44 protein-coding genes (1 of these 44 cut by a window edge) are annotated in these 47,213 nt (G+C 70.6%); 26 read left to right on the forward strand and 18 right to left on the reverse strand.

Annotated features, from left to right (window positions below):
* A protein-coding gene (locus ACZ6YG_RS18945) for an acyl-CoA dehydrogenase family protein (protein WP_466018720.1) crosses the window boundary here: on the forward strand, window positions 1-1,857 show its 3' portion. 288 nt of this gene lie to the left of the window's left edge; the window shows 1,857 of its 2,145 coding nt (coding positions 289-2,145); its start codon lies beyond the left edge, outside the window; the stop codon is at window positions 1,855-1,857.
* A 10-nt stretch (window positions 1,858-1,867) separates the two neighbouring features.
* Window positions 1,868-2,617: an enoyl-CoA hydratase gene (locus ACZ6YG_RS18950; protein ID WP_271279623.1), complete on the forward strand. Its 750-nt coding sequence runs from the start codon at window positions 1,868-1,870 to the stop codon at window positions 2,615-2,617.
* Window positions 2,618-2,663: 46 nt separating this feature from the next.
* Here ACZ6YG_RS18950 and ACZ6YG_RS18955 read toward each other — a convergent pair whose 3' ends face one another.
* Genes ACZ6YG_RS18955 through ACZ6YG_RS18975 form a run of 5 tightly spaced genes read right to left on the reverse strand, consistent with a single transcriptional unit; the run spans window position 2,664 to window position 6,816 of the window.
* The gene (locus ACZ6YG_RS18955) at window positions 2,664-3,872 is read right to left on the reverse strand and encodes a CaiB/BaiF CoA transferase family protein (protein ID WP_466018721.1); all 1,209 of its coding nucleotides are present in this window, start codon (window positions 3,870-3,872) and stop codon (window positions 2,664-2,666) included.
* Window positions 3,865-4,575, reverse strand: coding sequence for a 2-oxo acid dehydrogenase subunit E2 (locus tag ACZ6YG_RS18960; RefSeq protein WP_466018722.1), 711 nt, complete (start codon window positions 4,573-4,575; stop codon window positions 3,865-3,867). The genes ACZ6YG_RS18955 and ACZ6YG_RS18960 overlap by 8 nt, the downstream gene beginning before the upstream one ends.
* Complete coding sequence (locus ACZ6YG_RS18965; protein WP_148029776.1) at window positions 4,572-4,814, reverse strand: biotin/lipoyl-containing protein; 243 nt, start codon at window positions 4,812-4,814, stop codon at window positions 4,572-4,574. The genes ACZ6YG_RS18960 and ACZ6YG_RS18965 overlap by 4 nt, the downstream gene beginning before the upstream one ends.
* Window positions 4,815-4,816: 2 nt before the next feature.
* Window positions 4,817-5,833 (reverse strand): alpha-ketoacid dehydrogenase subunit beta, encoded by a 1,017-nt coding sequence (locus tag ACZ6YG_RS18970; protein WP_466018723.1) that lies wholly within the window; start codon window positions 5,831-5,833, stop codon window positions 4,817-4,819.
* Window positions 5,830-6,816 carry a thiamine pyrophosphate-dependent dehydrogenase E1 component subunit alpha gene (locus ACZ6YG_RS18975; protein WP_271280440.1) on the reverse strand — a complete coding sequence of 329 codons (987 nt, stop codon included), beginning with the start codon at window positions 6,814-6,816 and terminating at the stop codon, window positions 5,830-5,832. Before ACZ6YG_RS18975 ends, ACZ6YG_RS18970 begins: the two co-directional genes overlap by 4 nt.
* A 332-nt stretch (window positions 6,817-7,148) precedes the next feature.
* Between ACZ6YG_RS18975 and ACZ6YG_RS18980 the strand changes: the two genes are divergently transcribed.
* From ACZ6YG_RS18980 to ACZ6YG_RS19005, 6 genes are read left to right on the forward strand one after another with little or no spacing between them, the layout of a single operon-like run.
* The gene (locus ACZ6YG_RS18980; RefSeq protein ID WP_271280439.1) at window positions 7,149-7,997 is read left to right on the forward strand and encodes an ABC transporter ATP-binding protein; all 849 of its coding nucleotides are present in this window, start codon (window positions 7,149-7,151) and stop codon (window positions 7,995-7,997) included.
* Window positions 7,994-8,707, forward strand: a complete 714-nt coding sequence (locus ACZ6YG_RS18985) for an ABC transporter ATP-binding protein (RefSeq protein WP_397198674.1) — start codon at window positions 7,994-7,996, stop codon at window positions 8,705-8,707. Before ACZ6YG_RS18980 ends, ACZ6YG_RS18985 begins: the two co-directional genes overlap by 4 nt.
* 13 nt (window positions 8,708-8,720) lie before the next feature.
* Window positions 8,721-9,764 carry a branched-chain amino acid ABC transporter permease gene (locus ACZ6YG_RS18990; RefSeq protein ID WP_345483029.1) on the forward strand — a complete coding sequence of 348 codons (1,044 nt, stop codon included), beginning with the start codon at window positions 8,721-8,723 and terminating at the stop codon, window positions 9,762-9,764.
* Entirely contained in the window at window positions 9,764-10,930 is a 1,167-nt protein-coding gene (locus ACZ6YG_RS18995) for a branched-chain amino acid ABC transporter permease (RefSeq protein WP_466018724.1), read from the forward strand. The genes ACZ6YG_RS18990 and ACZ6YG_RS18995 overlap by 1 nt, the downstream gene beginning before the upstream one ends.
* 31 nt (window positions 10,931-10,961) lie before the next feature.
* Window positions 10,962-12,392: an ABC transporter substrate-binding protein gene (locus tag ACZ6YG_RS19000; RefSeq protein WP_466018725.1), complete on the forward strand. Its 1,431-nt coding sequence runs from the start codon at window positions 10,962-10,964 to the stop codon at window positions 12,390-12,392.
* Window positions 12,393-12,448: 56 nt separating this feature from the next.
* Window positions 12,449-13,348 (forward strand): SDR family NAD(P)-dependent oxidoreductase, encoded by a 900-nt coding sequence (locus tag ACZ6YG_RS19005; RefSeq protein WP_466018726.1) that lies wholly within the window; start codon window positions 12,449-12,451, stop codon window positions 13,346-13,348.
* A 14-nt stretch (window positions 13,349-13,362) separates the two neighbouring features.
* On the opposite strand, the gene ACZ6YG_RS19010 is transcribed toward ACZ6YG_RS19005, so the two are convergent.
* On the reverse strand, window positions 13,363-14,250 hold the full coding sequence (locus ACZ6YG_RS19010; RefSeq protein WP_466018727.1) for an SDR family NAD(P)-dependent oxidoreductase: 888 nt from the start codon (window positions 14,248-14,250) through the stop codon (window positions 13,363-13,365).
* Window positions 14,251-14,322: 72 nt separating this feature from the next.
* On the opposite strand from ACZ6YG_RS19010, the gene ACZ6YG_RS19015 reads away from it, so the two are divergent.
* Both ACZ6YG_RS19015 and ACZ6YG_RS19020 read left to right on the forward strand, forming a co-directional pair.
* Window positions 14,323-15,303 (forward strand): aldo/keto reductase, encoded by a 981-nt coding sequence (locus ACZ6YG_RS19015; RefSeq protein ID WP_466018728.1) that lies wholly within the window; start codon window positions 14,323-14,325, stop codon window positions 15,301-15,303.
* A gap of 15 nt (window positions 15,304-15,318) precedes the next feature.
* A complete protein-coding gene (locus ACZ6YG_RS19020) occupies window positions 15,319-16,104 on the forward strand; it encodes an enoyl-CoA hydratase/isomerase family protein (RefSeq protein WP_148029787.1) in 786 nt (261 codons plus the stop codon).
* A 132-nt stretch (window positions 16,105-16,236) separates the two neighbouring features.
* Here the strand turns inward: ACZ6YG_RS19020 and ACZ6YG_RS19025 are convergent, their stop codons facing one another.
* Entirely contained in the window at window positions 16,237-17,115 is an 879-nt protein-coding gene (locus ACZ6YG_RS19025; protein ID WP_466018729.1) for an LLM class flavin-dependent oxidoreductase, read from the reverse strand.
* Between the two features lie 197 nt (window positions 17,116-17,312).
* Between ACZ6YG_RS19025 and ACZ6YG_RS19030 the strand changes: the two genes are divergently transcribed.
* From ACZ6YG_RS19030 to ACZ6YG_RS19060, 7 genes are all read left to right on the forward strand, one after another.
* Window positions 17,313-17,825, forward strand: coding sequence for a flavin reductase family protein (locus ACZ6YG_RS19030; protein WP_187280996.1), 513 nt, complete (start codon window positions 17,313-17,315; stop codon window positions 17,823-17,825).
* A 6-nt stretch (window positions 17,826-17,831) separates the two neighbouring features.
* Window positions 17,832-18,905, forward strand: coding sequence for an LLM class flavin-dependent oxidoreductase (locus ACZ6YG_RS19035; protein ID WP_148029790.1), 1,074 nt, complete (start codon window positions 17,832-17,834; stop codon window positions 18,903-18,905).
* Entirely contained in the window at window positions 18,902-19,780 is an 879-nt protein-coding gene (locus ACZ6YG_RS19040) for an SMP-30/gluconolactonase/LRE family protein (protein ID WP_219547917.1), read from the forward strand. Before ACZ6YG_RS19035 ends, ACZ6YG_RS19040 begins: the two co-directional genes overlap by 4 nt.
* Complete coding sequence (locus ACZ6YG_RS19045; protein ID WP_219547919.1) at window positions 19,777-20,862, forward strand: LLM class flavin-dependent oxidoreductase; 1,086 nt, start codon at window positions 19,777-19,779, stop codon at window positions 20,860-20,862. Before ACZ6YG_RS19040 ends, ACZ6YG_RS19045 begins: the two co-directional genes overlap by 4 nt.
* Window positions 20,863-20,892: 30 nt before the next feature.
* Entirely contained in the window at window positions 20,893-22,422 is a 1,530-nt protein-coding gene (locus tag ACZ6YG_RS19050) for a class I adenylate-forming enzyme family protein (RefSeq protein WP_261808839.1), read from the forward strand.
* Window positions 22,423-22,513: 91 nt separating this feature from the next.
* Window positions 22,514-23,176, forward strand: a complete 663-nt coding sequence (locus ACZ6YG_RS19055; protein WP_148029794.1) for a TetR/AcrR family transcriptional regulator — start codon at window positions 22,514-22,516, stop codon at window positions 23,174-23,176.
* A gap of 209 nt (window positions 23,177-23,385) precedes the next feature.
* Window positions 23,386-23,745, forward strand: a complete 360-nt coding sequence (locus tag ACZ6YG_RS19060; RefSeq protein ID WP_148029795.1) for a hypothetical protein — start codon at window positions 23,386-23,388, stop codon at window positions 23,743-23,745.
* A gap of 61 nt (window positions 23,746-23,806) precedes the next feature.
* On the opposite strand, the gene ACZ6YG_RS19065 is transcribed toward ACZ6YG_RS19060, so the two are convergent.
* From ACZ6YG_RS19065 to ACZ6YG_RS19075, 3 genes are all read right to left on the reverse strand, one after another.
* A complete protein-coding gene (locus ACZ6YG_RS19065) occupies window positions 23,807-24,448 on the reverse strand; it encodes a DedA family protein (RefSeq protein WP_466018730.1) in 642 nt (213 codons plus the stop codon).
* 178 nt (window positions 24,449-24,626) lie between these two features.
* Window positions 24,627-25,565, reverse strand: a complete 939-nt coding sequence (locus tag ACZ6YG_RS19070; protein WP_219547926.1) for a sigma-70 family RNA polymerase sigma factor — start codon at window positions 25,563-25,565, stop codon at window positions 24,627-24,629.
* A gap of 10 nt (window positions 25,566-25,575) precedes the next feature.
* Entirely contained in the window at window positions 25,576-26,766 is a 1,191-nt protein-coding gene (locus ACZ6YG_RS19075; protein WP_466018731.1) for an NAD(P)/FAD-dependent oxidoreductase, read from the reverse strand.
* 214 nt (window positions 26,767-26,980) lie between these two features.
* Between ACZ6YG_RS19075 and ACZ6YG_RS19080 the strand changes: the two genes are divergently transcribed.
* A complete protein-coding gene (locus tag ACZ6YG_RS19080; protein ID WP_466018732.1) occupies window positions 26,981-27,877 on the forward strand; it encodes a CAP domain-containing protein in 897 nt (298 codons plus the stop codon).
* Window positions 27,878-27,890: 13 nt separating this feature from the next.
* Here ACZ6YG_RS19080 and ACZ6YG_RS19085 read toward each other — a convergent pair whose 3' ends face one another.
* From ACZ6YG_RS19085 to ACZ6YG_RS19105, 5 genes are all read right to left on the reverse strand, one after another.
* Window positions 27,891-29,483, reverse strand: coding sequence for an FG-GAP-like repeat-containing protein (locus tag ACZ6YG_RS19085; RefSeq protein ID WP_466018733.1), 1,593 nt, complete (start codon window positions 29,481-29,483; stop codon window positions 27,891-27,893).
* Window positions 29,484-29,600: 117 nt separating this feature from the next.
* Window positions 29,601-31,235: an FG-GAP-like repeat-containing protein gene (locus tag ACZ6YG_RS19090; protein ID WP_466018734.1), complete on the reverse strand. Its 1,635-nt coding sequence runs from the start codon at window positions 31,233-31,235 to the stop codon at window positions 29,601-29,603.
* Window positions 31,236-31,280: 45 nt separating this feature from the next.
* Window positions 31,281-32,837 (reverse strand): M23 family metallopeptidase, encoded by a 1,557-nt coding sequence (locus ACZ6YG_RS19095; protein WP_466018735.1) that lies wholly within the window; start codon window positions 32,835-32,837, stop codon window positions 31,281-31,283.
* A gap of 157 nt (window positions 32,838-32,994) precedes the next feature.
* Window positions 32,995-33,648 carry a M15 family metallopeptidase gene (locus ACZ6YG_RS19100; RefSeq protein ID WP_466018736.1) on the reverse strand — a complete coding sequence of 218 codons (654 nt, stop codon included), beginning with the start codon at window positions 33,646-33,648 and terminating at the stop codon, window positions 32,995-32,997.
* 99 nt (window positions 33,649-33,747) lie between these two features.
* On the reverse strand, window positions 33,748-36,759 hold the full coding sequence (locus ACZ6YG_RS19105; RefSeq protein ID WP_466018737.1) for an AfsR/SARP family transcriptional regulator: 3,012 nt from the start codon (window positions 36,757-36,759) through the stop codon (window positions 33,748-33,750).
* A 357-nt stretch (window positions 36,760-37,116) separates the two neighbouring features.
* On the opposite strand from ACZ6YG_RS19105, the gene ACZ6YG_RS19110 reads away from it, so the two are divergent.
* Both ACZ6YG_RS19110 and ACZ6YG_RS19115 read left to right on the forward strand, forming a co-directional pair.
* Entirely contained in the window at window positions 37,117-37,284 is a 168-nt protein-coding gene (locus tag ACZ6YG_RS19110) for a hypothetical protein (protein ID WP_187280998.1), read from the forward strand.
* 111 nt (window positions 37,285-37,395) lie between these two features.
* Entirely contained in the window at window positions 37,396-39,282 is a 1,887-nt protein-coding gene (locus ACZ6YG_RS19115; protein ID WP_466018738.1) for an ABC transporter ATP-binding protein, read from the forward strand.
* Here the strand turns inward: ACZ6YG_RS19115 and ACZ6YG_RS19120 are convergent.
* Window positions 39,204-39,674, reverse strand: coding sequence for a S26 family signal peptidase (locus ACZ6YG_RS19120; protein ID WP_148029805.1), 471 nt, complete (start codon window positions 39,672-39,674; stop codon window positions 39,204-39,206). The two genes, ACZ6YG_RS19115 and ACZ6YG_RS19120, sit on opposite strands and share 79 nt — an antisense overlap.
* A 141-nt stretch (window positions 39,675-39,815) precedes the next feature.
* Here ACZ6YG_RS19120 and ACZ6YG_RS19125 point away from each other — a divergent pair, with 141 nt between their 5' ends.
* Window positions 39,816-39,989, forward strand: a complete 174-nt coding sequence (locus tag ACZ6YG_RS19125; RefSeq protein WP_187280999.1) for a hypothetical protein — start codon at window positions 39,816-39,818, stop codon at window positions 39,987-39,989.
* Between the two features lie 5 nt (window positions 39,990-39,994).
* On the forward strand, window positions 39,995-41,284 hold the full coding sequence (locus tag ACZ6YG_RS19130; protein WP_466018739.1) for a phenylacetate--CoA ligase family protein: 1,290 nt from the start codon (window positions 39,995-39,997) through the stop codon (window positions 41,282-41,284).
* A gap of 2 nt (window positions 41,285-41,286) precedes the next feature.
* Here the strand turns inward: ACZ6YG_RS19130 and ACZ6YG_RS19135 are convergent, their stop codons facing one another.
* The gene (locus tag ACZ6YG_RS19135) at window positions 41,287-42,186 is read right to left on the reverse strand and encodes a pyridoxal-phosphate dependent enzyme (RefSeq protein WP_466018740.1); all 900 of its coding nucleotides are present in this window, start codon (window positions 42,184-42,186) and stop codon (window positions 41,287-41,289) included.
* Window positions 42,176-43,138, reverse strand: a complete 963-nt coding sequence (locus ACZ6YG_RS19140) for a hypothetical protein (RefSeq protein ID WP_466018741.1) — start codon at window positions 43,136-43,138, stop codon at window positions 42,176-42,178. Before ACZ6YG_RS19140 ends, ACZ6YG_RS19135 begins: the two co-directional genes overlap by 11 nt.
* A gap of 270 nt (window positions 43,139-43,408) precedes the next feature.
* On the opposite strand from ACZ6YG_RS19140, the gene ACZ6YG_RS19145 reads away from it, so the two are divergent.
* Genes ACZ6YG_RS19145 through ACZ6YG_RS19160 form a run of 4 tightly spaced genes read left to right on the forward strand, consistent with a single transcriptional unit; the run spans window position 43,409 to window position 47,033 of the window.
* Entirely contained in the window at window positions 43,409-44,020 is a 612-nt protein-coding gene (locus ACZ6YG_RS19145; RefSeq protein WP_466018742.1) for an L-tyrosine/L-tryptophan isonitrile synthase family protein, read from the forward strand.
* Window positions 44,017-44,943: a hypothetical protein gene (locus tag ACZ6YG_RS19150; protein WP_466018743.1), complete on the forward strand. Its 927-nt coding sequence runs from the start codon at window positions 44,017-44,019 to the stop codon at window positions 44,941-44,943. The genes ACZ6YG_RS19145 and ACZ6YG_RS19150 overlap by 4 nt, the downstream gene beginning before the upstream one ends.
* A gap of 1 nt (window position 44,944) precedes the next feature.
* The gene (locus ACZ6YG_RS19155; protein ID WP_466018744.1) at window positions 44,945-46,123 is read left to right on the forward strand and encodes a hypothetical protein; all 1,179 of its coding nucleotides are present in this window, start codon (window positions 44,945-44,947) and stop codon (window positions 46,121-46,123) included.
* 31 nt (window positions 46,124-46,154) lie between these two features.
* Window positions 46,155-47,033, forward strand: a complete 879-nt coding sequence (locus tag ACZ6YG_RS19160; RefSeq protein WP_219547955.1) for a 3-hydroxyacyl-CoA dehydrogenase family protein — start codon at window positions 46,155-46,157, stop codon at window positions 47,031-47,033.
* Window positions 47,034-47,213 lie beyond the last annotated feature (180 nt).

Genomic DNA, 47,213 nt, shown 5'->3' on the forward strand with positions numbered 1-47,213 from the left:
ATCGTGCGGCACGGCAGCGACGCGGCCAAGGCGGAGTTCCTGCCCGCGATCGCCTCCGGCGAGGTCACCTTCTGTCTCGGCATGAGCGAACCGGACTCGGGCTCGGACCTGGCCTCGGTGCGCACCACGGCCACCCGGGCGGAGGGCGGCTGGCTCGTCACCGGCAGGAAGATCTGGACCAGCCACGCGCACCGGTCGACACACGCCTACGTGCTCGCCCGTACCGGCAAGGGGGAGAAGAAGCACGAAGGGCTCACCGAGTTCATCGTGGACATGGCCGCCCCCGACGTCGGCGTGCGGCCGATCCACGACCTGGCCGGCGAGCACCACTTCAACGAGGTCACCTTCGACTCCGTCCTCGTCCCCGACGACCACGTGCTCGGCGCGGTCGGCGGCGGATGGACGCAGGTCACCGAGCAGCTCGCGCTGGAACGCGGCGGCGTCGAGCGGGTGCTGAGCACCTATCCGCTGCTGGCCGCGGCGCTCGGGGCCGCCGGCGAGCTCGGCGACGGCGAGGCGGAACGGACCGGCGAGGTGCTGGCCAGGCTGGCGACGCTGCGCGCGATGGCGTTCGACGTGGCCGCCGAGATGGACGCGGGCCGGGCGCCGGTCCACGAGGCGGCCATGCTGAAGGACCTCGGCACCACGCTGGAGCGGGAGGTCAACGAGCTGGCCCGGACCCTGCTGGACACCCCGGTCGACCCCGGCGCCCCGGGCGCCGAAGGCCTGCTGGCCCAGGGCATCCTGGCCGCGCCGGGATTCACCATCCGCGGCGGCACGACCGAGGTCCTGCGTACGGTCATCTCCCGCGGCGCCGTCAGCGCCCGGGGGAGCCGGCCCGCGGACGACGCCGGGCTCGGCGAGGTGGCCGACCAGGTCCTCGCCGGCCACGGCGGCGAGCCCGGCGACGACCTGCCCGAGATCTGGCACACGGTGCGGGACCTCGGCTGGACGGGCGTCGGCGTCGCGGAGACGCTCGGCGGCGAGGGCGGCGACCCGCACGACGTGGTGACGATCGTCGAAGGTCTCGGCCGCCACCAGGTGTCCGTCCCGGTCGCCGAGACCATCCTGGCGCGGCGCGCCCTGGCCGAGGCGGGCCGGGACGTCGCCGGCGAGGTCGCCACCGTGGCCGTGCCCCAGCGCGGGGAGAACGTCCGGCTCACCGCCGACGGCCGGTTGCACGGGACGGTCTCGAAGGTGCCCTGGGGCAGGCACGCCGGACACGTGGTGGTGCTCGCCACCCTCGACTCCGGCCAGGAGGCGTTCGCCGAGGTGCGCACCGGCGCGGCGGGGCTTCACTGGACCCCGGGCGCCAACCTCGCGGGCGAGCCCCGCGACACCCTGCGCCTTGACGGGACACCGGCCACCCCGCTCGACGGGCCGGGGGACGTCCTCGCCGAGGCCGCGCTGCTCAGAGCCGCCGCCCTGACCGGAGCCCTGGCCGCCGCCCTCGACCAGACGGTCACGCACGTCACGGTCCGCGAACAGTTCGGAAGGCCGCTCGTCAAGTTCCAGGCCGTGGCGCAGCTCGTCGCTCGCATGGCCTCGGAGCTCGAATCCGCCCGCGTCGCCGTGCGCCGCGCCACCCAGGCGCTGGCCGAGGGCCACCCCGACGCCTGGACCAGGGTCGCCGCCGCACGCGTCATCACCGGACGCGCCGCGACGGAAGGCGCGCGCATCGCCCACCAGCTGCACGCGGCCATGGGCATCACCCGCGAGCACCCCCTGCACCTCGCCACCCGGCGGCTCTGGTCCTGGCGCGACGAGTTCGGCACCGCCCGCTGGTGGGCCGGGCGACTCGGCCGGACGTTCGCCGAACGCGGACCGGACCGGCTGTGGCAATGGATCACCGAGTAAGGAGCACCTGATGGACAAGGTCATCGTGGAGCCGGACGGCGGGCTGCGCGTCCTGACGCTCAACCACCCGGACAAACGGAACATCATTGACGACACGATGCGTGCCGAGCTGGTACGGGCCGTGACCGCGATCCGCTCCGACCCGGACGCCACCGCTCTGGTGGTCACCGGGGCGGGCTCGGCGTTCTGCGGCGGCGCCGACCTGCCCGCACTCTTCGGCGACACCACCCGCGACCTCGGCACCCTGCGCGAGGACCTGCAGAAGGTGTACGAGAGCTTCCTGGTCCTCCGCTCGCTGTCGATCCCCACCATCGCCGCCGTCCAGGGGCCCGCGATCGGGGCCGGGCTGAATCTCGCCATGGCCTGCGACCTGCGCATCGCCGGCCCCGGCGCCAAGTTCGGCGCGACCTTCTCCCAGATCGGCCTGCACCCCGGCGGCGGCTGCACCTGGTTCCTGGTCCAGGCGCTCGGCTCGCAGCGCGCGCTGAAGCTCCTCCTCGACGGCGGCACGCTCACGGGCGCCGAGGCGGTGGAGGCGGGTCTGGCCCTGTCCCTGGAGGACGATCCGGTGGCCGCAGCGACCGCGCTGGGCCGTACGTACGCGCGGATGGATCCACGGCTGGCGCGGCACATCAAGAGCGCGGTGCGGATCGCGGCGACGGAGGGATTCGAGGCCACGCTGGAGTTCGAGTCGTGGGCGCAGGCCTACTCGGCGACACAGCCCGGCATCCAGGAGTTCCTGGCCCGCTTCCGCAAGTGAGCCCGGACGGCGCGGCGCCGGCCCGGCAGGCGCCGCGCCGTCCTCGTCAGATGACCTGGTCCGCGCGCAGCCGTGTCATCGTGCCGGCGTCCAGGCCGAGGATCCCGCCGTAGACCTCGTCGTTGTGCTGTCCCAGCTCCGGGCCCAGGGTGTGGACGCGGCCCGGCGTCTCCGACAGCCGGGGGGCGACGTTCTGCATCGGGAAGGAGCCCAGCCGGTCGTGGATGAGCCGGACGACGGCGTTCCTGGCCTCGAAGTGCGGGTCGGCCAGCATGTCCGGTGCGGTGTAGATCAGACCGGCCGGCACCCCCGCTTCGTGGAGGCGTTCCAGCAACGCGTCGCGATCCTGTTCCCGCGTCCAGGCGGACACCAGTTCGTCCAGCTCCGCCTGGTTCTTCCCGCGCGCGGTGTGGGTGCCGAACCGTTCGTCGCCCTGCCACTCCGGGCAGCCCATCACCTCGGCCAGCCGGTTGAAGACCGTGTCGCGGTTGGCGGCGATCAACACGGCCGAGCCGTCCCGCGTGGGGTAGACGTTGCTGGGCGCGACGCCGGGGAGGATCGATCCCGTCCGCTCGCGCCGCGCCCCGGCCAGCTCCCATTCGGGCAGGATCGACTCCATGAGCGCCAGCACGGCCTCGTAGATGGCGGAGTCGACCACCTGGCCCCGCCCGGTGCGCTCCCTGGCCAGCAGCGCCATGACCGTGCCGAGCGCGGCGAAGGTGCCGGCCAGCGAGTCGCCGATCGAGATGCCGGCGCGGCTCGGCTGCCGGTCCGGCTCTCCGGTGAGGTACCGGAGGCCGCCCATCGCCTCGCCGATCGACCCGAAGCCCGCCCGCCCGGCGTAGGGGCCGTCCTGGCCGTAGCCGGTCACCCTCGTCACCACCAGGCCGGGGCTCAGCTCGGCCAGGGCGGCCGGCCCGAGTCCCCACCGTTCGAGCGTGCCGGGCCGGAAGTTCTCGATGAACACGTCCGCGCCGGCCAGCAACTGACGCAGGAGCTCCTGGCCCTCGGCCTGCCGGAGGTCGCAGGTGATCGACTTCTTGTTGCGGGCGATGATCGGCCAGGTCAGGGAGAGCCCCTGCGGCCGATGACTGCCCCACTGCCGCATCGGGTCGCCGCCGCGCGGATCCTCGACCTTGATCACTTCCGCGCCGAAGTCGCCGAGCAGCTGCCCGCAGAAGGGACCGGCGATGAGTGAACCGGTCTCGACGACCCGCAGCCCTGCCAACGGCCCGCCGCGCCGCTCGTCAGCCACCACCGGCCACCTTCCCTTCGGCGTTCTCCAGGCGTTCGCGCACCCGGGCCAGGAAGGCGGCGGCGTACGCCCCGTCGAAGACCCGGTGGTCGAACGACATCGTCAGCACGGCGACCAGGCCCACCTCGACCCGAGAGCCGTCGGCCACGACCGGCCGTCGCGCGATGGTGTCCATGGACAGGATCGCCGCCTGCGGCTGATTGATCACCGGGATGGTGAACAGCGTGCCGGAGCGGCCGAGGCTCGACAGGGTGAACGTGCCGCCCGCCATGTCGGCGACGCCGAGCGCGCGCGAGCGAGCCCTGCCGGTGACTTCGGTGATGCGCTCGTGCAGCCCCTCGACGTCGAGCTCGTGGGCTCCGCGGATCACCGGCACGACCAGGCCCTCGTGGCTCATGTCGACGGCGACGCCGAGGTTGACGTGCTCGAAGACCCGGATCGAGCCGTCTTCCCAGCTGGAGTTGACCAGGGGGAAGTCGGCCAGGGCGCGGGTGACGGCCCAGGCCGTGTAGGCGGGCACGGCGGGCCGGGCCGCCGACGCCCGCCGCGCGGCCTCCACCGCGTCGAAGCGGACCTCGACGGCCATCGCCGCGTGCGGGCTGGTGGCCAGCGAGCGCACCATGTGCTCGGCGGTGCGGCGGCGGATGCCGCTGGCGCGCCGTACCGTGCTGGGGCCGCGCGGGTCGGTCGTCACAGCGCTCACGGCGCGTCGCCGACGATGACGGCCAGGACGCTGCGCACGTCGACGACGTCCCCCGGCTCGACCTTGATCCGCAGGGTGCCGCCGGTCGGGGCGGGCAGGACCTCGCGTGCCTTCTCGGCCTCGATCTCGACCAGGTCCTGGCCCTCTTCGACCCGCGCGCCGTCCTCGAAGTACCACTCCAGGATCTCCGCTTCGGACATGCCCATGCTCAACTGCGGGAGGCGTACCTCGGTTTCCACGCTCACTTCTCCACTCCGAGCACGCGGCGCACGGCCGCGACGACCTTCTCCTTGGACGGGTAGATCTGCTTCTCCAGCACCGGGCTGAACGGCACGTGCATGTCGTCGCTGGTGACCCGCAGCACGGGTGCGCGCAGGCTGCCGAAGCCCTCCTCGACGAGGTGCGCGGCGATCTCGCTGGCGGCGCTGCAGGTGCGGTTGGCGGGGTCGACGATCACGCAGCGGCCGGTCTTGGCGACCGAGGCGAGGATGGCGGGCCAGTCCATCGGCACCAGCGTGCGCGGATCGACCACCTCGACGGAGACGCCCTCGCCGGCCAGGCCCTCGGCCGCGTCCAGGGCGTGCCTGACGCCCCCGCCGATGCCGATGACGGTGACGTCGGTGCCTTCGCGCGGCACCGACGCCACGCCGAACGGGATCAGGTGGTCGTCGTCCTCCGGGGCCGCGCCACGGCCGCGGCGGCCCCACAGGGTGGCGTCCTCGAAGCAGAGCACCGGGTTGTCGTCGCGGATCGCCGTCTTGAGCAGGCCCTTGAGGTCGGGGCCGTTGCTCGGCACCATGATCTTCAGCCCGGGGACGTTCATGAACATCGGGTACGGGCGGTCGGCGTGGTGCGCGGCGGTGCCGCCGTGGTAGTACAGCGCCTGGCGGAACACCACGGGCATCCTCGCCTGGCCGCCGAACATGTACCGGTTCTTGGCGACCTGACTGACGAACTGGTCCATGGCGCAGAACATGAAGCTGGCCACCGTCAGGTCGACGATGGGGCGCAGCCCGGCCATGGCGGCGCCGGCGGCCATGCCGACGCTGGCGGCCTCCGACAGCGGCAGGTCGCGGATGCGGCTGGGGCCGAAGTCCTCCAGGAAGCCCTGCGCGGCGCCGAAGACGTTGGCGCGCAGGTCCTGCCCCATCAGGATGACGCGCTCGTCACGGGTCATCTCCTCGTGCTGCGCCTGCTGGATGGCCTGGAGGAAGCCCAGTTGCGCGGCGCGCCTGGCGGCCGCGGGCGCGGTGCTCATGTGGACGCCCCTTCGACGTAGTAGAGATCCCGGTACGCCTCCTCGGGCTCGGGATACGGGCTGTCACGCGCGAACTCGACGGCCGCGGCGACCTCGGCCCGCACCTCGGAGTCGAGCGCCTCGACGGCGGCCTCGTCGGCCAGCCCTTCGTCGAGGAGACGCCGGCGGAACAGGTCGATCGGGTCGCGCTCCTGCCGCCACACGTCCACCTCGGACTGGTCCCGGTAGCTGTTCTTGACCCGCAGGCCGTAGGCGTGTTCATGGAAGCGGTAGGTCTTGGCCTCGACCAGGCTGGGGCCCTCGCCGCGACGGGCGCGGGCGACGGCCGCGGAGACCGCCTCGTAGGTCGCGACCGGGTCCTGCCCGTCGACGGTGACGCCGGGCATGCCGTAGCCGGTGGCGCGCACCGAGATGTCCTCGACGGAGGTGAGCTCCCCGGCGCGCACGCTGACGGCCCATCCGTTGTTCTCGCAGAAGAAGACGACCGGCAGCTTCCACACGGCCGCGAGGTTCATCGACTCGTGCAGGACGCCCTCGTTGGCGGCCCCGTCGCCGAAGAAGCACAGCGCGACCAGGCCGTTGCCCAGCACGTCGGCGGCGAGACCGGCGCCGACGGCGACGGGTATGGCGGACCCGACGATGCCGGACTCGCCGAGGCTGCCGACGGAGAAGTCGGCCAGGTGCATGCTGCCCCCCTTGCCCTTGCAGACGCCGCCGGCCTTGCCGAGCAGTTCCGCCATGAGCCGGTCGAGGCGGGCACCCTTCGCGATGGGGTGGCCGTGCGAGCGGTGGTTGCCGGTCATGTAGTCGTCCGCGGTCGTCGCCAGACAGGCGCCCGCGATGGCGGCCTCCTGACCGATGCTCAGGTGCACCATCGCCGGCAGCTCGCCGGCGTGGAAGAGCTCGATCGTGGCCTCTTCGAACAGACGGATACGCAGCATCCGTCGCAACATCTCCAGCGCGAGATCGCGCTCCAGGTTCATACAGTCCCCTTCCGCTGTTCGTGCCTCGGCGCCCCCCGCCCACCAGCTGAATCAGCGGGTGTATCACAATGGGTGATCTAGGAGGGACAGCCTGGCGGCGCAGCTTCAGGCCGTCAGCGTCTGTGTTGACGTAGTGAATCCCATCCCCCGGGTTTCCGTCAACGTCAGTGGTGACGTTGCTCGCGGGCTCGACAGATAAACGGCCGTGACCTCTTGTGCTAACCCGAACCCGAATGCAAAGCTGCGTCAACACCAACGACGACGTAGACGCAGTCACGTCCTAGCGGCCCGCGTGCGATCCCGCCCCTGGAACATCACAAGGAGGAACGGGGATGAGCGGCATCAAACGTTCTTTCACCCTCAAGACTCGTCCGCCAGACACCGACCCCGCCCCCGGCACCGCCGGCAGCCCGTCGGGCGAGACGCTGCTGACCGTCCGCGGTCTGACCGTGCGGTTCGGTGGGGTCACCGCTCTGGAGGACGTCTCTCTACAGGTGCGAAGCGGCGAGATCTGCGCGCTGATCGGCCCCAACGGCGCCGGCAAGACCACAGCGTTCAACAGCGTCAGCCGCCTCGTCCAGCCCGTGGCCGGCGCCATCGCGTTCGACGGCGCCGACCTGCTGCGCGCCCGGGCCGGCGACCTCGCCGCCCTGGGCATCGCCCGTACCTTCCAGAACCTCGCCCTGTGGCCGGGGCTCACCGTGATCGAGAACGTCATGGTGGGCGCGCACAGCCTCGGGCGGACCGGATTCCTCGGCGCGCCCTTCGGCTGGGGGGTGCGCTCGGAGCACCGCGAGCTGACCGAGCGGGCGTACGCCGCGCTGGCCGTGCTCGCCATCGAGGATGTCGCGTTCCAACCCTGCCAGGGCCTGCCCTTCGGCACCCTGCGGCGGGTGGAGCTGGCCCGCGCGCTGGTCACCCGGCCCCGGCTGCTGATGCTCGACGAACCCGCCGCCGGCCTGACCCAGGGCGACGTGCGAGACCTCGGCACGTTGCTGCGCGCCCTGCGCGACGAGCTCGGGCTCAGCCTGCTGCTGGTCGAGCACCACATGCAGCTCGTGATGGACATCGCCGACTACGTCGTGGTCCTGGACTCCGGGCGCAACCTGCTCTCGGGACGTCCCGACGAGATCCGCGACGACCCCCGCCTCGTCGAGGCGTACCTGGGGAGCCCGCGATGACCGAACCCCTGCTCCGCATGAGCGGCGTGCGCGCCTATTACGACGGCGTCGAGGCCCTGCACGGCATCGACATCACCGTCGACACGGGGGAGGTCGTCGTCATCCTCGGCGCGAACGGCGCGGGCAAGACCACCACGTTGCGCTCGATCTGCCAGCTCACCACCACCACAGGTGAGATCCGCTTCGACGGCGACCTCATCTCCGGGGCCTCCACCAGCTCGATCGTCCGCCGGGGCATCGCCATGGTGCCGCAGGGCCGCGGCACGCTGGGTGACCTCAGCGTCGAGGACAACCTGCTCGCCGGCGCCGTAACCCGGCGTGACAAGGGCGTGGCCGACGACATCGCGTCCTGGTACGAGACCTTCCCCCGGCTGGCGCAGCGGCGCCATCAGACCGCGGGCAGCCTCAGCGGCGGCGAGCAGCAGATGCTGGCCATCGCGCGGGCGCTGATGCTCCGTCCCCGGCTGCTGCTGATGGACGAACCGTCGCTGGGCCTGGCCCCGGTGATCGTGCGTGACCTGTTCGACGTGCTCGCCCGCATCAACCGCGAGCGCGGTGTGGCGATCGTCCTCGTCGAGCAGAACGCCGTGCTCGCGCTGGACATCGCCCAGCGCGGCTACGTACTGGAGGCCGGGAACCTCGTCCTGTCAGCGTCCGCTGACCAACTGCGGCAGGACGACGCCGTCCGGCTCGCCTACCTCGGAAACTGAACCAGGAGCTTGCATGGGCACCGTGTTGTCCCAGGCGGTATCCGGCGGTCAAGCCGACCTCGACGTCGTCGCCGCCCGCCGCCGGCGGGCGCGGCTGCGTGCCGTCCTCGTCGTCATCGTGCTGCTCGCCGCCTTCTCCGTCTGGGCCGTCATCGACGGCGGCGCGCAGCTGTACCTGCAACGGTTCTTCGACGGCATCACCAACGGACTGCTCTACGGCCTGGCCGCGCTGTCCCTGGTGATCGTCTTCAAGGCCACCGGAATCATCAACTTCGCCCAGGGGCCGATGGCCATGCTGGGCTGCTATCTGGCGCTGACCGTGCTGGAGATGTGGCCGATGCCGGTGCTGCCGGCGATCGTCATCGCGATGGTCGTCTCCGGCCTCGGCGGAGCCGTGCTCGAACGCGTGCTGATCCGCCCGTTCGACCCGGACAACCACATGGCGATCATCATCGTCACCCTGGCGCTGTTCCTCGGCTTCAACGCGCTGGCCGCGCTGGTCTGGGGCTTCCGGCCGCTGAGCTTCCCCAGCCCGTTCCCGCAGGGCACCGCGGACGCGATCGAGATCGCCGGGGCCCGCCTGTCCTACCAGGCGATCGGCACGGCGCTGCTGGTGGTGGGCGCGGTCGTGGTGCTGGAACTGGTGCTGAACCGCACCCGTCTCGGCCTCTCCTTCCGCTGCGTGGCCAACGACGTGGCGAACTCCCGGTTGCTCGGCATCGACATCGGCCGCACCGTGCAGTTCAGCTGGGCGCTGGCCGCCGCCGTCGGCACCCTGGGCGCCTGCCTGATCGCCCCGTCGACGTACGTCGACCCCGGGTTCATGAACAAGATCCTGGTGTACGCCTTCGCGGCGGCCACCCTGGGCGGCCTCGACAGCATCCGGGGAGCCCTGGCCGGCGGCCTGCTGACCGGCCTGAGCGTCTCGTTGGTGACCGGATACCTGCCCGGCGTGGGCAGCGAACTCGGCCTGGTGGTGGGCTTCGCGATGATCATCGCGGTGCTGCAGTTCAAGCCGGCCGGACTCTTCGGCAACCGAGCGATGGAGCGTGTGTGATGCCGCTGCGGATCGAACGGGGCAGCCGCCGGCACCGGCTGCTGCGACTGGCCCTGGCCGGCGGAGCGGCGGTGCTGCTGCTCGGCCTGCCGCACCTGCTCGGCACCGTGTCCCAGGTGGACACGCTCTCGCAGATAGCCGCCTACTCGGTGGCCATCCTCGGACTGATCATCCTGATGGGCTACTGCGGGCAGATCTCGCTGGCGCACAGCGCGTTCATCGGGCTGGGCGGCTACACCACGGTGATCCTGGTCGCCGACCACGACTGGCCCTACCTGGCGACCATCCCGGTCTCCATCGTGATCTGCCTGGCCGTCGGCGCGCTGATCGGCATCCCGGCACTGCGCATCCGGGGCCTGTACCTGGCCGCGGTGACGCTGGCGGTGGCGGCGCTGTTCCCGGCGCTGGTCATCCGGTTCGAGGAGCTCACCGGCGGCACCAGCGGCAAGTTCGCCCGCGAGGCCATGCAGGCGCCGGAGTGGTTCTTCGTCAACCCCTACACCCGCGTCGGCCCCTCGATCGTGCGCTTCTACGTCATCGCCGCCGTGGCCGTGCTGGTCTTCCTGGTGGCGCGCAGCATCCTGCGCAGCCGGATCGGCCGGTCGATGGTGGCGCTGCGCGAGGCCCCGCTGAGCGCGGCGGCCAGCGGCGTCCAGGTCGCCCGGGTCAAGATCTTCGCCTTCGCGATCAGCGGGGCCTTCGGAGGAGTGGCCGGATCGCTGCTGGCGATCCAGCTGCCACAGGCGTCCGACACCCGCTACACACTCGACCTGTCGATCTTCCTCCTGGTGGCGCTGGTCGCCGGGGGCAGCGGCACCATGCTGGGCGCGATCCCCGGCGCGATCATCTTCGTCACCCTCCGCACGTTCGTCTCCGACTGGGCCGCCGCGCTGCCGGCGTTCCAGGGCAGCGACGGCGGCCAGATCGTCGGCATCATCTCCTGCCTGCTGCTGCTGGCGATCGTCTTCCTGATGCCGACAGGAGTGGCCGGCGGCCTGGAGAAGGCCGGCCGGCGGCTCGTCCAGTTCACCGACCCCGTCCCCGCGGGCTGGCGCAGGTTCCAGCTTTCCGCATCCTCCCAACCGACGCCGTCTGCGGACGCAGGGGGATCCCAGACAGCGTCGTCCCCGCAACCGGAGAACTCCGGTGCACCGACGAAAGGCTGAGCTCGTGTTCTCAACGGTACGACCCGCGGCTGTGGCCGTGGTCCTCCTGGCCGCGGTGAGCCTGACCGCGTGCTCCCATGACAAGCAGGCGGCCACCGCGGAGATGTGCGTCTCCGGGGCCGAGCAGAACGTGACCGCCGCCGCAGACAACCCGAACATCCCCAAGGCCGAGGTCGACGCCTCGCTCGGCCAGGTCGGCGACGGGTGCGTCTTCCGCGGCTCCGGCGGCTTCCAGCTGGACGTGTCGAAGTGTCCCACCGACTACGACATCAACACCGGCATCACCGACAAGGAGATCCGGCTGTTCACCAGCATGCCGCACAGCGGCCCGCTCGCCGCGTACGGCTACATCGGCGACGGACTGAAGAACTACCTCTCGTACGTCAACGCCAACGGCGGCGTCGGCGGGCGCACCATCCAGCTCGACATCCTGGACGACCACTACCAGCCGGACCTGACCCGCAAGAACGTCGACAAGGCGATCCAGGAGAACAAGTACGCGGCCAGCGTGGCGATCCTCGGCTCGTCCAACAACGGCGCCATCCGCGACGTCATGAACGACGAGTGCATGCCGCACCTGCTGGTGGCCTCCTCCGAGGACCGCTGGGGAGACGTCGAGAACTACCCGTGGACCACGGGCATGGGCCTGAACTACGGCAACGAGGCCGGGCTCTGGAAGCGCTGGATCTCCGACAAGTATCCCGACGGCGCGACCGTCGCCGTGGTCGCCATGAACAACGACTTCGGCAAGGCGTACGAGGCCGCCTTCACCGACGCCGCCGAAGGCAGCAACATCAAGATCGTCGCCAAGGAGCTGATCGACCCGTCGGCGCCGAACATGACCGACCAGCTGACCTCGGCGGCGGCCAGCAAGGCCCAGGTCGCCATCTTCGCCGTCGCCGGCACGTTCTGCGTGCAGGCCATCGGCGGCGTCGAGCGCAGCTCGTGGGACCCGGACGTGATCACGGGCAACTCGTGCGCGCAGATCGAGACGTCGCTGGCGCCGCTGCAGAAGGAGGGCCTGACCGGTGACGGCACCATGGTCATCCAGTACTACTACAACCCGAGCGACCCGGCGAACAAGGCGCCGGAGTACGCCGAGCTCTACGCCGAGCAGATGAAGAAGGACGGGCTGGACCCAGAGGTCGCGCAGTACACCAACGGCTGGTTCTGGGGCTGGTACCTCGTGGCGGTGCTGCGCAACGCCGACGCGATGCAGGGCGGGCTGAACCGCGCCAACATCGCCGTGGCCGCGCGCACCATCAGCCAGCCGTACCCGCTGCTGGTCGAGGGGCTGACCTCGAAGATGAACGGCGTGGAGGACGCCTACCTGTTCGAGGGCGGCCAGATGTTCCGCTACGAGGGAGCCACCACCAGCAAGATCGGCGAGTGGAAGCCGATCGGCGAGCTGATCAACCGTGAGGGCAGCACGGGCAACTTCACCAAGCTCAACCTGCAGTGACCGGCGGCCGGGGTGCGCGACGGCGCGCACCCCGGCCATCGACGAAGGAGTGACACATGCCCGAACTCGACTTCGACGGCGCGGTGGCGGTGGTGACCGGCGCCGGGCACGGCCTGGGCCGGGCGTACGCGGGCGAGCTGGGCCGGCGCGGCGCGCGGGTGCTGGTCAACGACCTCGACGCCGAGGCCGCCCGATCGGCCGCGCGGGACATCGCGGACGCCGGCGGCGTGGCGGTCGCCGAGACGAGCAGCGTCGCCGACCCGGCCGGCGGTGAGGCGATCATCGCGGCGGCCGTGGACGCCTTCGGCCGGGTGGACGTCCTGATCAACAATGCGGGCGTCGGACGGCCCAAGGACTTCGGCGACGTGGGCATGGACGACGTGCACCTGTCGCTGTCCGTGCACCTGCTCGGCGCCTACCACCTGATCGTCCCCGCCTGGCGGCACATGGCCGCCCAGGGCGGCGGCTCGATCGTGAACACCTCCTCGTCGGTCGGCCTGTTCGGCCAGAAGCGCTCGGCCGTCTACGCCTCGGCGAAGATGGGCGTCGTCGGCCTGACCCGGGTGCTGGCCGCGGAGGGCGCCCCGCTCGGCATCCGGGTCAACGCCATCGCCCCGGTGGCGAGCTCGCGGATGGCCGCCGACGTGTACGGCAAGCTCGATCCCAAGCTGGACCCGGCGCGCGTCGCGGCGGTGGTGCTCGCCCTGGCGCACCGCGACTGCCCGGTCACCGGCGAGGTCGTCTCCGCCGGTGGCGGCCGGCTCGCGCGCATCCTGATCGCGACGACAGACGGCTACTTCTCCCCGGACCTGACGGTGGAGGAGGCCGCCGCCGCACTGCCCTCGGTGGTGGCCGGCGAGACGGCGGTGCGGGTGCCGACCTGCGCCATGGACGAGATCGACCTGATCCGGCAGTGCTTCCCGGATCTCGACGGCTTCCCGATGCCGCTGCGCTGACGGCGCCCGCCACGTCAGCCGCGCCGCCGCGGCGGGAGCCGTCCCTGCCCGCCGTAGGGCTGGAGCCCGGCGCCGAGATCACCGTCGAACGCCGCGGCGACGTCCGCCGCGCTCCACCGCTCCCGTACGGCGTGCGGAGCGTCGGCGAGTCCCACGTGCGGCACGATGCCGAGACGCCGGCCGTCGAAGCTGAAGAACTGCCCGGTGACGCCCTCCGATGCGTCGCTGAGCAGGTAGGTCACCAAGGGCGCCACGGCGGCGGGCGACATCCCGTCGATGCCGTCGAGAGGGGCGCCCGCGCCGTCCGGCGTGGGGGCGCGGCTGATCGCGTCACGGGTCATCCGGGTCAGGGCCTTGGGCGACAGGGCGTTGACCCGGATTCCTTCGGCTTCGAGGTCGAGAGCGGCAGCCCAGGTCAGCGCCGTGACGGCGCCCTTGGTCATGGCATAGGCCGCCATGTTCGGGTAGCCGAACATGGCCAGGGACGAGGCGTTGACGATGGACCCGCCGCCCGCGCCCCGCATCGCCCGGGCCGCCGCGTCGAGGCAGTACGCGGTGCCGAGCACGTTGACGCCGACGGCTTCCCGCAGCCGGCGCGGGTCCTCGTTCCAGGGCAGCGCCTCGTGGTAGAGCCCGGCGTTGTTGACCAGGCCGTCCAGGCGGCCGAACGCGGCGACGCACTCCCCGACCAGGGCCGCCGCCTGGCCGGGGTCGGCTATGTCGCTCGGGACGGCCACGGCGCGCCCGCCCGCCCTTTCGATCTCGGCGGCGGTCTCGCCGGCGGCCCCGGCGTCGACGTCGTTGACCACGACGGCGGCGCCGTGCCGTGCGGCGTCCACGGCGTAGGCACGGCCCAGCCCCCGGCCGGCCCCGGTCACCAGCACGGCACGTCCGACGAGCATGTCGAACTCCTTCTGTCAGCATTGACGTAGACGCTGACGAAGCTTAGGGTCGCACCCGAAAGGGGGTCAAGAATGCAGGACACCAGGCTGGACCGGCTCTGCTTCGGCAGCGGCCCGATCGGCGGCCTCGCCGCGGCGGGCGGCGACACCGGGCCGGAGCGCGCCGAGGAGATCGCCGTCGCGGCCGTCGAGGCCGCCTGGGAGTGCGGCCTGCGCAGTTTCGACACCGCTCCCAGCTACGGGGACGGCGCCGCCGAACGCCTGCTCGGCACCGCGCTGCGCGGCCTGCCGCGTGACCGGTTCACGGTCAGCGGCAAGGTCGGGCGCCGGACGATGGCGATCGCCGACCCGTACCGGCTGGACGGAGCCGCCGCCCGGCGGGAACCCCGCTTCGACTTCACCGCCGCCGGGGTCCGGCGCACCGTGGAGACCTCGCTGGAGCGGCTCGGACTCGACCGGCTCGACACGGTCTTCCTGCACGACCCCGACGACCTGCTCGGTCCCGCGCTCGACGAGGCCGTTCCCGCCCTGCACGAGCTGCGCCGGGCGGGCGCCGTCGGCGCGATCGGGGTGGGCACGACCCGGCCGCGGGCCGCCGAGGCGCTGGTCGCCGCCGGGGCCGTCGACACCGTGATGATCGCGGGGGAGTGGAACCTGATGCGGCGCTCGGCCGCCACGCTGCTGGCCCGCTGCCATGAGGCCGGGGTTCCCGTGCTGGCCGCCGCGCCGTACGCCTCCGGGCTGCTCGCCGTCGCCCGGCCCGGGCCCGGCCTGCCCTACCTCTACCGAGCGCCGTCGCCGTGGCTGCTGGAGGCCGCCGGCCGGATGGCCGACCGCTGCCGGCGCCACGGCGCCGAGCTGCCCCAGGCGGCGATCCAGTTCCCGCTCCGGCATCCGGCCGTGACCCAGGTGGTCGTCGGCATGCGCGACGCCGGCGAGGTCGTCGCCAACGCCGCGCGGTTCACCACCGATCTGCCCGAGGCGCTCTGGGCCGAGCTGGACACGCTCTGGGCCGGGCTCGGCACACCGCCCGGGGAGTCCGTCCCGACATGACCGAGGAGGCCGTACGTGCTGCGCCAGGAGAACTATCGCAGGATCGCCATCGAGCGGCGTGGGGCCGTCACCGTACTCACGCTGAACCGCCCCGAGCGGCGCAACGCCGTCGACGACGTCATGCACTCGGAGCTGTCGACGCTGTTCCGCGAGGCGCGGCGGAGCACTGACGCCGAGGTCTACGTGCTCACCGGCGCGGGGGAGGCCTTCTGCGCCGGCGGGGACACCGACCCCGGCCGTCCCTATGCCTCGCTCACCGGCCTGACGCCGATCCAGGAGGCCGCCGAGATCGTCTACGGCATCCTGGAGCTGGACCAGCCGCTGATCGCCGCGGTCAACGGCGACGCCACGGGGCTGGGGGCGATGCTGGCCTCCGCCGCCGACGTGTCCTTCGCCGTGCCTTCGGCCCGCTTCGGTGACGCGCACGTGCAGGTCGGGCTGCCCGCCGGCAACGGCCCCGCCGCGCTGTGGCCGCTGCTCGCCGGGCCGCAGCGGGCCAAGCGGCTGCTGCTCGGCGGCGAGATGATCAGCACCGACCAGGCCGTCGCCTGGGGGCTGCTGCACGAGCTGGTCACCGAGGGTTCCGCCCTGGACGCCGCCCTGGCGCTGGCCGGACGCTGGGCCGAGTTGCCCCGCGCGGCCGTACGCGGCACCAAGGCCACGATCAACGCGGCCGTACGCGCGGCGGTCGCCCAGGTGCTGCCCCTGTCGCTGGCCCTGGAGGAACAGGCGATGGCCGCCCCCGACTTCCGCCGGCGACTCGCCGCGGCGCACGAGACACGGCGAGCCGCCACGGGCTGACGCCCGCAGCGCCGGACGACCTCCGTGACGGCGCTCAGCCGCCCCGCAGCGCCGGACGACCTCCGTGACGGCGCTCAGCCGCCCCGCAGCGCCGGACGTCCTTCGCGGCGGGCCGCTGCGAGCTGACGGCGCTCAGCTGTTCCGCAGTGCCGGGATGACATCTGTGACGATGCGGCGGACGGTGTCCTCGTCGGCCTGGCCGTGCGGCCAGTAGTCCTGCGGTGGCCAGTAGAAGACGAACCGGTCGATGCCGGCCGCACGGTAGCGGGAGACGAAGCTCGCGAAAGCGTCCGGGCCGGCCCACATGTTCTCCGAGCTGACCAGCGGGCGGCCGGTCAGCAGCGTCCGGCCCAGCGTGGCCGGGTCCCGGCCGGCCTTCTCACACGCGCGTTCCATCCGGCGCACCTGGCGGGCGGTGCGGTCGAGGTGCTCGGCCGCGGGCAGGCCGAAGCCGCCGAAGGTGCTCCAGGCGTCCCCGTACCGCGCGGCGGTGGCCATGGCGTGCGGTCCGTGGGCGGCGACCGTGAGCGGCGGACGCGGGGATCGCACCGGCCGGGGGCCGAGCGGCGGGATGCGGGAACGGTAGTACCGCCCGGGCTCGACAGGCTCGCCGCGCAGGACCCGGTCGACGAGCGTGACGGCCTCCCGGAACCGCTCCGCGCGCTCCCGCCCCGGCCACGGTCGCGAACCGGCCAGCGCGTGGTCGGAGTCGGCGTACCCGGAGCCGAGGCCGACCTCCAGCCGCCCCTGGCTGATCCGTTCCACGGTCAGGGCCTGGCGGGCCAGCAGCGCCGGATGACGCACCACCGGGCTGGACACCAGGCTGCCCAGGCGGATCGTCGTGGTCGCGGTCGCGAGGGCCGCCAGTGTGCTCCAGGCCTCCAGCCAGTCCTGCGCGGGATCCGCCGGGCTGGTCAGGTGGTCGTCGACCCACGCGTGGTCGAATCCGAGCCGTTCGGCCAGCAGGCAGTGGTCTCGCAGCGTCTGCCAGGACACCTTCGGAATGAGCATGACGCCGAAGGCCGGACCCGCCGGGGGATTTCTGTCAGCATCCACGTTGACGCAAACTAGGCGCGATGCTAGCGTGACGTCAACATCAATGGTGACGTGCACGCGGAAACCCGGCGCGTACCAGCAGACTCGATCCAACGACCTGGGAGACGAGGCAGATGGTGGTCCGAACCCCGACCCGTCGGCCAGCGGTCGACATGTTCGACTCCGATCGGTTCCGGCAAGTGATGGGCCACGTCCCGACGGGGGTGGCCGTGGTGACGGCGATGACGCGACAGGGCCCGGTCGGGCTCACCGTCGGGTCCTTCGTCTCGGCGTCACTGGACCCGCCGCTGGTCGGCTTCCTGCCGGCCCGGACGTCCACGACCTGGCCGCTGATCGTGCCGCTCGGCACCTTCTGCGTGAACGTCCTCGGCGAGGACGACGAGAGCCTGTGCCGCGGCTTCGCGCGATCGGGTGGCCGCAAGTTCGACGGGGTCGACTGGACCTTGTCCGAGGCCACCGGCTCGCCCGTCATCTCCGGGGCGCTGGCCTGGTTCGACTGCGCCTTCGAGCACAGCTACCCGGCCGGTGACCACCTGTTCGTCCTGGGCCGCGTGCTCGACCTCGGCGTCCGCGCGCAGGGCCGACCCCTGATCTTCTGTCATGGCCGCTATCAGCAACTGGCCACGGGCTCCACGGCCGGCAGCGCCGTATCCTTTGGAGGATAAATCCCCATGCGTGTAGGTATGACCTGCATCTTCGAAGGTCACGAGAACGCGACCGACGACGAGATCTACCAGACGGAGCTCCGCCTGGCCGACCTCGCGGAACCGCTGGGCTTCGACGCCCTGTGGGGCGTGGAGCACCACTTCACGTCCTACACCATGATCCCGGACGTCCTGCAGTTCCTGACCTACATGGCAGGACGCACCGAGCGCATCCAGCTCGGCTCCGGCGCGGTCATCCTGCCCTGGCACGACCCGATCCGGGTCGCCGAGCAGGTCGCCGTCCTGGACATCGTGTCCAACGGCCGGTTCGTCTTCGGTCTCGGCCGGGGCCTCGGCCGCATCGAGTTCGAGGGCTTCGGGATCCCGATGGGCGAGTCCCGTGAGCGCTTCGTGGAGGCCGCCGACATCATCATGTCGGCCCTGGACACCGGCATCCTGGAGTACGACGGCAAGTACTACCAGATCCCGCGCCGCGAGCTGCGCCCCAAGCCGGCGCGCAGGTTCGACGACCGCCTCTACGCCGCCGCCGTGTCGCCCGAGTCGGTGCGGATCATGGCCGACATCGGCGCGGGCATCCTGATCAACCCGCAGAAGGACTGGATGGAGGTCGCCGAGGACCTCGCGGGCTACCGGGCCACCTTCAAGGAGATCAAGGGGGTCGACGCGCCGGCCCCGCTGGTCACCGGCTGGGTCTGCTGCGACGAGGACCCGATCAAGGCCAGGGACATGGCCCAGGAGTACATCGGCGGCTATTACGAGTACGTCCTGAACCACTACGAGCTGGGCGGGCGGCACTTCGACACCACGCTCGGCTACGAGTACTACCAGCGGCTCGCCCGCTCGATCCAGAAGCACGGCTCCGACCGCGTCGTGGACAACTTCATCGAGCTGCAGATCTGGGGCACCCCCGACCAGTGCCTGGAGCGCATCGTCGCCATCCAGGAGAAGGTCGGCAACGACGGGTTCAACGGCGTGTTCAACTTCGCCGGCATGACCCCGGAGACCGCCGAGAAGAACCTGCGCCTGTTCGCCGCCGAGGTCATGCCGCGGGTCAAGGCCCTCGGACCGGTCCGGCCATGACCAGCCCGGGGTTCCGGGTCGTCACCGGCGGCCTCGGCTTCCCCGAGGGGCCGAGCCATCTGGGCGACGGGGCCGTGGCCGTGGTCGAGATGCAGGGACAGGTGGTCACCCGGGTCGCGGCCGACGGCGGCAAGACGGTGCTCGCCCGGCTCGGCGGCGGGCCCAACGGCAGCGCCCTCGGCGCCGACGGCGCGATCTACGTCGCCGACAACGGGGGCCTGTCGGCGACCCGGTCCGGCGGCTACTGGCACGCGCCCGAGCCGGTCGACGGCCGTGTGCAGAAGGTGCTCGACGGGCAGGTCACGGTGGTCGCCACCGGCCTGCCGGGGCCGCCGCCGCACCGTCCCAACGACCTGTGCTTCGGCCCCGACGGCCGGCTCTACGTCACCGACTCCCACAACTGGGAGGACCTGCGCGGCCTGAAGCCCGGCCGGATCTGCGCGATCTCCCCGGACCGTACGATCACGCAGGTCGCCGAGGTCCCGGCGATGCCCAACGGCATCGCCTTCGGGCCGGACGGCCGGCTCTACGTGGCCCAGTCGATGACCCGCAAGATCCTGGTCTTCGACTGGTCGGCCGGGACGGGCCTCGGCGACCCGCGGGTCTTCGCCAAGCTTCCGGCCGGCTCGCCCGACGGCATGTGCTTCGACGCCGACGGCGACCTCTACGTCTGCGGCAGCGTCGGGCACGTCATCTTCGTCTATGACGCCGTCGGCGCCCTCAAGCGGACCATCGAGGTCCCCACGGGAGCACAGCCGACGAACTGCTGCATCGGTGACGGTCAGCTCTATGTCACCTTCTCCATGACCGGCGAGCTGGTCGCCTACGACCTGCAGGTGACCGCGCTGCCACTGCACGAGGGAGTTATCACATGAAGTTCGGCCTGATGTACGAGATCCCCGTGCCCCGCCCGTGGAACGACCGCAGCGCGTACGACGCCTTCGAGAACACGCTGCGCCAGATCGAGCTCGCCGACCGGCTGGGGTTCCACAGCGTCTGGACGGTGGAGCACCACTTCCTCGGCGACTACTCCCATTCCTCCGCGCCCGAGGCGTTGTACGGCGCCATCGCGGCGCGGACCAGGAACATCCGCATCGGCCACGGGGTCCGGCTGCTGCCCTTCCCGTACAACCATCCGGTGCGCGCCGCCGAGGCCGCGGCCACCATCGACATCATCTCCAACGGCCGCCTGGAGTTCGGCACCGGCCGGTCAGGCACCCGCATCGAGCTGGAGGGCTTCGGCATCAACCCCTCCGACACCCGCCCGATGTGGGAGGAGGCCCTTGACGTGATCATGGGGTGCTGGACCGAGGAGACCTTCTCCTGGGAGGGGGAGTACTTCAAGATCCCGCCGCGGGGCGTGGTGCCCAAGCCGCTGCAGGCGCCGCACCCGCCGCTGTGGGGCGCGTCCTCCAGCTCCGACAGCCACGAGCTGATGGGCGAGAAGGGCATCGGCCTGCTGTCGTTCTCCGTCGCGTCGGGGCCGGAGACCCTGGTCAAGCGGTTCGGCCGGTACCGCGACGGCATCCGCCGCGCCAAGCCGGTCGGCAAGTACGTCAACGAGCAGATCGCCACCTTCACCCAGGTGCACTGCGCGGAGACCACCGAGGACGCCTACGCAGAAGCCGGTCCCCGCTTCGGGTGGTACGTCCAGGAGTCGTTGAAGAAGATCGCCGAACTCGGCGACTGGAAGGACGGCACCCAGCTCGGCAGCTACGAGTACGCCAAGCGGCTCCTCGGCGGTGTCGACCTGAACACGCTGGACTTCGACTATCTCCTCAAGAACGACGCGGTGATCGTCGGCAACCCCGACCAGTGCGTCGAGATGGCCAAGCGGTACGAGGCGGTGGGCACCGACCTGCTGCTCTGCCTCGTGCAGCCCTATGACATTCCGCATGAAAAGGTCATGAAGTCGATCGAGCTTCTCGGTACGCACGTGCTGCCGGAGTTCTCCTGACCCTTGACTCCAGATGGGGTGCCGATGTCCATGCAGCGCACGAGCCGCACCGGTGACTGGATCCGGATCCACGCCCGGAACACGCCGAACAAGCCATGCTTTGTGACCGATACCGATTCGTACTCCTTCGCGGAGGTCAACAGCCGCGTCAACCGGGTGGCCCACGAGTTGCGCCGCATGGGCGTGGTGAAGGGCGACCGCGTGGCGCTGTTCGCCACCGACTCCACGAGCTACATGGAGGTGCTGCTGGCCTGCATGAAGCTGGGCGCGGTGTACGTCCCGCTGAACTACCGCCTCGCCCGGCCCGAACTGCAGACCCTGCTGCGCACCGCCGAGGCCAAGGTGCTGTTCTTCAGCGAGCGGTACGCCTCGATGGTGGAGTCCGTCGACGTGCCGACGCTGACCGCCGCGATCTGCTTCGAGAAGTCCCCCGTCGCCGACCGCGACTACGGACAACTGCTCGCCACCGGCGAGGATCACGAGATCGACACGGTGATCAACGACGACGAGCTGATGTGCCTCGCCTTCACCAGCGGCACCACCGCGCTGCCCAAGGGCGTCATGCACCACCAGCGCATGGTCAAGCACATGACGTTCCAGTGCATCCTGGAGCGGCGGCTGCCGGCGGAGGCGTTCCACTACTCCCCGGCACCGCTGTTCCACGCCGCCGGCATGTGTTACGTGCTGTCGGGCGTGGCCCGCGGCAACCCGTCGCTGATCCTGGACGGATTCGACCCCGCCACGGTGCTCAAGTGGCTGCGCCGTGACGTGCTCCACGGGGTCTTCCTGGTCCCGACCATGATCGAGATGCTCCTGCAGGAGCCCGGCGTCGAGAAGGGCGGCTACCACAACCTGCTGTCGATCGCCTACGGCGCGGCCCCGATGTCGCCGAGCCTGCTCCGCAGAGCCATGAAGACCTTCCGATGCGACTTCATGAACCTGTTCGGCGCCGGGACGGAGGCGGGCCTCCAGACCGTGCTCACTCCCGAGGACCACCACCGGGCGCTGAAAGGCCACGAGCACCTGCTCGGCTCGATCGGCAAGCCCGGCATGGGCGTGGACCTGCGGCTGTGCGACGAGGAGCTGAACGACGTCCCGGACGGCGAGGTCGGCGAGATCGTCACCAGGTCCGACGCGGTGATGGCCGGCTATCTCAACATGCCGGAGGCGACGAACGAGGTGCTGGTCGACGGCTGGTTCCGGGGCGGCGACCTGGCCCGGCGGGACGAGGAGGGATACCTGTACCTCTCCGGGCGCAAGAAGGATATGATCATCCGCGGCGGGGAGAACGTCTACCCCGTCGAGATCGAGCAGGTGCTGAGCGAGCATCCGGCGGTGCTGGAGGTCTCGGTGGTCGGCGTCCCGGACGAGCGCTGGGGTGAGATCGTCCGGGCGCACGTGGTGGTCGCCCCCGGAGCCTCCTTCGAAGAGGACCAGGCCAGGGACTTCTGCCGCGCCCGGCTTGCCGGCTACAAGGTGCCGGAGACCTTCCAGATAGAGCCGGACCTCCCGCGCAACGCCAGCGGCAAGGTGCTGAAGCGAGTCCTGCGGGAACGGTGACGGCCACCGCGGCGGGGGCGCCGGCCCCCGCCGCCTGCGCTATCATCAACGTTGCTGTTTATGCGAGTCGAGCTGAGGGAGGGGGACACCGATGGCTCCTCGAGAACGGCGCCCACCGCCGCCGAGCGACATCGCCCGCCGCCGGATGGAGCGACGCCTGGCCAGCGGCCGCAAGTCCGACGCGCGGTGGAAGGAGGTCCTGGAGGGCGCGGGGCGCGTCTTCGAGCAGTTGGGCTACGCCCAGGCCACCCTGGAGAACGTGGCGGCCGAGGTCGGCATCAACCGGGCGACTCTCTACTACTACGTCGGCACGAAGGAAGAACTGCTCGTCGCGCTGCTGCACCAGCCCATCGAGCAGATGCGCGCCGAACTGGAGCGGATCGTCGCCGAGGAGGCGACCGCGCCGGAGAAGCTGGTCAGCGGGCTGCGCGCGTACGTGCTGGCCATGTCACGCCGCCCGGAGCTGTTCATCTTCATGCGGGAGAACCTCGACCAGGTGGTGAATGGGGGCGAGGCGACCGACATCAAGGAGAACGCCGACCGGTGGGGCCGCTTGCTCGCCCAGGTGATCACGGAAGGGGCGAAGGCCGGGGAGTTCCGCGACGACATCGACCCGACCGTGGCCGTGATGGGCATCGTGGGCATGTTCAACTGGACCTACCGGTGGTACGACCCGCAGGGCCCGCGCAGCCTGGTGGACATCGGCGAGGACTTCATCGAGATGTCGCTGTCCGCCCTTTCCCCGGGCCGCTGACCCGGGTGCCGACGCGAGGCGCGCCCGCTCCCGCGAGGGGCGCCCCGTTCACTTCTTGACGTGATCGGGCTCTGGACGCGGAGAGTAATTGCATGGATACTCTTCGTGTCAGGCCCTTTCGCCCCCGTCACCGCTCTCCAGCACCGCATTCGCCGGCGTGTTTCGTGCTGCCCGGAGTGCGTCACCAGGGGCACGCAAGAAGGAGAGTTATGCAGTTCAAGAAGCTCCTGACCCTTCCGCTCGCCCTGCTCGCGGCGGGCGCGTGCGTGACCACCGCCGCCGCGGCCAGCACGACGAACGTCCCCGCCGCGGCGGCCCGCCAGGCGGCGCTGCCCTCCGGCTACCAGCTCGTGACGCTGCCCAACGCCAACGTCCCCAACTTCCAGCGCCGCACGCTCTACTGCCCCGGCGGCAAGAAGGTCCTCGGCGGCGGCGCCGAGGCCCGCGGCAACAGGGCGATCCTGGTCGGCTCGTTCCCCACCGATGACGGACGCGGCTGGATCGGCATCGGCCGCCAGGACGGCTACAACGACGTCGGCATCAGCGTCTTCGCCATCTGCGCCGACTGACCCGCGCGCCGTCGGCCCCGGCCGGACCACCCGGCCGGGGCCGACGCGTATCATCGATGGCTCACGCGCGCTCGTCGTCCCCGTGATCCGTCGCCGCCCGGCTCCGGCGCCGCAGCACCGCCACAGCCGCCGCCACCAGCGCCACGGCCGCGAGAAGCAGCCACGAGAAGCGCCCCAGGAGCCCTTCCAGGTGAGCGGCCGACGCCCCGGCGAACGCGCCCAGGCCGACGTACACCGCCGACCACAGCAACGACCCTGCCAGTGAAGCCGGGAGGAACCGGTTGTAGGGCAGATGCGCCGCCCCCGCCGCCGCCGGCGTGAGTGTGCGGACGACCGGGACCAGCCGGGTGAGGAACACCGCCGCCGCGCCGTGACGGTGCAGCGCGTCGGTCGCGCGATCCCAGTGCCGCACCCCGAGCCGTCGCACCGCCCGCGTATCCCGCATGCGACCGGCGTACCGCTGTCCGAGCCAGTAGCCGACGTGGTCGCCGGCCGTGACCCCCAGCGCGACGATCAGCAGCAGGGCGGCGAACCGCCCGGGGGTGGTGGCGGCGACCCCCAGCAGCAGCACGCCCGTCTCGCCGGGCAGGACCGAACCGACCCCCAGCCCCGACTCGGCGAACGCCATCGCTCCGCCCACCAGCCCGAGCAGAGGGAAGGGGAGATCGCTGACCGCCTGTACGCCCTCAGCGATCCAGTCCACCCGGCGCCCTCCCATGCGCTTCCGGGGCCGCTGGTACGAGTGCTGAGAAGAGGAACGGTGGTGCGTGCATCCGGATCATGGTGGCACGCGGCGCGGTGCCTGCCATCAGGGAGAGCCCTGACTCGGGACCTGGGCCCGTACGGAATCATCCCTACGGGTCCCGTAAGTTCGGGCCGGGTCACCACTCGGTGACGAGCGGCGTGTCCCGGTCGTGCTGCCGCCAGGCCGCGGCGAGGCGGGCGAGGCGGGCGGGGGCGGCGATGCCGCGCACGGTCGCGATCTTGCCGTCGGCGATGTCGAACGACATGGTGCCCACGACCCGGTCGCCGACCACGAAGAGGGCCGCGGGGGCGCCGTTGACCACCGCGTAGTGGATGGCGGACGTGCCGCCGGCGAGCCGCCGTTTCGCGGGTGTGGATCTGAGACCGGCCCGTACGACGGCGGCGACGCGCCGCGCAGTGTCGACCCGCAGCAGCGTCTCGGTCAGGCCGGCGCTGTCGGAGACCGCGGTCGCGTCGTCGGTGAGCAGCGCGACCAGCCGTTCGGTGCGGCCCGAGGCGGCGGCGGCGAGGAACTCCTCGACGATCCCGCGGGCGGACTCGGGGTCGATCTCGCCGCCGCCGCGGCGCGCGGCGGCGATGCGCTGCCGGGCCCGATGGAGGTGCTGCTGGCTCGCGGACTCGGTGATGTCGAGGATCTCGGCGATCTCGGCATGGCTGTACGAGAACGCCTCGCGCAGCACGTAGACGGCCCGCTGGACGGGGGACAGGCGCTCCATGAGGGTCAGCACGGCCAGGGACACCGACTCGCGCTGTTCGTAGGTGTCGGCCGGGCCGAGCATCGGGTCGCCCTTGAGCAGCGGTTCGGGCAGCCACACGCCGACCGCGCGCTCGCGCCTGGCCCGCGCGGAGCGGAGCCGGTCGAGGCACAGGTTGGTGACGATCTTGGTCAGCCACGCCTCCGGCACCTCGATCCGGTCGCGGTCGGCCGCCTGCCAGCGCAGGAACGCGTCCTGCGCGGCGTCCTCGGCGTCGGCGGCGGAGCCGAGCAGACGGTACGCGAGCGAGGCCAGCCGGGACCGGCTGGCCTCGAACTGCTCGGTGGCGAAGGCGTCCACGCGGCCGACTCTAGGCAACGGCGGCCTCGGCCGAGCGATCGGGCCGGGCGGCCAGGCGGCGCTTCCTGGCCGGCATGCCGAAGGTCGGGTGGCTCATGCTCCAGGCGGAGCTCCTGATGATGCCCTTCTTCAGCAGCGCTGCCGTGCGGCCCCGCATAGACCAGGCCTTGGGCCGGGCGTCACCGTCGACCAGCTGGAAGATCGCGTCGCGCCGCCCGAGGCTGATGTGGTTGCCGTAGTACTTCAGCGTGGTCGACGGGACCTCGCGGCCGGTCAGCCGCCCGACGATCGCCTCGACCGCCTGGATGCCCGTGAAACCGGCCGAGGCGCACGACATCGGCAGCGGCAGGCCGTTCTCGCCGACGGCGTGGACACTGTCGCCGGCGGCGTAGACGTCGGGGTGCGAGACCGACCGCATGGTGCGGTCGACGACGATCCGACCGGCCTCGGTGACCTCCAGCCCGGCGGCGGCGGCGATGGGGCCGACCGCGAACCCGGCCGTCCACACGGTCGCGTCGGAGGCCAGGGCGGTGCCGTCCGTGCACAGCACCCGCGCCGCTTCGACGGCTTCGACGCCGGTGTGCTCCAGGACGGTGATGCCCAGCCGGTCGCAGGCCTGCCGCAGGTGGCCGCGGGCTCCGGCGGAGAGCCGGGCGCCCAGCTGTTCGCGGGCGACCAGCGTGACCGACAGGCCGGGCCGGGATTCGGCGAGCTCGGTGGCGGTCTCGATGCCGGTCAGCCCGTCGCCGACGACCGTCACGTTCCCGCCCTCGCCCCGTCCTTCCAGGGTGTCCAGGCGCTCGCGCAGGCGCAGCGCCGAGGCCCGGCCGGTGACGTCGAAGGCGTGCTCGGCCACGCCGGGGACGCCGCCGGCGACGTGGCTGCCGAGCGCGTAGAGCAGCGTGTCGTAGCCGAGCTCGCCGCCGGCGTCGGCCACGGTGACGACCCGGCGCTCGGGGTCGACGGCGGTGACACGGGCCAGGCGCAGCCGTATCCCCGTGCCCGCGAAGACATCTTCGAGTCTCCGGGTCTCCAGCTCGTGCCCGGCCGCGAGCTGGTGCAGCCGCATCCGCTCGACGAAGTGCGGCTCGGCGTTGACCACGGTGATCTCGGTGTCCGCCGGGGACAGCCGCCGGGCCAGGATCCCGGCCGCGTAGGCCCCGGCGTAGCCGGCGCCGAGGACGACGATGCGGTGCTTCATGTGGTGCTCCTGTCGGTGCGCTTGCTTCCGGTGACTTGAGCGGTGCGGCGCTCCGATTGCTGACAGGACCGCGTATGGCATGGGTCACACAGACCGCCCGACCCTTGGTTGCCGCTGCGTACGGGGCGAAATGTCCGTATTGTCGTGACAAGTCAGTATCGGAACCGGCAGAATGCGGGACCACCAGCGTCTCCCCTCCCCTGGAGGAACCCTCATGCGCCGAACCCTAGGGGCACTCGCCGTGGTCGCCGGCCTCACCGCCTGCGCCCCGTCCACCAGCGGAGCGGCGCCCGAGGCGGCCGAGCCGGTGGGCGGCGTCGCGCCGGCGAAGACCGAGGAGGCGACTCCCGAGCCGGCCCCCGAATCGGACGAGTGCCGCGTGAGCGTGGTCAAGCCGGGCGTCTCCGCCCTCGGTATCCGGGCCTCGGCCGTGCGCCGTGGATGTGAGCACCCGGCGCTGCTGCGCGTCCGGGTCATGCGCGCCGTCCCCGGCGACGATCCGGTCATCAAGAGCGGCGCCACCAGGAAGGGCCGCATCACCCTGAAGCTGCCCTGCGAGCCGGGCACGTACTACACGGTCGCCACCGACTACCGGGGCGGCACCGCCAAGTCCAAGGCCACCCGGGTGACCTGCGCCACCCCCACGCCCACCCCCACCTCCACCCGTACTCCCACCAGGGAGACGCCGGCTCCCGAGAAGAAGAAGGAGGCCGTCCAGTCCGTCGGCACGGCACTGGAGAACGAGGTCGTCCGGCTGACCAACGCCGAGCGGGCCAAGGGCGGCTGCGACCCGCTCAAGCACGACGCGCGGCTGCGTAAGGCCGCGTCCGGGCACTCGGCCGACATGGCGGAGAACGACTACTTCGACCACGACTCCCAGGACGGCCGCGACATGGCCGACCGCATCCGTGCGACCGGCTTCACCGGCTCCGCCTTGGCCGAGAACATCGCCATGGGACAACGGTCGGCGGCCGAGGCGGTCCGGGGCTGGATGAACAGCGAGGGCCACCGGCAGAACATCATGAACTGCTCGTACACCCTCATCGGGGTGGGTGCGGCCAAGAACGCGCAGGGGCAGATCTACTGGACACAGAACTTCGCCGCCCGGTGACTCGGCGAAGCGGCTACCAGTTGCCGAGGACGAGGCGTCCGTCGACGGGGCCGAGGGCGTAGGGGCCGGAGGTGTACCACTTGCCGGCGTAGGAGAGGCCGTTCTTCCAGACGTGGTAGCTGAAGGTGCCGTCGGAGTTCTGGTAGGTGGCGACGATGTCGTCCTTGCCATCGCCGTCCACGTCTCCGGAGGCGACGCGGTTGCCGACGTTGGCCATGGTCCAGCCGCCGGAGGTGTAGTCGGAGGCGCGGCCGAAGGCCGATCCGGTGGAGGTCCACCGGTAGATGGTCATGGAGCCGTCGCCGTCGTCGCGCATCATGGCCGGTTCTGCCTTGCCGTCACCGGTGAGGTCGGCGACGACCAGGCGTCCATCGACGGGGCCGAGGGCGTAGGGGCCGGAGGTGTACCACTTGCCGGCGTAGGACAGGCCGTTCTTCCAGACGTGGAAGCTGAAGGTGCCATCGGAGTTCTGGTAGGTGGCGACGACATCGTCCTTGCCATCCCCATCGACATCCCCGGAGGCCACCCGGTCGCCGACATTGGCCATCGTCCAGCCGCCGGAGGTGTAGTCAGAGGCGCGGCTGAAGGCCGACCCGCCGGAGGTCCACCGGTAGATGGTCATGGACCCGTCGCCGTCGTCACGCATCATGGCCGGTTCTGCCTTGCCATCACCCGTGAGGTCAGCCAGAACGAGACGTCCACCGACCGGACCCAGGGCGTAAGGCCCAGAGGTGTACCACTTACCGGCGTAGGACACCCCGTTCTTCCAGACGTGGAAGCTGAAGGTGCCGTCCGAGTTCTGGTACGCGGCGACCACGTCGTCCTTGCCATCCCCGTCGACATCCCCGGAAGCCACCCGATCCCCGGTGTTGGACATGGTCCAGCCGCCGGAGGTGTAGTCGGCCGCGCGACTAAAAGCCGATCCGCTGGAGGTCCACCGGTAGATGGTCATGGACCCGTCGCCGTCGTCGCGCATCATCGCCGGCCCCTCGGTCCCACCTCCGCCGGCGTAGGGCCAGATCGTGTTGGCGATGATCTGGCCGTCGCCGGCCTGCTGCGGATACCTTTCGGGATATGCCGACACCTGGACGGCTTGGCACACTTCGCCGATCGGTGCTGTTCTCCAGCTGTTGTTCGGGTAGAGCCGGAGCATCTTGTTCAGGAACGCGTTGGTGGCCCACGTGGGGTCGAGACGCTGTTCGGCGCTTCCCCAGCTGTCCAGTTGCTGGAACAGTCCCAGGCTGGTGTGGTCGACCTTCTCGCTGATGTTCTGGATGCTGCTCTCGACGATGACGGTGGTCATCGCGATCGCCGCGGCTCGGAGGTCGAGCCCGCGGTCGCGGACGGCTTTGATGATCATTCGCGCGCAGGAGACGCGGTAGGCGGACATGTAACCGCGCATCTTGGCGTTGAGGGTGCTGTTGAGCTGGGTGGCCAAGCTGGCGTCGCGCGCGGTGGTGCCGCGGGGGTCGCAAGGGGCGAGCTGGTACGCGGCCGCCGTGATGGGGGGCGTCGGATCGGCCAGAGCGGGATTCGTCGAGATGGCTAAACCGGTGATGACTGCCGTGCCCGTGATGCCGGCACGGAACATGAGAGATCTGAACATGGGGGGTCCTTCGCAGGGGGAGGCGCCGGTGCCGTCGGTGGAGGCACCGGGGGCGGACGTCATCCGCATGGGCAGGTCCGGGCATCTCCGGCCCGGACCTGCTATCCAGACGTGGTGTCAGTTCCAGTTGCCGAGGACGAGGCGTCCGTCGACGGGGCCGAGGGCGTAGGGGCCGGAGGTGTACCACTTGCCGGCGTAGGAGAGGCCGTTCTTCCAGACGTGGTAGCTGAAGGTGCCGTCGGAGTTCTGGTAGGTGGCGACGATGTCGTCCTTGCCGTCTCCGTCGACATCGCCGGAGGCGACGCGGTTGCCGACGTTGGCCATGGTCCAGCCGCCGGAGGTGTAGTCGGAGGCGCGGCTGAAAGCCGATCCGCTGGAGGTCCACCGGTAGATCGTCATGGAGCCGTCGCCGTCGTCGCGCATCATGGCCGGTTCTGCCCTGCCGTCACCCGTGAGATCGGCGACGACCAGGCGTCCATCGACGGGACCGAGGGCGTAGGGGCCGGAGGTGTACCACTTGCCGGCGTAGGAGACGCCGTTCTTCCAGACGTGGTAGCTGAAGGTGCCGTCGGAGTTCTGGTAGGTGGCGACGATGTCGTCCTTGCCGTCCCCGTCCACGTCACCGGAGGCCACCCGGTCGCCGACGTTGGCCATGGTCCAGCCGCCGGAGGTGTAGTCGGAGGCGCGGCCGAAAGCCGATCCGCTGGAGGTCCACCGGTAGATCGTCATGGAGCCGTCGCCGTCGTCGCGCATCATCGCCGGTTCTGCCTTGCCATCACCGTTGAAGTCGGCGACGACCAGGCGTCCATCGACAGGCCCGAGTGCGTAAGGCCCGGAGGTGTACCACTTGCCGGCGTAGGACACCCCGTTCTTCCACACGTGGTAGCTGAAGGTCCCGTCCGAGTTCTGATACGCGGCGACGACATCGTCCTTGCCGTCCCCGTCGACATCCCCGGAGGCCACCCGGTCGCCGACGTTGGACATCGTCCAGCCGCCGGAGGTGTAGTCGGAGGCGCGGCCGAAAGCCGATCCGCTGGAGGTCCACCGGTAGATGGTCATCGACCCGTCGCCGTCGTCGCGCATCATGGCCGGCTCCTCGGTCCCGCCTCCTCCGCCGATGTTGTCGTAGCGGATGGGCGTGTAGAGGCCGGCGTAGCTCGCGGACCAGGTGCGCTCGATGGTGCCCGAGCTGCCGGTCTGCTCGATGACGACCGGCTGCGTGTGGGCGCCGTCCGCCCATCGGACGAACAACGCCACATGATTCTCGGAAGTGTTGCCGGTGTGCCGAAGGAGCGCGTCGCCCGGCTGCAGGGAGCTGCGGGAGATCTGGAACGCCCGGTCCATCAGGTTGCCGGTCCAGAAGGCGCTCCCGGAGCCGCCGAGCCCCCACGCCATCGAGACGAATCCGGAGCAGTCGGTGCGGTAGTCGCCGTACGAGTTGCGATAGCACCTCACCTGGCTGTAGGGGACGCCGCCCACGGCAAGCCAGCTGCGCGCCCGAGTGATCACCTGGTTGCGGGTCAGGGCTTTGTCGGCGCCGTTGTTGTCGCAGGGGACCGGGGTGGTCGACACCGCGTACGACCGTATCGCGCCGTCCGACGGCAGACCCGGGTACTCGGGCAGCGGCGGGTCGCCGGGCGGGGGCTCCTGCTGGACCGGCGAGACGGCCGATGCCGGCGTCGCCGCGAACGGGCCGACGATGCCCAAAGGTAAGAGCATGGCCATGGCGGCCAGTCTGGTTAAGCGTCGCATTGTCGATTCCTCCTGTGATGAATGCAGATGCGGTCGGTTCTGGGGCTACCAGTTGCCGAGGACGAGGCGTCCGTCGACGGGGCCGAGGGCGTAGGGGCCGGAGGTGTACCACTTGCCGGCGTAGGAGAGGCCGTTCTTCCAGACGTGGTAGCTGAAGGTGCCGTCGGAGTTCTGGTAGGTGGCGATGACGTCGTCCTTGCCGTCTCCATCGACGTCGCCGGAGGCGACGCGGTTGCCGACGTTGGACATGGTCCAGCCGCCGGAGGTGTAGTCGGAGGCGCGGCTGAAGGCGGATCCGGTGGAGGTCCATCGGTAGATGGTCATGGATCCGTCGCCGTCGTCGCGCATCATGGCGGGTTCTGCCTTGCCGTCACCCGTGAGGTCGGCGACGACGAGGCGTCCATCGACCGGGCCGAGTGCGTAAGGGCCGGAGGTGTACCACTTGCCGGCGTAGGAGACGCCGTTCTTCCAGACGTGGTAGCTGAAGGTGCCGTCGGAGTTCTGGTAGGTGGCGACGATGTCGTCCTTGCCGTCCCCGTCCACGTCACCGGAGGCCACCCGGTCGCCGACATTGGCCATCGTCCAGCCGCCGGAGGTGTAGTCAGAGGCGCGGCCGAAGGCCGATCCGCTGGAGGTCCACCGGTAGATGGTCATGGAGCCGTCACCGTCGTCACGCATCATCGCCGGTTCTGCCTTGCCATCACCGTTGAAGTCGGCGACGACCAGGCGTCCATCGACGGGGCCGAGGGCGTAGGGGCCGGAGGTGTACCACTTGCCGGCGTAGGAGACGCCGTTCTTCCAGACATGGAAGCTGAAGGTCCCGTCCGAGTTCTGGTACGCGGCGACCACGTCGTCCTTGCCGTCCCCGTCGACATCCCCGGAGGCCACCCGGTCCCCGGTGTTGGCCATGGTCCAGCCGCCGGAGGTGTAGTCGGAGGCGCGGCCGAAACCCGATCCGGTCGAGGACCACCGGTAGATCGTCATCGACCCGTCGCCGTCGTCACGCATCATCGCCGGAGCGTCGAGTCCGGGGGACGAACAGTTGCGGCTGGTGACGTTGCGCCAGGTCTGGCCGTTCGACCCGCCGTAGGTCACACCGTTGAAGGTGGGCCTGACCCGTTCGGAGCCCGCGGTTCCCCAGCTGGCCGAACCGCTTCCGTCGGCGTCGTAGCCGAGCTCGAAGTGCAGGTGCGGATGCCCGTTGGAGGTGGGGCCGGTCTTGCCGACCCGGCCGATCGTCGTGCCCATGCTCACCCTGGCGCCGACCGAGACGGCGCGGGATTCCAGGTGGAGGTAGGTGGTGAAGTAGCCGCCGCCGTGGTTGATCTGGATGACGTTGCCGGCGTTGCTGTGGTAGAAGGACTGGTTCACCGTCCCGGCGGCGGGGGCGATCAACGTGGCGCCGTCGGTGCCGTGCTGGTCGGGCTCCTTGACCATGTCGAGCGCGGGGGCGTGCGCCCACGTGTCCAGCCGCCACTGCTGGCCGCACGGGAAGGGCAGTTGCAGGTTGGGGGCCGCCAGGGCGGGGCTCGCCGTGGTGACCATGCCTAAGGCGATGAGCGTGCCGGTGATGGCGACGCGTAAGACAGCGGACTGGGACACGAGATCCTCCGGGGAAGCATCGATCGGATGTCGACAGACTCCCGGCGGGCCCTGCAAATCCGCTGTAACTTCCCTCCAGACGACGCCACAGCCCCGTGAACGAGGAACGGCGCCTACCGTGAGGCGGTACGACCGTGCCGATCGAGAGGCCGCGAACTCACAGCGCGTCGGTCGTGGCGTACGTGGCGTGGTGTGCCCCGGCGCTGAAGGCCCAGTAGCGGTCGCCGTAGGACCAGTGCCACCACTCGGTCGGGTAGTTGACGAACCCGGCGGAGGTCATGGCCGCGGACAGGAGCCGGCGGTTCTCTCTCGCCTCCGGGGAGATGTCCGCCGAGGCGGTGTAACAGGCCTCGTCGCTCTCCGGCGGAGTGGCGTTGACCGATGTGCCCATCGGGAGCTCGACGCCGTCGGCGGTGCACAGAGTCAGGTCGACGGCACCGCCCGTGGTGTGCGGGGCCACTTCGGGTGGTGCGACGTACCGGCTGGTCTCGGTCCGGGCGCGGCCTTCGTCCCATTCGGGGTGCGCGGCCCGGTGGCGGGCGAGGGCGTCGGCGAAATACCGCCTCTGCAGGGCGGGCGGGCGGTAGCCCTCGACGATCAGCAGGCGTAGCCCGCGGGGCAACCGGGTCTGCGCCGCGACCAGCCGGTCGGCCACGCTCACCCGTACGTGTGCGAAGGCGCCGGCCGGATCGGCCAGCCTCAGGTCAAGCTGGAGCGCCTCCACGGTGCGGAGATCCAGCAGGGGTTCTCCGCACTCCCTCACCGATGTCTCGGCGATTCGCTTGTCCGATAGAAGCACTATCTCAGTCATGCAAGCCTTCGTGATGGACCGTCGGCGCTCCGCGTGAGACGCCAGGTCACCATGGTGCGGCCAGGTGCTCCAAAAGCGCTGTAGCGGCGTTACAGATCATTACAGCGGAAGGGATTCGCCGTACTCGCGGGCGCCGTACAACTCGAAGACCTCCACGGCCTCCGACCGGATGGTCTCGGCGGTCGCGTCGTCGCCGAGGGCCTGATGGACCAGGGCGAGGTCACGCAGGGTACGGGCGTGGAACAGGGCGATGTTCAGCGTTTCCCACAGCCGCAGCGACTCCTCCAGGTGGCTCTTGGCCTGGTAGAGCCGCCCTTCGGCCAGATAGAGCTCGCCCAGGGTGCGCAGGGTGCAGGCCTCGCCCCAGCGGTCGCTGAGAGTGCGGGTGGTGACCAGCGCCTCCTCCAGCGGTTCGCGGGCCTCGTCGTATCTCTCCAGCCGCACGCGGGTCTTGGCCAGGGAACGATGGCAGTAGGCCACCATGAGACGGTCCCCGAGGTCCTCGAAGATCGCCAGCGCCCGTTCGCACAGAGCCTCCGAGCTGTCGAGCTCGCCTCGCGCGCGGTGGTACAGCGACATGCTGCGCAGCGTCAGCCCTTCACCGCGGCGGTTCTCGCCTTGCCGGTAGAGCGCCAGCGCGGCGGTGAGACAGGCCCACGACGCGGCGTAGTCTCCCCGTTCGAGGTGGACCGTGCCCATCAGCCGCTTGATGTGCGCGACGGCCGCCGAGTCGGCGAGGTCGTCCCACAGCTCCTCCGCCTTGCCGAGGAAGTGCAGGGCCTCAGGAAGATATCCCTGCTCGCGGCAGGCGGCGCCGAGTGCCGCGAGGGTGGTGCCCTCGCCCCTGGTGTCCTTGGCGGCGCGGAACAACGGCAGGGCCTGGCTGAGATACTCGCGCGACTCGGCGAAGGAGTCGCGTTCGTAGGAGAGCTGGCCGAGACCGGCGAGCAGCTTCGCCTCGCCGAGCGTGTTGTCCATCCGCCGCGCGACCGCGAGGGCGGCCTGGTGCGTCCGGTGCCAGGCCGCGAACGGGTTGTCGAAGAGATACTGGCTGCCCTCGAAGGCCACGGCGGACAACGCGGAGGCCAGTTCGACGGCGATCTCGTCGAGGTCCATCGCCGCCGCGAGCTCGACGGCGACGATCAGCGACTCCTCCTCTCTGCGGAACCAGGCGTGCGGGTCGGCGAGCACCGCGCGCACCACCTCGGCGTCGACCGGGTGGGTCAGCCCGGTCGTGGCCCGCATCGGGATCATGCCCGTGGGCAGGGCCTCGCTCAGCTGCTCGACCAGCCACAGCCACCCGCCCAGCACCCGGGTGACCACGGCCGCGCACGCCTCCTCCGTCTCCTCGGCCGCCGCGCGCTCCTTGGCGAACAGCCGGGTGAGGTCATGCAGCCGGTAGCGGACCTGGCCCGTCGGATCCGCGTCCACGAGGTCGACGAGGGAGGCGTCGACCAGCTGCTCCAGCGCCTGTTCGGCGACGTCGAGGCTCGCCTCCATGGCGGAGGCGGCCACCCAGACGGTGAAGTGCGGCATCCCGAGCAGGCCGAGCCGGCGCAGCGCGGTCTTGGCCAGCGGAGGCAGCAGCTGGTAACTCAGGCCGATGCTGGCGCGTACCGCCTGGTCCCCGACGGCGAGCTCGTCCAGCCTGCGGTGCTCGTCGTCCAGCCGGTCGGCCAGCCGGGCCACCGACCACTGGCGGCGCGACGCGAGTCGCGCCCCCGCGACGCGCAGGGCGAGAGGCAGGCCACCGCACTGGTTCACCAGGCGCCAGGCCGCGTCCGACTCGCCGGCGATCCGTTCGGGACCGTTGATCCGTGACAGCAGCTCGAACGCGGACTCCCGCGGCAGCAGGCCCAGATCGACGAACGCCGCGCCGGCCAGCCCGGCGAGCCGGTTGCGCGAGGTGATAATCACCGCGCATCCCCTGCCGCCCGGCAGGAGCGGTCTCACCTGGCTCTCGGACACCGCGTCGTCCAGCACGATCAGCTTCTGCCTGCTGGCCAGCAGCGTGCGGTAGCGGGCGGCGCGCTCCTCCAGAGCGGCGGGTATCGGCGTGCCGGGCTGATCGAGCTCGCGCAGCAGCCGCCCCAGCGCCTCCTCCGGGGTGACGGGCGCCTCCGTCGTGCCGCGCAGCTCGACGTAGAGCTGCCCGTCGGGATAGTGGGGGGCGACCTCGTACGCCGTCTGCAGCGCAAGAGCCGACTTCCCGACGCCGCCCTGCCCGGAGATGACGCAGAGCGGCACGGCGTCCGGGCCGGTCAGATATCCGCTCAGCCGGGCCATCTCCTCGGCGCGGCCGGTGAAGTCGGGCACGGGCGAGGGCAGCTGGCGGGGCAGCTGGGCGGCGGCCTTCGCCCTGTGCAGCAGCGTGGTGTCGGATCGCAGGATGGCCGCCTGGGTCTCGCGTAACTCGGGTCCCGGCTCGATGCCCAGCTCCTCGATCAGGACCTGCCTGCCGTGCTGGTACATCGCCAGGGCGTCGGCCTGCCTGCCCGAGCGATAGAGCGCCACCATGAGGTCGCGGCGCAGGCGCTCGCGTCCCGGATACAGGGCGACCAGCTCTGTCAGCTCCTCGATGAGCTGCTGGTCCTGGCCCGCTCCCAGGTCGGCGGAGACCCGTTCCTCGATGACCGCCAGCCTGAGCTCCTCCAGCCGGTCCGCCTCGGCGCGGAGGAAGGAGTCGCCGATGCCGCCGAGCGCCGTCCCGCGCCAGAGTGACAGCGCGGCCCGGAAGGAGGCCGACGCCTCCCGGTGGTGGCCCTTCCGCGCGGCGCCGCGCCCCTCGGCGAGATGCTGCTCGAACACGTCCTTGTCCAGAGTGCGCGGGGGGATCTGGGCGAGGTAGCCGACGCGGTGGGACATGATGACGGGCGGCAGCCCCGCGGCCGCGAACGCCCGGCGCAGCGAGGCCACATAGGTGTGCAGGATCCCCTTCGCGGTGGCCGGCGGGTCCTCCGCCCAGATCGCCTCGACCAGCCGCTCGCTGGTGACCACCCTGCCCGGTTCGAGGAGGAGCGCCACGAGCAGCGTCCGGGGCTTGGTCCCCCCGAGAGACACCTGGCGCCTGTCGTTCCAGACTTCAACGGGCCCGAGCAGCCGAAATTCCATCGAGCTCTCCCAGCTTCGTGACTGACCGCAGCCGTTCAGAGGTCCGCACCGTGCCATGTGGCAGGCGAGGGCGGGAAGATCGAGGTGCGCCACCCATGCTGTCACAAACCTGCTCGTACGCTCACGGAATGCGTCGCGGGCCGGGCACCCGCGTCCAGAGCCGGCGGATCGAGCAGGTCAGTGATGCTGACGGACCCGGAAAAATCTGTCAACAGCAAAAGTCATCAAAGCGGGATCGTCTGATATGACGATCTTGATCATTATTTTCTGATCTTGGTCCGCATAGGTTGCAGGCGCCGGCAAGTAATGATCACCGCTCCGGCATGACCTCTTACGGGGCTCGACAGAGGAGATTTCATGATCCGTTCCCTGGGCAAGCTGGGTGACCGGCTGCTCGACAAGCTGCTGCCCAAGACCTCCGCCGCCGCGGACACCTGCTGGGACGAGACGAAGTTCGTCGGCTACACCATCCGCAGGACGTGCTGCATCGCCGCCGGTTACACGGCCTGCACCCCCTGGCGCTGATCGAGGTCCTCGCCGAGTGATCGTCATGCGGTACGTGCGCCGGTCGGCTTCGCGCCGGCCGGCGCCCATCGTCGTCATCCGCCTCGCACTCGCCGGCCCAGCGGTGACCACGTGAGGGACCCCGAAGGTCCCGCCGGGGTCTCCCTGTTCCGCCGCGGATGGGTGGCGGTCGAGCTGGCCTGGCGGGCGCAGCCGGCCGCCTTGACGGGTTCGCTGGCGACGGTGCTGCTCATGGGGGCGGCGCCGGTGGTGACCGCGTGGCTGACCAAGCTGGTTCTCGACAGGCTGGCGGACGGCGGGGGCCAGGGCGTCCTCCTCCCGCTCGCGGCCGCACTCGGAGTGGCGGGCCTGGCCCTGGTCGTCCTGCCGCACGTCTCCGACTACCTCAAGGGACAGCTGCACCGGGGGCTGCAGACGCTGATCTACGACCGGCTGTTCCAGGCCGTCAACGCCGACCCCGGGCTCAGCCGCTTCGAGAACCCCGCCTTCCACGACGAGCTGCGGCTGGCCCATGAGGCCGGCCAGAACGCTCCGCAGCAGATCGTCGGCTCGTCCCTGGCGATCTGCCAGGGCATCCTGACGCTGTTCGGGTTCGTCGTCACGCTGACCGTGCTCAGCCCGGTCATGGTCGTCGTCGTCATCGCCGCCGCCCTGCCGTCGGCCCGCGTCCAGCTCGCGCTGAGCCGCCGCAGGGCCCGCATGATGTGGGGCATCAGCTCCAACACGCGCCGCCAGCTCTTCTACGGCTCCCTTCTCACCAGCCCCGACGCGGCCAAGGAGGTGCGGCTGTTCGGGCTGGGCGACTTCCTGCGCGGCCGGATGCTCACGGAGCTCGGGACGGTCAACGAGGCCGAGCGGGATCTGGACCGTCGGACGCTGCACAGCCAGGGGCTGCTGTCCCTGCTGGGCGCCGCCGTCGCGGCCGGCGGCCTGATCTGGGCCGTGCTCGCCGCCGCCGCCGGAGGTCTGAGCGTGGGGGACGTCTCGGTGTTCGTCGCCGCCGTCGCCGGGGTGCAGACGGCCCTGACCGCGATCGTCAGCCAGTGGGCGGGCGCGCACAACGCCCTGCTGATGTTCGGGCACTACATCGGCGTCGTCCGGGCCGGGCCCGGTCTCCCGGTGGCCCCGGAGCCCGCCGCGCTGCCCCCGCTGCGAACGGGCATCGAACTGCGTGACGTGTGGTTCCGCTACGACGACGAGCACCCCTGGGTGCTGCGCGGCGTGGACCTCTTCATCCCGCACGGCCAGGCCGTCGCCCTCGTCGGCCTGAACGGGGCGGGCAAGAGCACCCTGGTCAAACTGCTGTGCCGGCTGTACGACCCGGTCCGCGGCTCCATCCACTGGGACGGCGTGGACCTGCGTGAGGTGCACCCGGACGACCTGCGCGCCCGGGTCGGCGCGGTGTTCCAGGACTACATGGCGTACGACCTCACCGCCGGCGAGAACATCATGCTGGGCGACCTGGCCGCGGGCGGCGATCCGGAGCCCGTCCGGGCCGCCGCCCGGCGCGCCGGGATCCACGACACGCTCGACACGCTGCCCAGGGGCTACGACACGCTGCTCAGCCGGATCTTCTTCGGCGACGACGACGAGCGCCAGGCCGGGGTGACCCTGTCGGGCGGGCAGTGGCAGCGGCTGGCGCTGGCCCGCGCCCTGATGCGCCACCGGAGGGATCTGCTCATCCTCGACGAGCCGAGCTCCGGCCTGGACGCGGAGGCCGAGCACGCCGTCCACCTGGGACTGCGCCGGCATCGGGCGGGCCGGACCAGCGTCCTGATCTCACACCGGCTGGGAGCCCTGCGGGACGCGGACCTCATCGTCGTGCTGAGCGACGGGAGGATCGCCGAACGCGGTTCCCACGGTGAGCTCATGGCGATGGAAGGGACGTACGCGCGGCTGTTCGGCCTGCAGGCCAGCGGCTACGAGCTCACGCCGGACCCCTCAGCGGGGGAGAGCCTGCGCACGACCACGCCCAGCACCCGGTCCGCCGGGAGATAGCCCCAGTTCCGCGAGTCCGCGCTCGCCGGGCCGTCGCCGATGACGACCAGCCGCCCCTCGGGGACCAGCGCCCCCTCGGGGGCGTTCACCGCGTGCGTGACCTTCGGCGGCACCGGATCGCCGGGCAGCGCGGCCACCCGCTTGATGAGCCACTTCGAGTCCTTCGGGGCGGACAGCGGGCCGGTGCGCCATCGGCCTTCCAGCGCCGATTCGAAGACCACCACCTGACCCCGCCTGAGTCTCGAACCGGCCACGCGGCGGATGAGCACACGATCTCCGGAGCGGTACACCGGGAGCATGCTCGGCCCCGTCACCTGGACGATCACCAGCCGGCGCCGGGCGACGGCGAGACCGCCGGCGATCACCGCCGACAAGATCACTAAGTACCACACGCGCTCACCCTACGTGCCGCACCCCCGCGTGGCGCCACACGAAAGGTTGGCGGATCGGCCATGTCACCCCGTGTTACGCTCGCCGCACAGAAAGCCATAGAGGGGCGCGGCCAGCGTCACCTCCATGATGGGGGAGGGGACATGAACGACAGTTACGCGACAGCGGGCGCGAAGCAGAGGGTCGTGATCGAGGTCGCCGAGGAGCACCTCGGCACGGTCGACGACGTCCGCGCCGCACTGCGCCGGCACATCGACGACATCGCCGACGAGCGGCTCGCATGCGCACGGGGGATCCAGATCCTGCTCATGTGCTGAGCCACATGCCGGCGACCCAGCGAGACGATCTCACCGCGGACGAGACTTCGCGCGAGAACGCCCGCGTCAATCTCGGACTGGCACTCGAGGCGTACCCCTTGTGGGTGGAACGGCTGACCTGCCGAGACCTGAAGCGGGCGTTCCTGGCGGAGTGCTCGGCCGCGGTCCCCCATTATCGGAACCTCTTCCAGGGCGCGGTGCGCGATCTGGACCGGTTCCCGGTCATCGACCGGGCCGACCACGACGACAGGCGCCTCGACTTCATCAGCACCGACTTCGAGGATCCTCGCGGCGAGTTCCTCCGGATCTCCACGAACGGCACCTTCGGCCGGACCCTTCGCGTCGCCTGGGACCTGCCGAGCTTCTTCGATCTCAACCACGCGAGCTACCTCCGCTTCTCGACGGTGCTCCCCGCCTTCTTCTCGTCCCTGGTCCCGGGCGAACCCTCCGTCTTCGTGATCTCCGACTCACCGCGCGATCTCCGTACCTCGGTCGTGATGCCCGCCCTGGACGGCGCGATCCTGCGGAGGCTGATCCTGGGCCGCGACGAGATGACCGACGTCGCGCTCGTCGAGCACCTCCGCCGCGCACGGATCGCCCTGCTGCACGCCAAGCCCTCGGTGCTGCTGGATCTCATCGAGCTGGACGGCGCGCACGACGGAGGCGGGCGCATCGCCCCGGCCTACGTGGTGTGCAGCGGCGAGAACCTCTACCCCGACGACCGCGCGCGCATCGAGGCCGGGCTCGGATGCTCTGTGCTCGACGCGTACGCCGCCAGCGAGGCGGGCCTGATCGCGTACGAGTGCCGGCATCGCACCGGCATGCACGTGGTGACGGATCATCTGACGGTCGAGGTGGAGGCGGGCGACGGAAGCCTCGGCCCGACGGGGACGGGGCAGTTGCTGATCACCAACGCGCTCAACTGGCGCCACGCCTTCATCCGCTACCGCATCGGCGACAGGGCGACGGCGACCTCGGGCGAGTGCGACTGCGGCCACGACGGCCAGACCATCGTCGCCATGCCCGGACGCGAGCGGGCCGCCTACGGGGACGGCACCGGCTCGATCACCGCCGAGGAGATCGGCGCGGCGGTCGCGGCGGCCGATCCTCCGGTGAAGCAGTTCCAGGTCGCGCCGGGAGAGGACCATCGGATCGTGATCTCCTGGGTGGGCCGGCCCGGCGGTGACACCGCCCTGGCCGCGGTCTTGCGCGGGCGCTTCCCCGGCGCCAGGTTCGAGCTCGTCAACGTCCCGGCCATCAATCTGCCGGGCGGCAAGCTCCGGCGGTTCCTGTGAGCTCAACCGGTGAGAACCACCACGTGCGCCGACGCCCGATCGAGCTGTGAGGCGAAGGCCCGCAGGCCCACCAGACCGGCCGCGCCCGCCGGGGACACGCGGAGACCGGCGTGCCTGAGCATGCCGTCACTGGCCAGGACCAGTTGTTCGTCCGTCGCGTCGCAGAAGTGGCCCCCCGTGCCCAGGACCGCGTCCATCGCCTCGCGGGCATGGAAGGAGGACCAGTTGACGAGCGGCTCGTTCACCTCCGTCTCCAGCAGCCGCGCCGCGTCGAGCTCGACCAGGCGGCCGCTGGCGAGGCTCGCCGTCAGGGCGGTGTTCCCGGCGCTTCCCACCACGCCGATGCGCACCTCGACGCCGTGATGCCGGAGCCGGGCGTGCACCCCGGCCGCGCACGTGCCGTTGCCGACGGGCAGCCAGATCGACCCCAGCGGCACCGGGCACTGCGCCATCAGCTCGTCGACGATCGCCCCGTACGCCAGGATCGCGATCCTCCCTCCACGGCCGACGGGGTTGGCGTCGAACAGCCGGCGCTTCCTGGCGAAGCTCCGGCTGGCCCTGACCGCCGCCTCGTAGTTGTCCCCCTGGGCGATCACCACGGCTCCGAGGCCGGTCATCTCTTCCGAGCGGGTGTGGTGGTACCGGATCGGCACGAAGACGGTGCACGGCAGTCCGCGCGCGCGGCTCGCCCGGCTCAGTGCCACCCCGAGGTTGCCGCAGCTGCCGGCCGTGACGCCGGCCGCTCCGTCGCGGATCGCGGCGAGCACCAGCCCGCCCGCGATCCTGTCCTTGTGCGTCCCCGTCGGGTTCCCCATCTCGCACTTGGCATAGACGTGGGGCAGGCGCAGCCGCTCCGCCAGGCAGGGCAGCCGGATCAGCGCCGTCTCCCGCCTATCCTCCATCGGGATTCCGTACGAGACCCGCCCCGAGATAGGCGAGCAGGTCGGGATGTCCTCCGTCGCCCCAGGACGGCGTCGTGTTGACGTCGATCAGGTAGAGATCGCCGTGATCGTCGCTGACCAGGTCGAAAGCTCCGTACTCCACCCGCGCGGCGTCCGAGACGCGGGCGGACATCGCCGCGGCGACGGCGACGTCCGCCGGGAGCGCCGCCGGGCGGCCGGCGTCGGACGTCTTCAGGTAGTAGCTCTCGCGCGTGATGCCCACCGGCATCTTCTTGAAGACCGCCGAGTCGTGCACCCGCGACACGACCATGGCCTCACCCGCGAGATAGACACGATGGAAACGATGGGCCGCATTGGTGATGTACCGCTCGACGACCCAGTGCGGCGAGGCCCAGATGGCTGGGGGAACTTCGTCGCGCCTCATCACCCGATATTCGCCCTCCGCTCTGGAGGACGGCATGTCGTGCGGTGCCTCGTATCCGAGCATTCGCCGCTGCGGAAGCGTCAGTTCGCATTCTCGTACGCCGTGGTAGTTGCAGTTCGTTTTGACCAGCAGCGGTTCGCCGGGATCGCCCTGGCGGGGTGCCGTGGCCGTGGCGACCCCGGCCCGGGCACAGGCTCGTTGGACGGCGCGCTTCGAGATGTCGGTGATCCCGGCGTTTCGAACCGTGACGCCGCGGGCCCGCAGTTCTCCGACGAGTTTTTCCCGGTCGAACGGCACCCGGGCGGAAAGCGTCAGGTTGATATGGAACACGAATAACCGGCAGCCGGCCGGTATTCGTGAAAGCACATCCTGGAATCCCTCTCCGAGGCCGGCGGTGATGCGGCGCGCGCCCGGAAGAACGGCCGGAAGCAGGAACCCCTTCCAGGCCCTGTGTTCGTAGACGGCCACCTGGTCGAAGCTCCGCATATCGCAGTATCGACACACGTCTTCGCGCACGTCAAGCGACATGAACCGATCTCGCGGGGCCGTCGTCAATGGCCGGGCCGTTCGGATGATCTCGGAGCGGCGCGGCCACGGAAATGACTGCTTGTTGGCTGGATAGGGCTGTGATAGTAGTGGTTCAGCCATGTTCCGCCCGCGGCGGATGGTCCCGAAAGACATTTCAGCACCGAGGCCCCGTCGAGGTGGCCGGTATTAGCTGAGGGGGCGTCGGCACATGGACCGGATATGCGGCGATCTGGCGCCATGAAGTTTCCCCGGGCTCCTTATCCGGAACAGGTGTCCTACCAGGTCGGCCTCGACAAGATCCAAGAGGCCGTGATCAGTTCGCATTTCATGCACGAACTCGCCGGCGATCCGCGGCTCGAACTCTACGACGAGGACCGGTTCGTCGCGAAGACGCTGCATATCGATGCCGAAGCCGTCCACGACCGGCTGATTCCCGCCCTGCGTGAAGCCTGCGACGTCTTCTCCGGGCATCGGGCCGCCGCCGCACGGTCGAGGGCGCGCGATAATTACCAGGATTACGGGCTGGCCGATCCACGCCAGGTCGGAACAGCTCAGGTCATCACGGAAGTCATGTTCGACCGGCAGTATCGCGCCGAGCCGTTGCGGAGCTGCTCCAGGGAGCTGCTGTGCGGCACCGTGGCGGAGCGGGTCGAGGCCGGTTCTCCCATCGAGATGGTCATTCCGGCGCTGCCGTTCAAGTTCTCCTCACCACTCAAGACCCGCGGCCGGCTGCCCGACCTGGCCGAGCTCAATTTCCCCTCGGTCTCAACGAGATCGTGTCGACGGTCGAGCAGATCTATCGGGCGGCGAGACCTGATCTCCAAGGGCCTCTGGCGCGATTCACGGTCGTTTCCGACGGGAGCCGCTACAACAAGCTGGTGAACGAGCCGGACAGCGTCGTCGAGCGCTACTGGAATCGTCTGGGCGTCTGGGTCGAACGGTTACGGCTCGACGAGCACATCACCATCCTCGACTACCGGTCGCTGCTCCGGGACTCGATGCCGGCCGGTGACCGGCGGCGGAAAAGCGCGATCGCCGCCGGAGCGCGCACGGAGTACGGGCGGGTGCTGTGGTCGGTATTCGATCCGAACGACATGGTGTCCGCCATGACCATGGCCGCCCGGGTCGAGCCCGATCCGGAATACGCCAATGCCGAGGGCCGGTTCGTCTCCCTGCTGAAATCCCTGATCTACACGATCAAGTACGACTCGCTCACCATGTTCGACCCCCTGCCGGCCGATGCTCGCCATGCTCTCTACCGCGACCTGACAGCGCACATCTTCGAACCGTATGTGGCGATCCCGCCCGACGAACTCGCCGGCGTCCGCATCGACGCCCGCGCGGGGCTCGCGCCCACGGATCGGGTGAAGGAGCGCCTGAGGCAGATGATGCTGAGGGAGTCCTGGGCCTGTGCGATCGACTACATGGCCGAGATCAAGAGCGACCGGGAGCTCGCTGAAGATCCCATCTTGACCTGTCTGCCAGGCCATCTGCGCTGGACCATCCACGCGAAGGCGGGCCAGCTGGCGTTGTCGACGCCGATCGCCGCCGGGATCAGGGTCCAGGCGTGGGCGGGCGCCGCGGTGTTCAAGCTCACCAGGAGGAAGGACGTCAAGCTCTGCACCCTTCCGGTCCTCGCCCTGGAGGGAGCCGGCGCCATCCCGGTGCGCGTGCGCGGCGTGGACGACGCGCTGGCCCTGGCCGGCCAGCCTCTCTTCTACATCTACCCGGACGTCACGTTCGCCGACATGGACGACTTCCTCGCCGTCGTCCGGAGGTCACTCGTACGCAGGAGGACGAACTAGCGTGTCGAACCGCCCGGGCAAGAGGGCGATCTTCTTCGTCTACGACAGGGGCACCGGCATCGGGCACCTGAGAAGACTCGGTTGCCTGGCCAGAAGGCTCCAAGGGCGTCTTTCGTGCCTCATCGTCACCGGTCACCGGTCAGCGGCGCACTGGTTCGTGCCGGAGGAGTGCGAGTACGTCCACCTGCCGAGCTGGGACAGCCTCCTGGAGGACAAGGCGCGTTACTGGGACCGGCGGCCGTTCGTCGTCCTGGACGAAGCCGGCGCCGTCCGGCTGCGGAAGTCGATCCTGACGGCGGTCGTGGAGGCGTTCGAGCCCGACGTCATCTTCGTCGACCATCTTCCGCTGGGCGCGGGGGAGGAGCTCGCGGAGGTCATCGAGGACACGCGATGCCTCAAGTACCTGGTGACGAGAGGCGTGCTGAACGAGACCGCGAACCTGCGCCGGCTGGTCTTCGGCGGAAAGGCCGGCCGGTATCTGGACGCGTACTATCACCGGATCCTGGTCGCCACCGATCGCAAGGTCTTCGACTTCGCGGCGCAGTACAACCTCGGGCCCGCGATCCGCGGGAAGACGGTCCACACCGGTTATGTCGCGGACGGCGTGCCGCACGACACGGTCAAGACGGTCCGCGAGGACCGCGGCCTGAAGGACGGCGACCTCTGGGTGGTCGCCTCGGCCGGCGGCGGCCAGCTCGGCGAGCCGCTGATCGAGGGCTGTCTGGAGCTCGTCCGCGCGTACCCGGACGTCACCTTCGACATCGTCCGGGGGCCCCGGTCGAACATCGCCTGGCCGCGGCGGCACCGCGACCTCGTCGAAACAGGCAACCTGCGCCTCCACAAGGAGACCCACGAGATGCCCTTTCTCCATGCCGGCGCGGACCTGGTGATCTCCTCGGGCGGCTACAACTCGCTCCTGGAGGCGCTGCAGGGGAACGCCCGCATTCTCTGCTTCCCGTTCTGGAGGGATCGGCGCGATGAGCAATACCGTCATGCGGCCCGGTTGCGGCAGTTCGTGGACCTCGAGGTGTCGCTCGACCTCTCCGAACTGCCGGGGATGTTCGCCCGGGCCATCGGCTCGATCGGCCGTGGCGTACCCGATCGGCGTGCGGAGCTGGACTTCGACGGCGCCGCAGCCATCGAGCGCATCGTCCACCGGGACCTCGGGCTGACCGCCTGAGCGGGCTCGACGTACAGGCAGGGGAGTCGCCATGGAGTTTCCGAACGTCGGCGTCATCGGTGCGGGGACCATCGGGACCGAGGTCGCGCAGTGCCTCGCCCAGGCCGGGCACCGGGTGGTCCTGGTGGACGTCGAGACCGGGATCCTGGACCGGGCGCGGTCGGCCATCGGCGAGAACCTGAGGTACGCGTCCCTGTTCGATGCCGGGGTGCGCGAGGCCAGCCATGCCGGCATCCTGTCGCGGATCGACTGCACGACCGACTACGGCCTCCTGGCCGACATCGACCTCGTCGTGGACAACAGCACGGAGAGCCGGCCGATCAAGGAGGAGGTCTTCACCCGGCTCGACCGGATCTGCCCGCCGGACCGCATCCTGGCGGCCAACACCTCCGCGATCTCGATCACCCGCCTGGCCGGCGCGACGCGGCGGCCCGACCGCGTCATCGGGGTGCACTTCATGAACCCCGTCTTCCGGAAGCCCGTCGTGGAGGTCGTCAAGGGCTGGCACACCAGCGACGCGACCGTGGAGGCGGTCCAGGGCTTCCTCGGCGGGCTGGGCAAGCGGGGGGTCGTCACCAACGACATGCCCGGCTTCGTGTCCAACCGCGTTCTCATGCTGGCCATCAACGAAGCGATCAGCGTCGTGCACGACAGGGTCGCCACCCCGGCCGACGTCGACGAGATCTTCGTCAAGTGCCTGGCCCACGAGATGGGACCGCTGGCGACCGCCGACCTGATCGGCCTGGACACGGTCCTCCGTACGCTCGACGTACTGAACGAGAGCTACGGGGACGGCAGGTTCCGCGCGTGCCCGCTGCTGAGGCAGATGGTCGACGCGGGCCTGCGCGGACGGAAGTCAGGCAAGGGCTTCTTTGACTACTCCGGACAGCAGGGGCTCCGATGGACGTGAAAGCCAGGGTCAGAAGCTACCTCAGACAGGCGATCATGGAGGAGGTCGGAGACGGGGACGACCTGTTCGAGCTGGGGCTCGTCAAGTTAGCGTCCACGGGAGTGGTGTACGGGTTTGAACCCGTTCGTCACCTTGGCGCCCGTAAGGGAAGATCGATGTGACATGAGGGCGGCCACTCCG

The organism is Nonomuraea sp. NPDC054003 (assembly GCF_055585125.1).

Coding starts and splice junctions, on each gene's coding strand:
- ACZ6YG_RS18950 (WP_271279623.1), top strand. CDS start 1,868: ATGGACAAGGTCATCGTGGAGCCGGACGGCGGGCTGCGCGTCCTGACG.
- ACZ6YG_RS18970 (WP_466018723.1), bottom strand. CDS start 5,833: ATGAGCACCGCGCCCGCGGCCGCCAGGCGCGCCGCGCAACTGGGCTTC.
- ACZ6YG_RS18975 (WP_271280440.1), bottom strand. CDS start 6,816: ATGAACCTGGAGCGCGATCTCGCGCTGGAGATGTTGCGACGGATGCTG.
- ACZ6YG_RS18980 (WP_271280439.1), top strand. CDS start 7,149: ATGAGCGGCATCAAACGTTCTTTCACCCTCAAGACTCGTCCGCCAGAC.
- ACZ6YG_RS18985 (WP_397198674.1), top strand. CDS start 7,994: ATGACCGAACCCCTGCTCCGCATGAGCGGCGTGCGCGCCTATTACGAC.
- ACZ6YG_RS18990 (WP_345483029.1), top strand. CDS start 8,721: ATGGGCACCGTGTTGTCCCAGGCGGTATCCGGCGGTCAAGCCGACCTC.
- ACZ6YG_RS18995 (WP_466018724.1), top strand. CDS start 9,764: ATGCCGCTGCGGATCGAACGGGGCAGCCGCCGGCACCGGCTGCTGCGA.
- ACZ6YG_RS19005 (WP_466018726.1), top strand. CDS start 12,449: ATGCCCGAACTCGACTTCGACGGCGCGGTGGCGGTGGTGACCGGCGCC.
- ACZ6YG_RS19010 (WP_466018727.1), bottom strand. CDS start 14,250: ATGCTCGTCGGACGTGCCGTGCTGGTGACCGGGGCCGGCCGGGGGCTG.
- ACZ6YG_RS19015 (WP_466018728.1), top strand. CDS start 14,323: ATGCAGGACACCAGGCTGGACCGGCTCTGCTTCGGCAGCGGCCCGATC.
- ACZ6YG_RS19025 (WP_466018729.1), bottom strand. CDS start 17,115: ATGCTCATTCCGAAGGTGTCCTGGCAGACGCTGCGAGACCACTGCCTG.
- ACZ6YG_RS19030 (WP_187280996.1), top strand. CDS start 17,313: ATGTTCGACTCCGATCGGTTCCGGCAAGTGATGGGCCACGTCCCGACG.
- ACZ6YG_RS19035 (WP_148029790.1), top strand. CDS start 17,832: ATGCGTGTAGGTATGACCTGCATCTTCGAAGGTCACGAGAACGCGACC.
- ACZ6YG_RS19040 (WP_219547917.1), top strand. CDS start 18,902: ATGACCAGCCCGGGGTTCCGGGTCGTCACCGGCGGCCTCGGCTTCCCC.
- ACZ6YG_RS19045 (WP_219547919.1), top strand. CDS start 19,777: ATGAAGTTCGGCCTGATGTACGAGATCCCCGTGCCCCGCCCGTGGAAC.
- ACZ6YG_RS19050 (WP_261808839.1), top strand. CDS start 20,893: ATGCAGCGCACGAGCCGCACCGGTGACTGGATCCGGATCCACGCCCGG.
- ACZ6YG_RS19055 (WP_148029794.1), top strand. CDS start 22,514: ATGGCTCCTCGAGAACGGCGCCCACCGCCGCCGAGCGACATCGCCCGC.
- ACZ6YG_RS19060 (WP_148029795.1), top strand. CDS start 23,386: ATGCAGTTCAAGAAGCTCCTGACCCTTCCGCTCGCCCTGCTCGCGGCG.
- ACZ6YG_RS19075 (WP_466018731.1), bottom strand. CDS start 26,766: ATGAAGCACCGCATCGTCGTCCTCGGCGCCGGCTACGCCGGGGCCTAC.
- ACZ6YG_RS19080 (WP_466018732.1), top strand. CDS start 26,981: ATGCGCCGAACCCTAGGGGCACTCGCCGTGGTCGCCGGCCTCACCGCC.
- ACZ6YG_RS19085 (WP_466018733.1), bottom strand. CDS start 29,483: ATGTTCAGATCTCTCATGTTCCGTGCCGGCATCACGGGCACGGCAGTC.
- ACZ6YG_RS19090 (WP_466018734.1), bottom strand. CDS start 31,235: ATGCGACGCTTAACCAGACTGGCCGCCATGGCCATGCTCTTACCTTTG.
- ACZ6YG_RS19100 (WP_466018736.1), bottom strand. CDS start 33,648: ATGACTGAGATAGTGCTTCTATCGGACAAGCGAATCGCCGAGACATCG.
- ACZ6YG_RS19105 (WP_466018737.1), bottom strand. CDS start 36,759: ATGGAATTTCGGCTGCTCGGGCCCGTTGAAGTCTGGAACGACAGGCGC.
- ACZ6YG_RS19110 (WP_187280998.1), top strand. CDS start 37,117: ATGATCCGTTCCCTGGGCAAGCTGGGTGACCGGCTGCTCGACAAGCTG.
- ACZ6YG_RS19125 (WP_187280999.1), top strand. CDS start 39,816: ATGAACGACAGTTACGCGACAGCGGGCGCGAAGCAGAGGGTCGTGATC.
- ACZ6YG_RS19130 (WP_466018739.1), top strand. CDS start 39,995: ATGCCGGCGACCCAGCGAGACGATCTCACCGCGGACGAGACTTCGCGC.
- ACZ6YG_RS19135 (WP_466018740.1), bottom strand. CDS start 42,186: ATGGAGGATAGGCGGGAGACGGCGCTGATCCGGCTGCCCTGCCTGGCG.
- ACZ6YG_RS19140 (WP_466018741.1), bottom strand. CDS start 43,138: ATGTCGCTTGACGTGCGCGAAGACGTGTGTCGATACTGCGATATGCGG.
- ACZ6YG_RS19160 (WP_219547955.1), top strand. CDS start 46,155: ATGGAGTTTCCGAACGTCGGCGTCATCGGTGCGGGGACCATCGGGACC.